We start from the raw sequence: 57,671 nt of genomic DNA, 5'->3' as shown, positions 1-57,671 counted from the left end.
TGTTCAGTTGATCTTGATGCCGAAGCGTTGCTTGGATTTAAAACAATTCATACAAGCGGAGGAGAAACAAACATTGATTTTGTTCCAGGACCTGTTATTCAAGCCATGACAAAGGGTCATCTTCTATACATTGACGAAATTAATATGGCAAAGCCCGAAACATTGCCAATCTTAAACGGGGTACTTGACTATCGTAAAATGATTACAAACCCGTTTACAGGTGAAGTTGTACGCGGTGAGCAAACGTTTGGCGTTATTGCTGCAATCAATGAAGGATATGTTGGGACAGTACCTTTGAATGAAGCACTTAAAAACCGTTTCATCATTATTGATGTTCCATATATTAAAGGAGAAAGCTTAAAAGCGGTTCTTTCTTCACAATCTCGCCTTAATGACGAGAAAATGATTGATAAGTTTGTAAGACTTTCAACAGATTTAATTACACAAGTAGAAAACGGACAAGTTTCAGAAGAAGCAGCTTCAATTAGAGCGCTTATTGATACGTGTGATCTTGCTCTTTATATGCCGCCGCTTCGAGCAATTGAGCGTGGTATTGTTCAAAAACTAGAAGATGAGCGTGAAAAGGCTGCTGTCCAAAATATTGCTGAAACTCTTTTTGAGTAAGGTGTTGTTTCATGAAGTTTATTAAATTCAATGATAGTCAAATTGATTCTTTTCTATTTATGGAGCTCGAAGACTTAGCTCGAACGCTGACAAAAGATGAAGAAATGGAGATTGAGTATCGCGTTTCTTCCTACTATGATCCATATTTAAAAAAAATGTACCTAAGCCATTTCTGGGGGCAGCGTCCACATGAGGAAACAGTAGCAGGCTTAAAAAGCGACGTGTTTTTGCGAAGCACGGAAATTACCCATGGTGATTACGGGGCCATTGCTCGTTATGTAAAGCATATTCGTCGCTCGCCTGTTCAAAGTTTCGCGCGCCAATTGTTTATGGTATTTGAAAATTTGCGTCTTGAAGAAGATTGCAAAAAAGACCGACCAGGTACGAAAAAAGTATTTTTAAAGCGAAGAGAAATGTATAAGACGTACTTTAGCACACAGCTTCGCTTTAATGTGGAGCGTAACATTCACACTGACGCACTTTTTTGTGCTTTATATGTGCTAGCAACAGTAGATAATCCCTTTGAAGAACTTCCGTCTATTCAACCTGATATTGACCGAGTGATTCCATTTTTACGCGAGCAAATTATGCGCACCTTTGAAGCTAAGACAACGCGTGAGGTGACGCGTATTTGCGAAGAGATAAGCGATGTGTTAGAAGAAGTGCTTGAAAAAGATATGTTAAACACGTATTTCCTTCTTCCAGATTTTAATTATGAAGAGCTACAGCAAGGATTAACGTTTGATGATTTAAAAAGAAAATCTAAGCTTAAAAATGATGATGTGATTAAAGGTGAGAAGTCAGGGGAAGAAGACATTCACGAAGATAAACTGCCAACATGGCATCAAGAAACAAGTAAAGCAACGGAAAGTTTCCTTCAGTTTGATCTAGAGCAAGGTTCAAAAACAGATTTAGGTGGAGATGACGCTGTTCGTGAAGGGGAAGACGGAGATCAAGCGCTAGGTGTTGTTCAAGGGCAATCTAAAAAAGCAAAGCGGAACGATTATTCAAAGCTAGAAGCGCTTGAAACAAGAAAAGAAGAACCACAAGAAGGCGGAGATGAGTCGTTTGGAAAAGACAATCGCTATGCAAAAGCATTAGTAAAAGAAAAAACGCGCCCAACGTCAGAGGAGCGTTCACAGTACAGTGCAAATGTAAAAGAAATTGCACCATATCAAAAGCGGTTAAAACAAATGATTTCGAAAACACTTGAGCATAAGCGGATTTTACCTCGCACTGATCTACATTTCGGGCGTTTAAATCAAAAAAACTTGCTTCGTCTTGCAACAGACGACAATCCGCGGCTTTTTCATAAAAAGAACGATCCATCTCATGAAATTGATGCTGTATTCTCGCTTCTTGTCGATTGTTCAGCCTCCATGTTCGACAAAATGGAGCAAACAAAGCTTGGCATTACTCTTTTTCATGAAGCATTAAAATCTGTACACGTACCACATGAAATTGTCGGCTTTTGGGAAGATACAAACGATGCAACAGAAACGTATCAGCCAAACTATTTTCAACATGTTATTGATTTCTCTTCATCGTATAAGAAAGAAAGCGGATCTGAAATTATGCAGCTTGAACCAATGGAAGATAACCGAGACGGCTTTGCAATTCGTCACGCTTCTCAAAGTTTAATGAAGCGCAGTGAAAAACAAAAGTTTCTGCTTGTTTTTTCAGATGGAGAGCCTGCTGCAATGGGATATGAGCAAAACGGAGTTGTTGATACACACGAAGCTGTTTTACTCGCGCGCAAACAGGGAATTGAAGTAATCAACGTCTTTTTATCAAATGAACCAATTGATGAAGGACAGCAAACTACAATTCGCAATATTTACGGGAAATACAGTATTTTAGTTGAAGACGTTTCAGAACTTCCGAACGTTCTGTTTCCACTTCTAAAACGACTTCTTCATAAGAGTATTCAAACAGGATAACTCTTTTAGAGCTTCTTATTCCTATAAGGATAAGAAGCTCTTTTTCTCTTAAAAACAGAGTTTGGAGTTGAGACTATGCAATCCATTTTTGTGAACGTTAAGCAAGGAAGAGGAACATCATATGAACTTGGCCACATGCTTGGTAAATGGCATAAAGGAACAATTTTGTATGAGTCGCATAAAAGACGAAGAAAGAAGTCATTAAGAAGCTACCCCATCCAAATAAAAGAAGCGCGTAAGAGAGTAGAAGAGTTTGCACCACACATATGGGAAGAGCTTGAAGGCATTTCAGATGGAATGGAGTGGCGATTAGAAGACGTTGTGCATGAGTATAGCGGCTACCAAGGAGAATGGAAAAAGTCAGGGTGCTCCGCTCTTATGGCGGAAGGCTTTTATGCTCGAAACTATGATTACCATCCTAAAACATATGATGGTCGCTTTTTACTTTGGCAACCGTGCGAAGCATATGCAAGTATCGGATTTGCTCAAAGGTTGATTGGACGTATGGACGGAATGAATGAAAAGGGACTTTCAATTGGGTATCATTTCGTACATCGGAAGAAAGCAGGAGACGGATTTATTTGCTGCTCCATTGCGCGGTTTATTCTTGATACATGTCAAACAACAGAAGAAGCAGTAGAAGTATTAAGAAATATTCCACACCGCCACTCGTTTAACTATACGATGAACGATAAAAATGACCGTGCTGCAATTGTTGAAGCATCTCCACGCGGAGTTAGCGTTTCATATGGAAGAAGTCTTGCATGCTCCAATCATTTTAGATCTGGTGAACTTCAAGATGAAAACCGCCGTCATCTTGTTGAGTCAAAAGAAAGACTAGCAAAACTTGAAGAAGCATTAGAAAATCCGCTAACACCGTATGGAGCATTTGAGCTTTTTAATCATACAGATTATCCGTTTTTTAAACGCGACTACAGAAACTCGGCAGGAACGATTCATTCTTCTGTTTATGCTCCAAAAACAGGGCGAGTATATATTGGAGTTGGAGAAAATCGTCGTCCTGTAATTTTTTCTTTTTATGATTGGATAAAAGGACAAAAAAATGTAGTTACGAAAATCAAAGGAGAAGTAGATACAAATTTAGATTTTCCTCATTTGAGCATTTTATAACACCTCTTTTTCAAGAGGTGTTTTTTATTGATAGGAGATCCCTATCAATGAGCGATCAATTATCTAATATTCTTTAATATATAAGAGTGGTAATCTATAAAAAAGAACGAAAAGGGAGGAAGGAACATGAAAGAAGCTCTTAGTACAAAAAATCAGTGGAACCCAGAATATTATAATCAAACTGCATCATTTGTCGCTAAATATGGAGAAGACGTACTTTCATTACTTCGTGCAAAAGAGGGTGAATGTATTTTAGATTTGGGTTGTGGAACAGGAAGTCATGCTCATCAAATTGCATTAACAGGAGCAAGTGTTATAGGAATTGATGCTTCACAAAACATGATTAGAAAAGCTAAAGAATCCTATCCTCACCTTGAGTTTAGAACGGGCAACGGAGAAGATTTTCAGCTTGAAAGAAAAGTAGACGCTGTTTTTTCAAACGCTGCTCTACACTGGATGAAGAGGCCTGAACGAGTTATATCTTCCGTAAATCGCTGTTTAAAAAGCGGAGGTCGGTTTGTTGGGGAAATGGGATGTAGAGGGAATGTAGATTCCATTATTCAAGCTCTATATCAAGCTTTAGAAGAGTCTGGAATAGAAAAAAAGGATATATACAATCCATGGTATTTTCCGAGTGTTGGCGAATATACGACTCTTCTTGAACAGGGAGGATTTGAAGTATGTTATGCTTCCTCTTTTGCTCGACCAACAGAACTTGCTAAAGAAAATGAAGGAATCAAGGGATGGATTGCTAACTTAGCGGGGGATTTTCTTACACATATAAACCAAAGTATTCAAGGGGAAATTGTAAAAAGAGTAGAGAGCATTGCAAAGGAACACTTGTATAAAAATGAAAAGTGGGTTGCTGACTACAAACGCTTGCGATTCTTAGCAATAAAAAAATAAAGAGCAAAAAACCTTATGCTAAAATTGTCATAAGGTTTTTTTATGAAAAGGAAGTGCATAATGATGGATATGAAGTGGGTAGAAACGTTTCTTGTTGCAGCAAAGCATGAAAATTTCAGAAAGACCTCTGAGCTTCTTTTTCTTTCTCAGCCAACTGTTACAGCACATATTAAGCATTTAGAACGAGAGCTTGGCATTTCTTTTTTTAAACGCTCTGGACGCCACATTTATTTAACAGAAGCAGGACTGAGATTTGTTCCACATGCTGAAAAATTGGTGGAAAGCTATTATGATGGTGTACAAACTTTAGAAAGCTTTAAGCAAGGATTTCAGCGTAAAATAACAGTTGCCGTTGCTCCTTATATTGCTTCAGCTATTTTGCCAAGATTTCTTAGCTCTTTTTTACATAGATATCCTAAAATCGAAGTTATGATAAATGTTGTAAAGTCCATGGAAATTAGCGGTGAGCTCGAAAGCGGAAGAGCAGACGTTGGTTTATCAAGGATGCCTGTTTCACACGCAATATGCAAAAGTATTTTACAAGATTCCGTTATTCTTGCAGCTCCTCCTTCTAGTGGAAATGAATCCCTTTTTTCTCTTTTTCACCAGCACCGGTTATTGATTAACAATCATCCTTTCTATTGGGAAGAAATTTTGCCGTCTATTCAGCAAACATATAAGGGCGTGAAAACGATGGTCGTTAATCAAGTAGAAATTACAAAACGGTTTATTGAGGAAGGATTAGGCATGTCTTTTCTTCCTTTTTCCATTGTTGAAGGGGAAGTGAAGGAAGGGAAAATAGACGCTGTGCCTTTTTCTATCTTTCCTCTTCCTGTATCAAACATTTACGTTGCGTACAGAAGAGAAACAGAGGATGTGCTTACTTTTATCGATACTCTTCAGCAATTCATTAATGGCGTTGATTAATCACATATCGTTTTATGGGTTGCTACTTTAAACATAAAAGTTCTTGTCAAGTCCGTTTACAATACGCTCGCCATTCTTAATGAAAAAACATATAATATAGAAACTTACTTTACATGTAGGCATATGATAGTATTTTGGGACTTCAAAGGAGAGATGACAGTGAGACGGTTGCTAATCAAAAATGCTCAGCTTATTACGATGAACAAACAAGAAGATATTTTTCACGGAGATGTTTTAATTGAGGGAGAACGAATTAAAGAAATCGGGACGAACTTACAGCCGGATACTGTGGACGCTGAAATAGACGCACGTCATCAAATTCTTCTTCCAGGGTTTATTCATACGCACATTCATCTTTGTCAAACGCTTTTTAGAGGACAGGGAGATGATTGGGAGCTTATGGACTGGTTAAAAAAAAGAATCTGGCCCCTTGAAGCGGCTCATGATGAAGAATCCATTTACTATTCGGCGATGCTTGGTATCGGAGAATTGATAAAAGGTGGTACAACGTCTATTGTAGACATGGAAACGGTACATCACACAGATTTTGCTTTTCAGGCCATTCAAAAAAGCGGCATTCGGGCGCTTGCGGGTAAAGTGATGATGGATCACGGTGAAGAAGTGCCAAAGCTCCTTAGAGAAACAACGAGCGCATCCTTGCAAGAAAGCATGGACTTATATGAGAAATGGCATGACAAAGACGGGCGCATTCAATATGCTTTCTCACCTCGTTTTGTTGTCTCATGCTCAGAGGAACTGTTGAAAGAGGTTGCTTTTTTATCTGAAAAATATCAAGTTTGTGTACATACCCATGCTTCGGAAAATAAAGGTGAAATCCAAATTGTAGAGCAAGAACGAGGCATGCGTAATGTCGTTTATTTAGATCATCTCGGCCTTGCCAATGAACGGCTTATTTTAGCACATTGCGTCTGGTTAGATAAGGAAGAGAAAAAAATTATTAGAGACCGAAAAGTAAAGGTAAGCCACTGTCCAGGCTCGAACTTAAAGCTCGCTTCAGGGATTGCCGAAGTGCCTGATATGCTAAAGAGTGATATGTATGTTAGTTTAGGCGCGGACGGAGCTCCGTGCAACAACAATCTTGATATGTTTCAAGAAATGAAACTTGCCGCTCTTATCCAAAAACCCATCCATGGCCCAACTTCAATGAAAGCAAAACAAGTATTACAAATGGCCACGATTGGAGGAGCTAAAGCACTCGGCTTAGAGCACGAGATTGGAAGTATTGAAGTTGGAAAAAAGGCGGATTTAATTTTGATTGATCTTCACAAGCTTCATGCTTTTCCTTCCTATGATATTGATCCTATTTCCCGCATTGTTTATTCCGCTTATAGCTCAGATGTAGAAACGGTCATCATTAATGGGGAAATTGTCATGGAAAATCGACGTTTAAAAACAATGGATGAGGATATTATTTTAAAAGAGGCCAACAAATCAAGCAAAAGGTTAATTGAAAAGCTGTCTACAATTGCTTATTGAGCTATGAAAAAAAAGAATAGCTTCCATCAAAATAATTGATTCTTCTGTTGTTTTTTTTTACGTGTTTAGGAGAAAACCTTGATAAATCAAGGTTTTCTTCTTCATAAGAAAATCAATTAAGGAAGAGAAAACGGTAAAAAGAGGTAAGGATGAGCAAAATAGTGCTTATTTTCACAAAAAAGCGAAAAAAACGAAGAAATCGCTTTCTTTTTTGAAAAAACCGCTAGAATGCTTGTCTTTTCGCGCCTATTTATGTTTTGAGGAATTGTGACAAAAATGTTACTATGAGTGTAACATCCCAAGTGAAACTTTCCGGGTTGTTACAATGATTTGTATAGGCTTTCAATACAGTATAATAAGCGTTTTATAAAAAAGTAAGAGGCTAAATGAAAGAGGGGTTGGGGAGAAATCATGGAGAGAAAAAACACAGGAAACGAAGCTCCTTGGCATAGTTTTTTTGGACCTAACTTAGGATATGTCATGGAATGGTATGATCAGTATCAAGAAGATCCTGAATCAATTGACCCTGAAGTCAAAGCGTTTTTTGATGAGTGGGGAACACCGCCTTCTCTAAACAAAAGCAGCAGTCAAAATGAAGGGGTAGGAGTCGATTATACGGATCCTGCACAAATTGAAAAGATTGCAACAGCTGTGAAGCTAGCAACTTATGTGCGTACTTATGGTCATCTCTATGCATCTATTTTTCCGCTTGAGAAAAATAAAACTGAGATGGCACTGCTGAAACTTGAAAATTTTGATTTGACAGAAGAAGATGTGAAGCGCATTCCGCCTCATGTTCTCTGTCCAAACGCACCAGATCATATCAAACAAAAGGATGGTTTGGCTGCTTATCACTATTTAATTGAAGTATACACGAAAAAAATTGCTTTTGAGTACCAGCACGTACATAACCGAGAGGAGAATGCTTGGTTAAAAGAGATGATTGAATCGGGTAAAATATATCGTTCTCTTTCTGCTGATAAGAAAAAATCTGTTTTAAAACGATTAACGCAAGTAGAAGGGTTTGAACAGTTTTTACATCGTTCTTTCGTAGGCCAAAAGCGCTTCTCTGTTGAAGGAGTTGACATGCTTGTTCCGCTTCTAGATGAAGTTGTGGAACACGCTGTTCACAATTTAACAAAGTCTATTAATATTGGAATGGCGCACAGAGGACGTCTTAATGTACTTGCTCACGTGCTTGGAAAACCATATGAACTCATTTTCTCAGAATTTCAGCACGCGCCAAATAAAGAGGTTGTTCCATCTGAAGGTTCAATTGGAATCAGCTACGGATGGAGCGGTGACGTAAAATATCACCTTGGTGCTGACAAACACATTAGTGAACAAGATCATTCATTTAAAACACGCTTAACATTAGCAAACAACCCAAGTCATTTAGAATACGTAAACCCTGTTGTTGAAGGTTACACAAGAGCTGTGCAAGATGATCGTACAGGAGCGGGATATCCTTCTGTTGATTCCACAGCGTCACTTGCTGTTTTAATTCACGGTGATGCAGCGTTCCCAGGGGAAGGAATTGTTGCAGAAACGCTAAACTTGAGCGGGTTGAACGGCTATCATACAGGTGGAACGATTCACGTTATTGCGAATAACAAAATTGGTTTTACAACAGAGAGCGTTGATTCTCGCTCAACTAAATACGCAAGTGACTTAGCAAAAGGATTTGAAATGCCGATTATTCACGTCAATGCAGATGATCCAGAAGCATGTTTAGCAGCGGCTTATCTTGCATTTGAATATCGTAAAAAATTCAAAAAAGACTTTATCATTGATCTTATTGGATATCGTCGCTTTGGTCACAATGAGATGGATGAACCATCTGCAACACAGCCTAAAACATATGAGCTTGTACGCGCTCACAAAACGGTGAAGAATTTATATGCAGAGCAGCTTCAAAAAGAAGGCGTTGTAACTGAGGAAGATGTGAAAGCAATTGATGAAAAAATTGAAGAGCGTCTTCAAGAGGCATTCAACAAAACGCCTGATAAAAAATCGTTCCAGCCACAGGAAGTGCCTGAAATGCCTGAGCGTCAGCTTCCACCAATCGAGACTGCTGTTGATGGAGAACAACTCCTTGCTCTTAACGATCAGCTTGTGAAATGGCCAGAAGGATTTAGCGTGTTTAAAAAGCTGCAAAAAATCCTTGAAAAGCGTGCTGCTAATTTAAAAGACAATGGAAAAGTAGATTGGTCACTAGGAGAAGCACTTGCGTTTGCCACAATCTTAAAAGACGGCACACCAATCCGTTTAACAGGGCAAGATTCAGAACGCGGTACGTTTGCACATCGTCATATTGTTTTACATGATGAGAAAACAGGAGATGTTTACTCACCGCTTCATACGTTAGAAGATGTGAACGTTTCATTTGCTGTTCATAATAGCCCGTTAACAGAAGCAGCTGTTGTCGGATTTGAATATGGATACAATGTGTTTGCTCCTGAAACACTTGTTATTTGGGAAGCACAGTTCGGTGATTTCGCGAACGCAGCACAAGTTATCTTCGACCAGTTTATCACAGCAGGTCAAGCAAAATGGGGACAAAAATCAGGTCTTGTTATGCTTCTTCCACACGGATATGAAGGTCAAGGCCCTGAACACTCAAGCGCACGCTTAGAACGTTTCCTACAGCTTGCAGCTGAAAACAACTGGGATATTGCGAACGTAACAACTGCGTCACAGTATTATCATATTCTGCGTCGCCAAGCGGCTCTATTGAAACATGATGACATTCGTCCGCTCGTGATCATGACGCCGAAAAGCTTGCTGCGCAATGCTCACAGCGTATCTTATCTTGATGACTTGAGCAAAGGTGAATTTAAACAAATCTTACAAGAAGAAACAACAGGAAAACAAAAAGAAAAAGTAGAGCGTATTATTATGTGTAGTGGTAAAGTCGCTATTGATTTACGCGATACAGTTCAAAAACAAGAAGAAGAAATTGATTCTGTTCATATTTTAAGAGTTGAAGAGCTTTATCCATTCCCGCTTGCACAGGCACGCGAGATTCTAGCACAATATCCGAATTTAAAAGAGCTTGTATGGGTACAGGAAGAACCAAAAAATATGGGACCATGGTCATATGCGTATCCTCGTCTTCAGGAAATTGTTCCAGAAGGTGTTGAGATTGGCTATGTTGGACGTCGTCGCCGTTCAAGTCCTTCTGAAGGGGATCCAACTGTTCATAAGAAAGAACAAGAACGTATCGTAAACGAAGCACTAAAACTAACTAATCATGTATTAAGACGTTAGAAAGGGGCCAGGACAATGGGAGAGATCAAAGTACCAGAATTAGCAGAATCAATTACAGAGGGCACAATTTCAGAGTGGCTAAAAAAAGTAGGCGACAAAATTGAGCGCGGTGAATATATTGCAGAGCTTGAAACAGATAAAGTAAATGTTGAAATCACAGCTGAGGAGTCTGGCGTAATTACAGAATTTCTGAAAGAGCCTGGTGATACTGTTCACGTTGGTGAAGTGATTGCTCGCTTAGATGAAAGTGGAGAAGGCGGAGGCGAAAGTACATCTTCTTCTGCATCAGAAGCGAAAGAAGAAGCATCACAGGCTGAAGCGCCAAAAGAAAGCACAACAGCTGTAGCAACGAAGGAAGTACCAAAAGAAGAAGCAAAATCAACAAACCGTACGATTGCTTCACCGGCAGCTCGTAAACTTGCTCGTGAGCGCGGCATTAAACTTGATGATGTAAAAACAACAGATCCAATGGGGCGCGTTCGTAAACATGATATCGAGTCACATGAGAATAAACCAGCAGCTAAACAGCAAAGTGCACCTCAGCCACAAAAACAAGTACAGCCACAAGATCCACAGAAACCGGAAGAACGCATAAAAATGACGCGTCGACGTCAAACAATTGCTAATCGTCTTGTAGAGGTTCAGCAAACAGCAGCAATGCTGACAACGTTTAATGAAATTGACATGACAGCTGTTATGGCTCTGCGCAAGCGTCGTAAAGATAATTTCTTTGAACAGCACGATGTTCGTCTTGGATTCATGTCTTTCTTTACAAAAGCAGTTGTGGCTGCTCTAAGAAAGTTCCCGCTCTTAAACGCTGAAATTCAAGGAAATGAGCTTGTTCTGAAAAAGTATTACGATATTGGTGTTGCCGTATCAACTGATGATGGTCTTGTTGTTCCAGTTGTACGTGATGCAGATCGTAAAACATTCTCTGATATTGAAGGAGATATTTTAGATAAAGCGAAAAAAGCGCGTGATAATAAATTAACGTTAAAAGATTTACAAGGTGGAACATTTACGATTACAAACGGAGGAGTCTTTGGTTCTCTTCTCTCAACTCCAATTTTAAATGGCCCACAAGTGGGGATTCTCGGTATGCATAAAATTCAACTTCGTCCTGTTGCAATTGATGAAGAACGTTCCGAAAACCGTCCAATGATGTATATTGCTCTATCATATGATCACCGTATTGTAGATGGAAAAGAAGCGGTAAGCTTCCTTGCTACAATTAAAGACTTATTAGAAGATCCAGAAACACTTCTTCTTGAAGGATAAAGAAAAAACAGCCTCTCCTTATAAGGAGAGGCTGTTTTTTGTTACACTAAACATACTAGAAAGAAGGGAGCGATAAAGTGAAAAAGCTGTTACAAATTCTTAAAGAAATCGATGGGAAAGGATATCCAAACTATAAAAGGATACAAGGGAGATACAAGTGGCCACATTATGAGGTAGCTGTTAACTATGTGCAAAGAGATCCCTTTGCAAGTCCATCTAAAATTTGTTTACATATTCCTTTGAAAAATATAGAGATAAAAAAAGAGTGGCTAAGAGATAAATACCGTGAAATATGCTGTAAAGACCATATTACACGGCTTATACATAAAAGCTTAAAAGAAGAAGCGGAAAGAGCAAAAGGGTTCGGAAAAAGTGGAATGATTCTAATTGATTATCCCGGACAAGAAGTGCTCAATCGAACTTCTGTTACTTTTTCCGCATCACTGATGACTGTCACACTGTCAGTTGGCTTACCTGCAAAAGGACGCCGGATTTTAGGGAAACAAGCTGAGCTCATTTTCAAGACTCTTCTACCTGCTATTGTAGAAAAATCCATTTTTCAAATGAATATAAAAGAATTAGAGATGGCGATTATCCTCACTGATCAGCAGCAAGCTATTCGTGCTTATTTAAAAGAACATGGACTTGTTTCGTTTGTCGCTAATGGATCCATCCTTCCTCGGAAAAGCGGTGTGAGTGAGCTACCTTTACAAAAAGCTATTCCTTTTCAAAGTCCAGAAGAATTAGAGATTGCCATTCCTATTCCACATACAAAAAAGCATTTAAGGGGAATGGGAGTAAAAAAAGGGATTACGGTTATTGTTGGGGGAGGTTATCATGGGAAAAGTACGCTTTTACAAGGAATTGAAAGAGGTATTTATAACTATAGAAAAGGAGACGGCCGTGAGTTTGTGATTACGGAAAATACGGCTGTCAAAATTCGTGCTGAAGACGGGCGAAACGTTGAAAAATTAGACATTTCTCTATTTGTAAATAACTTGCCAAACGGAGGGAGTACAGCAGAATTTTCAAGTGGAAATGCAAGCGGAAGTACGTCCCAAGCGGCAAATATTATTGAAGCGCTTGAAGCAGGGGCAGGGACTTTAATTATTGATGAAGATACAAGCGCTACAAATTTTATGATTCGCGATATGCGAATGAAAGAACTGATTTCCCCGCAAGAAGAACCAATCACCCCTTTTATTGATCGAGTAAGTACCCTTTACGAGCAAGAAGGAATATCATCTATTCTTGTGATGGGGGGATCTGGGGCATATTTTGAAAAAGCGCATACTGTTTTAAAGCTCAATAATTACAACTGTACGGACGTTACAAATCAGGCAAAAGACATTGCGGCTAAATACCCTGAACAACAGAGATATGCAGTTACGAAACATCGAGTACGAAAAGAAAGAATAGTGAGACCTGAAAGTTTACAAAGTGAGCAAGGAAGAAAACGAATGATAAAAGTTCGTTCAAAAGATACGATTCAATATGGAAAAAGCATCATTAACCTCCACTATGTAGAACAGCTTGTAAATGAAAGTCAAACAAGAGCAATTGCAGGAATTCTTAGTCATATAGAACGAAAAAATCTGCTTTGTTCTTCAAAAACGATGAAAGATTTATTGAAGTGTGTTCAACAAGAAATGGAAAGACACGGCTTGAAACATTTTGCAATCTCAAAAAAAGGTGAAGGAGAATTAGCAGAGCCTCGGGCACATGAAATCGCAGCAGCGTTAAACAGGCTTCGTTCCCTCTCTATGATATAAAAAAGAAGAGAATCTTTTCTCTTCTTTTTTATTGTGTCTTTTCCCCTAGTCCTAATCTTTTATATAAGACTTAATTCCCTTTTTATTTATAGATACAAAGCATTACAGTATATTTCAATCTTTAAACAATGAAGAAAAGAAGGAAAGAAAGGCGTGGGTTAAAGAAAATTTACAAAAAATAAATTTTCTTCATATTTCTAATGTTACAGATAATTTTCGATTTTTGTTACATTAAACATGACAAATTGATTATGTCCTGGAGAGTACTTATGATTCTTTTCGCATCTTTACAAGTAGTTATGTGCGGAAAATGCACGGAAGTTCCCTACGTTAAAGAGCAAATAGTCCCCAAATTCCTTTATTTATCATCTCTTTGTGAACAATAATACAAAATTTACAATTCCCTTTACATGGTAAAGACGTTTGATAGAACTCATATGTTTTCTGTGCTAAATTATTTCCCGGGTACCCACTACAACAAAATATTTCGAATGATAAAGAAAGGGGCGAGAGTATGGCACTCATTATTATATGTGCCGTTTTACTTCTTTGCTTAGGAATGTGGGATTATAAGCAGCATTTAAAACGAATCCACGCTGTGCCAATCCGCGTGAATATTAATGGAATCCGTGGAAAATCAACTGTTACACGATTAGTAACTGGAGTTGTAAAAGAAGCGGGTTACAGAACAATTGGTAAAACAACCGGAACGTCCGCTCGAATGATTTACTGGCATACGAGCGAAGAAGAACCAATTAAGAGAAGACTTGAAGGACCAAACATCGGAGAGCAGCGCCGTGTTATGAAAAAGATTGAAGATCTTGAACCAGATGCTCTGATTTGCGAATGTATGGCTGTTCAGCCTGACTATCAAATTACGTTTCAAAATCAGCTTTTACAAGCGAATGTCGGCGTTATTGTAAACGTACTAGAAGACCATATGGATGTTATGGGACCAACGCTTGATGAAGTTGCTCAAGCCTTTTTAGCCGCTATCCCTTATAATGGTCATCTTGTGACAATCGAAAGCCCTTATTTAGATTATTTTAAAGAAGAAGCGAAAAAGCGTAATTCAGAAGTCATCGTAGCAGACAACTCTAAAATTACAGAAGAATATTTACGCAAGTTCGATTACATGGTATTTCCTGATAATGCTTCAATTGCATTAGCTGTAGCCGAAGCGCTTGGTATTGATGAAGAAACAGCTATGCAAGGAATGCTTAATGCTCAGCCAGACCCAGGTGCAATGCGTATCGTCCGTTTCGGAGAAGATGAAGAAAATCCAGCCTTTTTCGTTAATGGATTTGCGGCAAATGATGCCTCATCTACGCTTAAAATATGGGAGCGTGTGAGTGAATTAGGTTATAGTACAAATCATCCTATTGTAATTATGAATTGTCGCGATGACCGTGTTGACCGAACAATTCAGTTTGCTGAAGACGTTCTACCTTACATACCATCAGAGATTGTCATTGCAATTGGTGGAACAACATCTCCAATTAGCGACGCTTATGAACGGGGCGATCTTGATACAAATCAATATTTTGACCTTGAAGGATATTCAACAGAAGAAATTATGGAAGAACTAAAACCATACTTAAAAGGACGCGTTGTCTACGGAGTTGGGAATATTCACGGCTCTGGTGAACCACTTATTGAAGCAATCAACAACATGCAGTCTGTTCGTAAAGCAGGTTAATTTAGGAGGAAAAAGATGTTTGGTGCAGATTTATATATTGCATTAGTACTTGGCGTTACGCTCAGTCTACTTTTCGCAGAAAAAACAGGAATTATTCCAGCAGGTCTTGTTGTACCGGGGTATTTAGCTCTTGTATTTGACCAACCAGTTTTTATATTAGTTGTTTTATTTATTAGTATTTTAACATATGTGATTGTAATGTATGGAATTGGGCGATTTGCGATTCTTTATGGAAAGCGTAAATTTGCTGCAATGCTTATCGTTGGTATTTGTTTAAAGCTTGTTTTTGACTACTTTTATCCTGTTATGCCATTTGAGATTCAAGAATTCCGTGGAATTGGAATTATCGTACCTGGTCTTATCGCGAACACAATCCAAAAACAAGGCATTCCGTTTACAGTTGGAAGTACGCTCCTTTTAAGCGGCCTAACGTTTGGAATTATGAACTTGTACTACTTTATTTAAGGTGTTGATCCCAAATGGATAAAAAAATAAAAAAGCTAAATTTTCAGGAAAAAATTCTAATCTTTATTAAAAAAACAAAACCAAAAAACGGTAAGTATGTAGCCATTTTAACACCACTTATTATCATTGCACTTGTTTTGTCAGCTTGGTTAACACGTACAGAAGATACAAAAGCCGTTGTTGAACAACAACAGTACAAAGCAAAGATGACCTTAGTTGGAGACTTGATGCTTGGGCGTTTCACAGAAAATATTGTGGATAAGCACGGGGCAGATTATTTATTTGAGCACGTGCAGCCTTATTTAAAAGACTCCGATTATATGACAGGAAACTTAGATGTTCCTATTCTAACAAAAGATGAAAGTCAGTATGAACCACTTAATAAAGATCTTCTACTTTCAACTGACAAGCGTTCTTTAAAATCGATAAAGAATGCGGGATTCAGCGTGTTGAACTTAGCAAACAACAACGCGATGAACTATGGGGAAAAAGGGTTAAAAGATACGCTAGCATCGCTTCAGGAAGAAGGCATTGATAGCGTTGGTGCAGGTGAAAATGCAAGCAGTGCTAAAAAAGTTTCGTATCAAGATGTAAATGGGTTAAAAGTTGCAACACTTGGCTTCACAGATGTCCGCTCTGAAGGCACAGAAGCAAAGAAAAATAAAGCAGGTGTTGTTTACACTGATCCAGATGTACTTTTTAACGAAATTGAAAAAGCAAAAGATCCGAAACAAGGGAACGCAGACCTTGTTGTTGTGAATGTTCATTGGGGGCAAGAATATGACATGGAGCCAAGTCCACGTCAAGAAGCTTTAGCAAAAGCAATGGTTGATGCAGGAGCAGATATGATTGCAGGTCATCATCCACATGTTTTATCTTCCTTTGACGTATACAAAGACAGCGTGATCTTTTATAGCTTAGGTAACTTTGTATCTGATCAAGGCTGGTCAAATACAAAAAATACCGCTCTTGCGCAATATAAACTAAAAGAAGATGGAACAGCGTATGTAGATGTTGTCCCACTTCGAATTGAAGAAGGAAGTCCGCGCCCTGTTGACAATTGGTGGTATAAGAAACAAATTTTCAACAGCTTAACAAAAGGCGTATCTAAAGGAGTTCTTTGGGAACAGAAAGACGATAAAATTCGCATATTCTTAAATCACAACAAAGTCATCGATAAAAGCTAGGTTAGGAGGGGAGATATGAGTAAGAAAAACATTCTAAAAATCGTCATTGCTATCGTTCTCGTATCTTCACTATTTTTAGCTGGTCAAACGTTATGGAAAAGAACCATTGGTGCACAGGATTATGGCGTGAGCAGCTCAAATCCGATTGCTACGAAAGTTGGCATGAATGTGCTTGAGAATGGAGGAAACGCAGTTGACGCAGCCATTGCGATTTCATACGCGCTAAACGTTGTAGAACCATACGGATCTGGAATTGGCGGCGGCGGTGGGATGCTCATTTCTCCTTCTGACAAAAAAGCAACGTTTCTTGACTACCGTGAAGAAGCTCCACAAAAGATTGATGGAGAGCGTGAAGGAAACTCAGGAGTACCTGGGTTTGTAGCAGGTATGGCGTACGCTCATGATAAATACGGTTCACTAAATATGAACGAGCTTTTAAATCCTGCTATTCACTATGCAAAAGAAGGGTTTAAGATAAATGAACCGCTCTCCTTTGCAATTCAAGAGCACGAAAAAAAGCTGAATAACAGAGAAGCGTTTTATCCTGATGGAGATCCTTTAAAGCAAGGGGACGTACTCAAGCAGCCCGAACTTGCTGAAACGCTCGAAAAAATTCGAGATGAAGGAGCTTCAGCCTTTTATAAAGGTTCTATTGCAGAGGACATTGAAGAAGAGGGTCACATTTCAACAAACGATTTACAAGATTATGAGGTGAAAGAGCGAGATCCTGTTGTAGGGAAATATGGGGAAAGCACAGTGATTTCAGCACCACCTCCATTTTCAGGAACAACACTTATTCAAATGCTCATGATGATGGATGATGCAAACCTTTCTTCTATTAAAAGTGATAGCTTGTTTACTCACTATATGGGACAGATTACAAAGGCAGCATACAAAGACCGAATTGAAAAGCTTGCAGATCCTGAGTTTGAAAATCAATATGCACAAGATTGGACAAGCTCTCAATATGTGAATCTCTTAAACCGACAGCTTAACTCCACTAATGCGGGAGAACAGTATGAGGTTGATAAAGAGCATGAAAGCACAACGCATTTTGTTGTAATGGACAAAGAGGGTACCGTTGTTTCAACAACAAATACGCTAAGCGACTTTTTCGGTTCTGGGGACTACACAAACGGCTTTTTCCTAAACAACCAGCTTCAAAACTTTGGTGATGGAGTAAATCGTATTGAATCAGGAAAAAGACCAAGAACATTTATGGCCCCAACAGTTGTGAAGACAGAAGAGGGGACAATTGGAATTGGTTCACCTGGTGGAGATCGAATTCCACAAATGGTTGCTCAAGTACTCTATTATCATATGAGAGAAGGAAAGTCATGGAGCGATGCTGTAAAACATAAGCGATTCGCCTTTGATTCTATCACTCTTGAAGAAGAAGATTCTCTAACGAAAAGAGAAAGCGCAGCTCTAAAATCTTATGGATATAAGCTTGGAAAAAGTGATAACCCGATGCACTTTGGCAGTGTGCAAGTTCTTCAGAAAGATGAAGATGGTCATATAATAGGAGAAGCTGATGCACGTCGAGGTGGGAATTGGGCTAAAAAATAAAGGGTAATAAAAGGAGAGAAAATCATGACTATTTTAAAAAGAACATTTGGTATTGTATTGCCGATCGCTATTGTTGCTGGACTTTTATTCACACTTGGAGAGTTTAAACATACAGAAACATTAACACCGCAAGAACAAGAACAGATTGACGTTCAACTTGCTAAATAAATAAATGAAAAAGCTTAGCAGATAGCTAAGCTTTTTTTGTGTAAGAAGATATTTTAATTTGTTTTAATATTCTGTCACATGGTACGATAGAAAGAAAGAGTACAAAGGGTGACAAGGGATGGATGAAAAGTATGCGGTTGTTCAGAACGCTGAAGAGCTTTATCATCAAGGTAATGAAGTAGGGGTATTAGTGCTCCATGGGTTTACAGGCACAACGCAAAGCGTGAAACCTGTATATAACGTGCTAAAGGATAAAGGATACACTATATATGCCCCGCGCCTTAAAGGGCATGGGACGCATCATGAAGATATGGAAAAAAGCACGAAAGAAGACTGGCTTTCTTCTGCTCAAGAAGGATATGAAAAACTAACCGAAGCATGTGAACGTATATTTGTAACAGGCCTTTCGATGGGTGGGACGCTAGCCCTTCATTTAGGTACTCAATACCAAAATATCGCAGGCATTATTCCGATTAATCCGGCTATTGATATGCCTCATTTAAAACAGCAGAGCGAGACAGAGGCTCGCTTTTTAACCGGAATCGGGTCTGATATTAAGAAAGAAGGCGTACACGAACTTGCTTACGAAAAAACACCTGTTGCTTCAATAAGAGAGCTCACTGCATTAATGGAGAAAGTGAAGAACAAACTACATCAAGTGACATCACCGCTTCTTTTGCTTTCTTCTAAAACGGACAATGTTGTTCCACCCCATAATAGCCAATATGTTTTCAGCAATGTTGAAAGCAAGCAAAAAGAAATGGTAACGCTGCCAAATAGCTTTCATGTTGCAACGCTTGATCATGATCAAGGCTTTTTATGTGAAAAAATTGTAAAGTTTATTAGTGAAAGATGTTAGCCTCTTTTTTTTAGAGGAAGAATTCGGTACAATAGAACGGACAAACTTAAAGGAGTGTACGTTCATGATTCATCAAAACTGGAAAGACCGTCCAACAATTAAAGAAATTAAATGTGTGCATACAAATGCAAGTAAATATATGGTTGAAAACGTACTAAGCGTAAATAAAACATATGAAGTAAAAAACGAAACAGAAGAGTTTTATTTCGTTGTTGACAACACAGGAAAAGTTGGCGGCTATTATAAGGAATATTTTGAAGAATAAGCATTTGCTTATTCTTTTCTTTTTACAGAAAAGCCAAGCGTTTTACGCTTGGCAATAGTGACTAAGAGCAAGAAGAGGGAAGATATAGTTATAGCTGTGATAGCGAATATAAAACTGCTCTGGTAAGCCAATTCCTGTTGGATATGTTTTTGCTTTATGAATATGCGGGGTTAAGAGAAACTTTACTCCGTTTTTAATTGTGACGTGTTCCTTTGGCAAACATGTTAAAAGAGCATCAAGTGCCCATGATGTTTGAGAAGGAGTACTAAATGAAAGAGGGACGTATTTTTTAACTTCAGAGCTTCGGCAAGATTCGCCCCAACCTCCGTCTTGACGCTGATGTTTTTTAAGAAAGAGAACGCCTTTTTGGATATGAGGGTCATCAATTGGCACCCCAACCGCTCTCATTCCTGTTAAAGCAGCCCATGTGCCGTAAATATAGCAAACTCCCCAACGTCCATACCATGAACCATCTCTCTCTTGCTGATCACAAAGCCACTTCACAGCTCGCTTTACGGCTGGATGTTTTTCTGTTAAACCAGCGAATTTTCCGAGAAACTGAAGCACTCGCCCTGTTAAATCTGCTGTTGAAGGATCAATAATAGCGTCTTCTGCATTTTTTAACGGAATATGAGTTAGGAGCTGAAAATCGACGTTTTTTTCGAATGCCGCCCAGCCTCCGTCTCTATTTTGCATAGACAAAAGCCAATCAACGCCTCTATTCCATGAGCTAAGATACCGAGTATCGTGAACGCTTGGAGCGGTGATAGCTCTGAGTGCGGCAGACGTGTCATCAAGATCGGGGTTTATCGTATTGTTATGTGAAAACCCCCAGCCTCCAGGTGCTATGTGAGGATTGTGAACAGCCCAGTCGGCTACTTTTTTGTGCTGCTTATTTAATAGGTAGAAACTCGCTTTTTTTATCATTGGATCCTTATAACTCACACCGCTTTCTTGGAGAGAATAAGAAAGCAATGCTGTATCCCATACGGTTGATGTTGAATTTTCAAGATGATCCATGCCGTCAACAGTTGTGACGAGCTTTTTTAGACCATTTATGGCATTGATAATAAGAGGAGAGTTTTTTTCATATCCTAATGCTAGTAATCCATAAATCATAAAAAATGTAGCCGTTGCATAGCTGTACATGGTGCCGTCATCTTCAATTCGGCTAATCATATACGATTCCGCTTTTTTATAGCCTGCTTGGTGCATGTAACTTGGTAAGTTACGCAATCGTTTTAAATAAAAAAACAGGTCTTTAATAATGAATCGTTCATCTTCAACATTCCATTCTTCTTCAGCTCCTTCACGTTCATAAAGAGAGTAGATGCTATGATTGCTCGGGATGGAAAACTTTTTGTTAGCAGCGATCATCATTGGTACAAAATGAATACGCGCATACGTGCTTAACGAAAAGAAATTAAGCGGAAAAGACGTTGGGATATTCAGGATGGTCATCGGTACATAAAAAAAGCGCGGCCATGGATATAAGCCGTTTGCACAAAGCATCCATTTCGTTAAAAAATGAGCTTTTTTCACACCACCATTTTGCTGAATAAAGCGCTCTGCTCGTTTCATATGCGTTTCTTCTTTTGAAGAAGCTCCTGCTACAAGGAGAGCTGTATATGCTTGAATGGTTGCTGACAAATTGCCTTTCTGCTCGTCTTCATAATGTCGCCATGTACCGTCTTTATGCTGAAGGGAAAGAATCCGCTTAGAAAGTTTGGCAATTAAGGGCTCTTCTTCAACTCCAAGTGCTCTTAAGGTTAAAATCATATAGGCATCAGACATAACGCCTGTTTCAAAAGGAAAGAGCCATGAACCATTCTCTTGTTGAAGTTCGCGGAGCTCCTTGATAAGATGAGTTGTATGCTGTTTTGCTTGTTTAGTCCACACGTTATCTCGCCACCTTAAAAATGTCTTTATAATTTTATATTCAAAATTTTTTTTACTTATGTAAACAACGTGGGGAAAAAAGAAACGATTGTGAACGATGAGGAACACTGTTTGAAAGCTTAAACATTGATAGTAAGAAAACAATCATATTTAATAAACAACCTCTAATGGGATAACCTAAAGAGAGAAATGTAGGTGAGGAGTTATGCTAATGCAATGTGAATCAAGTCAAGACTTAAAAAACCTAGTTGATGAAGCTAGAATTTATACAAAAGAAGGACAAGTTGCTCAATACATACCGGCTTTAAGAGAAGCAGATCCAGATAAATTAGCTGTTGCTGTCTACTATCCAAATGGTAACTGTTATGCAGCGGGAGATGTTAAACATAAGATGACGCTACAAAGTATCTCTAAGGTCATTAGTTTAGCGCTAGCGTTAATGGATAGAGGAGAAGATTTCGTGTTTGACTATGTAGGGAAAGAACCTACTGGTGATCCGTTTAATTCAGTTATTAAATTAGAAACGATTTCACCTTCTAAACCTCTGAATCCAATGATTAACGCAGGAGCATTAGCTGTTACACATATGCTCATGGGGAGCAGCGTAGAAGAAAGATTTAATCGCCTTTTAGACTTTGTTAAAGAACTTACAGACAAGCCTACGATTACATATAATAAAGAAATTGCTCAGTCTGAATTTGAAACAGCTGAATTAAACAGGGCTCTCTGCTATTTCTTAAAACAGCATGACGTCATTAACGAAGATGTTGAAGAGTTAATGGAGCTATATACAAAACAGTGTGCAATTGAAGTTGATTCTGTAGACTTAGCGAGAATTGGCAGCGTGTTTGCAATGAACGGCGTTGACCCAAGAACAGGAGAACAAATCATTCCAGCTAATATCGCAAGAATATGTAAAACATTTATGGTGACGTGCGGGATGTATAATGCTTCTGGAGAGTTTGCAATTGATGTTGGCATTCCAGCCAAAAGTGGCGTATCCGGCGGTGTAATGGGAGCTGTGCCTAATCGCTGTGGTATTGGTATTTATGGTGCTGCACTAGATGATAAAGGGAACAGTGTAGCAGGTATTAAGTTGTTAGAAATGATGTCTAGAAAATATGCGTTGAGTATGTTTTAAAAACTGCCGAGGATTCGGCAGTTTTTTTATGTGAAAGGGGAGTGCTTTTTTCTCTTTAGTTAAATTAAGAAGGGATTTTAAGGAAAATAGGCTCATGAGTTGCTATTTGTATTCTGGTAGAATTATGGGATTAAAGTAATTTTCATACATAAAAGAACTTTGAATTTATTTAGTAAATGCTTATCTAAAGTGATGATTGCGAGGTTAAGAAGGAAAAAATGAAGAGAGTTTTACTTGTTTTTTTAGTAATAGGCATTATTGTTGGTTTAGGATGGGGATATTTTACTTTTAAGAAACATCAAATAGCCAAAGAAGTGGAAAACCAACTGGAAAGTCGAATGGACCGTCAATTTACCGTAACAGATATTCAGAGTTCCAAAGATGAATCAGGTAGTTATTATTATGTGACAGTGAAAATGGAAGGGGTTAAGAAACCTTTTACATTTCAACAAGAAAAAGAAGCAATTGGTAACTTATATAAGTATGAGGTAATTGAAGCATTATGGGATAGACAGTATGCAAAACAAATAAAAGAAATTATACAAAGCCACCCATTTAATGTGAGAGACATAGAAGGAACAGTGGATATTGATCGGAAAAATCCTATTAATATTAAAAATGTACCAAGGATTCAAGAGGTACGTACAAAATATGGGAAGGAAGCTATGGTAGATACCATTATTATAAACTTGTCAGATAACCATCCTTTAGATGCTAAGCAACAAGCTAGAGAGAACGAAAAAGTATTTTATCTCTTAGAAGATTTACGAGCTCACAGTATGAATAGCAAACTTTTTCTAGAAGTTATCTATAAAGATGATCAACAAACTTATAGAGTAGCTATTAACAACAAGAATCAGGATATCTACTATAAAGCAGAGGATATGAAAAAAGCTCTTATAAAAACACAGGAGCAGGTGAAGAAAACTTACAAAGAGGATTGATGACAACATAAGAATTAAAATTAGAAAAGGTATGGGATAGCGTGTGCCTTGATGAAAAATTGGAGACATAGTACATATGAAAAATTTAAAATTAGTCATTAATGTTATCATTATAGCTTTGATTGTGATTGGGGGAGCTTGGCTGTATTTTGCATATAAAGAAAATCAAATAGCCAAAATGATTGAGAAACAGTTGGAAAATCGAATGAATCGAGAGTTTCATGTAACAAATGTCGATGAGTTTTCCAACGGAGGAGGAGAATACTACTATATCACAGTAGAAATGGCAGGACTTAAGAAGCCTTTTAAAAAGGAAATGTTTAAAAGTGCTGCTGATAATCTCCCGAGATATGCAATTATTGATGAGTTGTGGACACGACAATATGAAAATGAAATTAAACAAATAGTAAAACAGCATCCGTTTGATATTGAAAGAATAGAAAGCAATGTAGGTGTAGACGAGGATCCTAATGTAGATATTTACAATATACCAACAATTGAACAAGTAAGGGAACAGTATGGCAAGAAGGCTATATATGATGAAATTACCTTATATATTGATTATAAATATCCGCAACAAACTGATTTACAGGAAGAAGAGAACCAAAAGATTTTTGATCTTCTTGAAGATCTAAGGGATAGAAATATGGATAATAATTTGGCTTTGACTATTCAATATAAAAACTATACACAAAGATATGAGATTTTGATTAATGATGTTCAAAAAGATACATATCATCGTTCGGAAGATATAAAGAAGGCACGTGTTTGAGGGGAAAGATGAAAGTTACAGAAAAAGAATGAAAAATTATTTAATCTCTTTAAAGAATTAGAGCAGCACAACATCCATAATTATCTTTCGCTAACTATTAGCTCAGATATAAAAGTGATACTCAAATTTATAGAATTAGTATACAGGATTCAAAGAATGATATTTATCATAAAGCAGAAGATTTGAAAAAACATGGTTCAAACACAGGATAAACTTATGGAATATAACCAAGATTTAAGGAAATAAAAGGTGCAAATATGAAAACATTAATGAGAGTAATTATTGTTATATTTTTAATTATTGGAGGGGGATGGGTTATTTATAGTAGTAAAGATCATAAGATAGAAAAATCAATCCAAAAACAACTTGAAAGTCGGATGGATAGAAAATTTAAAGTTACAGATATACAAGATGTATCCTCTGAAAATGGAGAAGCCTATCGTGTGATGGTAAAGATGGAGGGAGTTAATAAACCTTTTCCGATGAGTATTACACCAAATGAAGTAAATAATCTATATAAATATGAAGTTATCTTTGAATTATGGTCACGCCAATATAGGGAAGAAGTAAAAGGTATTGTAGCAGAACACCCTTTTAATATTAAAAATATTCATAGTAGTATTGGATTAGAGGATGATGTGGACATAAATATTGAAGATGTACCAAGTATTCAGAAAGTACGTGAAAAATATGGGGATGAAGTTGTTATATACAATGTCACTCTAACTACAGATGATGTTTATCCAGTTGATACAAGTCTACAACAAATGGAAGACAAAAAGATTTTTAACCTTCTTCAGGATTTCAAAGAAAAGGGGATGGGACATAATCTTGCATTAACGATTTATTATGCAAATTCTTCTCAAACCTATAATATTTTAATTAATGAGGTGAAAAAAGATGTTTATCATACTCCACAAAATATGAAGAAGGCGAGATTGAAAACACAAGAAGAAGTTGCAGAATCAAATGAAGCAGCTCAATCTTAGATAAGGAAAATGGTAACAGAAATTTTTGAGCATTAGTTTAGAGCTACTTTTTAAAATAAGTAATACGAAAAGAGAAGAACATATGAAGAAATGGATTATCATTGTAAGCACTTTATTACTGTCTATGGGGATAATGTGGGGAAATCATACATATAAACAAAATAAGATAGCTAAAGAAGTGGAATCCCAACTCGAGAGTCGAATGAATCGTCAATTTACCGTAACAGACATCCGTAGTTCTAAAGATGAATCAGGAAGTTATTATCATGTTACAGTGAAAATGGCAGGAGTTAAGAAGTCTTTTACTTTTCAACGTGAGAAAGAAGCAATTGGGAATTTATATGAGTATGAAGTGATCGAGGAATTGTGGGACAGACAGTATACACAACAAATAAAAGAAATTATAAAGGGGCATTCTTTGAATGTGAAAGGCGTCGAAGGAACATTTGGAGTTGATAGTGAAGAGCCTATTAATATAAAAAATGTGCCGAGTAGTCAAGAGGTGCGTACGAAATACGGGAAGGAAATCATCATTAATACAATTACTATACATCTATCAGATAACTATCCCTTAGAAGCTAGGCAACAAGAGAAAGAGAATGAAAAAGTATTTAATCTTTTAGAGGATTTACGAACTCATAATATGGATAATAATCTGTTCTTGGATATTATTTATAAAAATAGTCAACAAAGATATACAATTACTATTAATAAACACCAAGGGGATAAATATCATACTCCTGAAGATATGAAAAAAGCCCTCGCAAAAACGCAAAAACAAGTCGAGCAAACATACAGAAAGTAAATAGTAAAAAGGAAGAGAGGAACATGTTATTCTGTTCCTCTCTTCCTTTTATCAAAGTTTAATATAAATGAGGAACAAGATATGAAAAAAATTCTATCAACTCTACTTATTCTAGGAATAGCAACATGGGGTTATTTTGCATTTAAAGAGCATCAAATAGCTCGAGAAATTGAAAAACAGCTCCACAGTCGAATGGATCGAGACTTTAATGTTACGAAAGTTAATAAGGTTGTAGATGAATCAGGAGAAATTTATGAAGTAACTATTAAAATGGAAGGTATTGAGAAACCTTTTGAAATATGGTTCCCGACTATTGCGGTAGACTCACTATATGAATATGCTGTCATTAGTGAACTATGGGATCGACAGTATGAAAAAGAGGTAAAGAAGATTATAAAACAACATCCTTTTAAAATTCAAAAAGTAGAAGGTAATGTAGGCATTAAAACAGATGACAAAATTAACATTCGCCATGTTCCTAATATTCAACAGGTAAGAAAGAAATACGGGGAAGGTGTCATGATCGATAATATATATAGGGGTAAATACACCTTATCCAACTGATACGGTTTTGCAGGAAAAAGAGGACGAGAAAGTATTTAACCTTCTTCAAGACTTTGAGAGTCATGGTATTCATAATTATTTATCTTTAACGGTCAGATACAAAAACAATACCTAGGTCTATGACATTGGTATACATAGTGCTAAAAGTGATATTTATCACAAACCAGAAGATATGAAAAAAGCAAGAGTGTTAACTCAAGACAAAGTAATTAAATACAACAAAGAATTAGAAAAATAAACAAGCTAAAATATCTTTACAATATAAATACCTTAACATGACATAAAAGCAGTAGAGAAAGAAATAAGTGATTTGAGGGAAAGGACAAATAAGATAGTCAAAGAAGTAGAGGAATTATGGGAAGGGTCACATGCTCCCCAAGCATCTATGCTTCATTCAGTATATGGAGAGGGAGGAGACTATGTTGCGAGACAGGAGAAAAAAATAGATAAGTTAAGAAACCAATTAGAAGATTTAAATGCCATGAAAGAAGTATTAAAGATGGAAGAAGAAAGAGGATACAAAGGTAGGGATATGGAAATATTGGAAAGAATGATGAAGTTTAAAACAGCTCTTGATTAAATATTAAATTGATACGCATAGAGGGATATAAATATGAAGAAACTAATCGGTGCTATTCTAATCTTATTTGTAGTAATTGGTGGTTTATGGATATTTTCTATATTTAAGGACCATCAAATAGCAAAAGATATAGAACATAAATTAGAAGAACGTATGAATCGTGAATTTAAAGTTACGAATATAGTAAACTATAATGATGGATCTGGTGATTATTATGGAGTAACAGTGAAAATGGAAGGGATAAAAGATCCATTTACACTTGAACAAAATGAAGATGCCCCGACCTCTCTTTTTCGTTATGATGTAATTAGTGAATTATGGAGGCGACAATATCGTCAACAAATAAACGAGATTATTAAGCAACATCCTTTCCAATTTGAAGATATAGATGGAACAGTAGGAATCCAAAGAGAGAAACCAGTTAAGATTAAGAATGTACCAAGTATTCAAGAGATAAGGGAGCAATATGGAAAAGAAGCCATAATTGATAATATTGATATTAGGGTGAAAACAGCATTTCCTACAAATAGTAGTCAGCAAGAAAGTGAAAATGAGAAAGTTTATAATCTTCTTCAAGATTTACGAAATCACGAAATGGATGGTAATCTTTCCTTAACAATAGAATATAAAGGGTCAACTCAAATATATAAAATACTAATTAATGATACTCAGAAAGACATTTATCATAGTCCAGAAGACATGAAGCAATCATGGTATAAAGACCAAAAAGCAATTGAAGAACTGAATAACAAATTAAAAGCAAAAAGAGAAGATAAAACGTAATTGTATATTGATTAAGAATATTACTTCTCAAAGGGCTTTATAATTGATATTACTGCCTAAAAGCAAAGAAAGCTCCATTTCTTTGCTTTTTTACAATTTTCTTTAAAAAAATGAAACCTTTTTGTAACCTTATCGTAAATAATACTAAGATAACCACATAAAGTGTAAAAGAGGAATTAAAATATCTTCTCCAAATAAGGAAGGATGGATTAATGTGAACTTTTTCACTTTAATAAGTTAATGAGGTGATGCAATTGTTTTCTTTATACGTCTTATTTATTTTGTTCTTTTTAAGCCTTGGCGGCATATGGCTTTGGTTAGGAAAGAAGGGTGTATTTCAAAAAGTGGGAGAGAAAGCAGAGGAAGTAAAAGATGCATTTAAAGATAAGGAGGAAAAATAATATGTTGAAAACAGGAAAAGCAAAGCTTGGGGCCGTGCTTGTAGGGCTAGCGATTATTTTAGGTGGGGTACTTGTCATTATGTCGATTACCCAAGTTGATCAAGGTCATATTGGGGTTGTCTACAACAGATCTGGCGGGGTTGAAAAGCAAACGCTTGGTCAAGGGTGGCACTTTGTATCCCCGTGGAAGAAAGTCACGCAATATCCGGTTGCAATGGAAACGGTATCATATGAAGATGTACCACTTGCAACGAAAGATGGAAAACCGCTTGATATTGATGCAACATATAACTACGCAAACAATCCTGAGAAAGTTGTTGATATCTTTAACAAGTTTAAAGGAGCAAAACCAGAAGTGATTGAGAACACGTTCCTTCAGTCACGTATGAAAGACGCGGCATTATCTGTAACATCTAAATATACGATTCTTGAAATCTTCCAAAAGCGTGAGCAAATTAAAACAGAGATTGAGCAAGAGTTCATAAAAGATGCCAGTAAATATGGATTCGTTGTTTCAGACTTCGTTCTTGGTACACCGAAACCAGATGAAAAAACGCAAAAAGCAATTCAAAATGTTGTAGATGCACAGCAAAAGCTTGAAGCAATGAACGTTGAGAAGCAGCAAGCAGAAGTGCAAGCTGAAAAAGCAAAAGTAGAAGCACAAGGTAAGGCAGATGCTGAAATTATTAAAGCAAAAGCGGAAGCAGAAGCAAACAAAGTAGTAAGTGAGTCATTAACACCAGAAGTAATTGAAATGAAGCGTATTGAGAAATGGGATGGAGACAAAAACGTTCAAACGAAAGTTGTTGGCTCTGATTCTGACGTTATTGTTGGCGGAAGATAAGAAAGACCGAGGCTTTTGCCTCGGTTCTTTGTTTAATAGGCGTTCTGTCCCCTTTCTGAATAGCGTCCAAACCATTCATAGCGGTTTTCAGAAACCCACGTATAAAGCGGCACACCTAGCTTCTCTATGAGTGGAAGAGAAAGAAGCATACCAATTGGCCATGTAAGCGGGAGTGATTTTAAAATTTTCCGAACGGTATAAAAGCCGCTAAACAGTTCATTATCACGAGAAATCATATGAATTTCATCGTAAATATTACGCTTAGCTAAGAAGCGGAACTTTTGTTCAGATTGAATTGATTGAACAGGCATCCAATCAAGACGTTTTCCCCAATCAAGAGCTTGGACAACTTTTTTTACATTTGAACAAAGGGGACAGTCAGCATCATAAAAAACAAGATGTTTCATACTATCTACCACCTTTCATATGTAGTGCTCTTTTTCCCTTCTTCGGTATATTTTACACATCTTTTTGAAAAGGAATATTTTCTAGCATTTCTTCATAGTAATTAGGAAAAAAGAAAGAGGTGTAGTTCAAAAGTTTGGTTTCTATTTTTGAGCAAAAGGTGAACATTGACCTCTATATGTACGTTCTGTATTGAAATTATGTTATAATACGTTTAAAATATGATGGTCAATCCGAGACTATACAGGAGGTTATTAGGTTGTCCATTGCAGGAAAAAAATTAATGCTACTAGTACTTTTACTTATTTTTTTATGTTTACTAGTTTTCTATTATATGAACAACGTAGCTAACAAAACAGATGCGAAGGAGCAAGCAGAAGTTTTGCAAAGTTTGCCTGCATCTGAGAAAACAAAAGATACAAAAAATGAGCGATTTAATATTTACTACTATCAAATCACTAAAATAGATGGGAATTCATACAAGGCTAAAACAAAAGAAGGAACAAGCATTACCTTTACAACAAAGAGCCTTGAGGAACCTCTTAGTGACAAGCTTGCGGAAGGTGATATTATAAAAGCTTATTTCGACAAAAAAGTACAAACAAACGGACTTTATAAAGTAGAGAAAAGGTGAGCTCAAGTACCAGGCTCATCTTTTTTTCGTTTAGGAACATACTACCTAAAAAAGGAGGTTTACGATGAATAAGAAGCAAACCGAAGAAGAACAAAAAGAAAGAAGAGATTTGGCAAATGAACGAGGAAACGGAAATCAAGACAAGAGTCAAGACGGTTTTCGCTATGACTATGATGATTAAGCATGTTAAAAAGGCTTCCATACTTGGAGCCTTTTTAACTGTACTGCTGTAGAATAGAGAAAAAGTCTTTCACAAATTCATAAAAAAGTTGTTCAGATGGAGCAAGTTTACGATGTTTTGGAATAATCATGCCAACGGTTCTTGTCACATGTGGAAACTCAATCGGCACTTTTACCGTAAACTTTGGCACTGTTTCATACAGCGTACTTTCTGGAAGAAGTGTTACACCAATCCCTGCTGAAACAAGTCCTTTAATTGCATCAAGATCTTCTCCAACTGATGATACATTTGCTTTGAATCCCGACTGTTTACACGCATCAATCGCAAGTCTGTGCAGGACATAACCTTTTGGAAAAAGAACGAACGCATCATTGCGAAGCTGATCAAGCCGAATTCGTTCCTTGCTTGCAAGAGGATGGTTTGAAGGGAGAAGAGCTAAAATCTTCTCAGAAAACAAAATCGTTCCTTCTACATCGTTATCATCTCGTGGAACAGGTCCTAAAAAAGCTAAATCAATTTCTCGGTTTTTAACGGCATCAATTAAAAATTTATAAGAACCTTGACGAAGATGAAAGGCAACGTTCGGATGTTTTCCTTTAAAGGCGGAAATAACGGTTGGTAATGTGTGGCTTGCAAGGCTTGTTGGAAAGCCAATTTTAATTGTCCCACGTTCAGGATCAAGGTGTTCATCAATAAGCTGCTTTGCATTATCAATTGCTTTTAAGGCTGTCTCTGTGTGAGTTAAGAAAAGCTTTCCGATTGTCGTTAATTTAATGTTCCGACCCTCTCGCTCAAAAAGAGCAACCCCAAGTTCTGTCTCCAAGTTACTAATTTGCCTACTTACAGCAGACTGAGCAACATGAAGGGCAAACGCCGCCTCTGAAACGTGCTCACGCTTTGCTACTTCTACAAAATAAACAAGCTGTCTGAGCTCCATTTTATCTCCCTCCTTTAAACCTATCTCATATTGAGATCGTTTTAATCTAAATTATATATTGTTTATATCAATTTGTGAAACTACAATTAGTATTGTAACGTAATCGGCATAGAGAGAAAAAGAAATGGAGTTGGAGGAATGCCCTATGACAATAAATAAACTACCTCAAGCACAAGGTCTTTACCGCCCAGAATTCGAGCATGATGCATGTGGAATCGGTCTTTACGCACATTTAAACGGTCGTGCGTCGCATGATATCGTGGAAAAAGGGCTTCATATGCTTGATCAATTAGAGCATCGTGGTGGGCAGGGGAGTGACCCAGATACAAGTGATGGAGTTGGCATTATGGTCCAAATTCCTCACGACTTTTTTCAAAGCGTTTGTACTTTTACATTCCCTGAAAAAGGCCACTATGGAGTTGGTATGATCTTTTTCCCACAGGATGAAAAAGAGCGCGCTCACTATGAATCGGAAATTAACAGAATAGTCGAAGAAGAAGGACAACAATTATTAGGCTGGAGAACGGTGCCTGTTGACAGTACGCACATTGGACCAACAGGAAGAGAAAGTCAGCCATACGTTCGTCAAGTTTTCATTGCCAAAAATGAAAATGTTGAAGAAGGCTTACCGTTTGAGCGAAAATTGTATGTAATTCGCAAACGTGCTGAAAAAGTTGGTGAAAATACGGCGTTCTATTTTGCGAGCCTTTCAAGCCAAACGATCGTATACAAAGGGCTTATGACACCGTCTAAAGTATCTAGTTTTTATAAAGATTTAAAAGACGAGCGTTTTACATCAGGTTTTTCACTTGTTCACTCACGCTTTAGTACAAATACGTTCCCAAGCTGGGAAAGAGCGCATCCAAACCGTTATTTAATTCACAATGGTGAAATTAATACGCTTCGTGGAAACATTAACTGGATGAGAGCACGTGAGCAGCAGTTTATTTCAAAAGCATTTGGCGATGACCTAGATAAAGTAATGCCTCTTCTCGATATAAATGGAAGTGATTCTTCTATTTTAGACAATGCATTTGAATTTTTCACGCTTGCTGGCAGAAAACCTGCCCATACTGCAATGATGCTTATTCCAGAACCATGGGCACGCGATGAGAATATGGAAGATGATAAAAAAGCTTTTTACCAATATCACAGCTGTCTTATGGAGCCGTGGGATGGTCCAACGGCAGTCGTGTTTACAGATGGAAATGAAATTGGCGCTATTTTAGATCGTAACGGTCTTCGTCCTGCTCGTTATTATGTCACAAAAGATGATTATCTTATTCTTTCTTCTGAAGTTGGCGTAATTGACGTTGATCCAGAGAATGTTTTATATAAAGATCGTTTAAGTCCAGGGAAAATGCTTCTTTTAAACCTTGAAGAAGGACGAATTATCTCAGACCGTGAGCTGAAGGAAGAGATGATTTCAGAGCATCCATACCGCGAATGGTTAAACGAGCAAATGATTGAAATTAATGACTTAGAGCAAGCTGAAGTTTCAGAAAAAGTCGAAAATTTAGTTCAGTTGCAAAAAGCATTTGGTTATACGTATGAGGAAGTTTCAAAAAATATTATTCCTATGGTTACAGAAGGAAAAGATCCAATTGGGTCAATGGGACTTGATACACCGCTTGCTGTGCTTTCTAATCGTTCACATCTATTGTACAACTATTTCAAGCAGCTTTTCGCTCAAGTAACAAACCCGCCAATTGACGCAATTCGAGAAGAAATTGTGACATCAACAATGACGCTGTTAGGTCAAGAAGGCAACATTCTTCATCCTGATAAATCAGCAGCACGTCGCATTATGCTTGATGCACCATTTTTATCAAATGAAGAAGTAGCTCGTTTGAAAGAAACAAATGTGAAAGAATTTAAAACAAAAACGCTATCACTTCTTTTTAAAGAAGATATCGAAAAAGCGCTTGAAACGCTTTGTGGGGAAGTAGACAAAGCAATGGCAGAAGGAAACACAATTATTGTCTTATCAGACAGAGGCGTTGATGAGCACAATATGGCAATGCCAACGCTCCTAGCAGGAAGTGCTGTTCATCAGTATCTTGTAGAAAAGGGAACGAGAACAGCTGTAAGCTTAGTTGCAGAAACAGCAGAAGCTCGTGAAGTTCACCATTTTGCGGTTCTTATTGGTTATGGAATCGATGCAATCAATCCATACCTTGCATATGAAACACTTCGTGAAGGAATTAAAGATGGCGTTATTAAAGTTTCTTATGACAAAGCTGTTGCAACTTTCAATAACACGGCATCTGAAGGTGTTGTAAAGGTTATGTCAAAAGTAGGGGTTTCAACTGTACAAAGTTACAGAGGTGCTCAAATTTTTGAAGCAGTAGGTATCGGAGAAGATGTTATTAACCGCTACTTTACAGGTACAGCATCACAACTTAGTGGAGTTGGGCTAGATGTTATTGAACAAGAAGTGAAAATGCGTCATGAAGCAGCATTTGTTGGCAACTATAAGGATGAAACGCTTGAAGCTGGAAGTGAACTACAGTGGAGACGAAATGGTGAGCATCATGCATTCAATCCACAAACAATTCATACGCTTCAACATGCATGTCGTACAGGAAACTATGAACTTTTCAAAAAATATTCGAAAATGGCAGATGACGAACAGCTTACGTTCTTACGCAATGCCTTTTCATTTAATAAAAAGAGAAAAAGCATTTCAATTGATGAAGTAGAGTCTGTTGATTCGATTGTAAAACGATTCAAAACAGGAGCAATGTCGTTTGGATCTCTTAGTGAAGAGGCTCATTCAACATTAGCGATTGCAATGAACCGTCTTGGCGGAAAGAGTAACAGTGGAGAAGGTGGAGAAGATCCAGCACGTTTCACAAGAGACGAAAATGGAGACTACCGCCGCAGTGCAATTAAACAAGTAGCATCAGGACGATTTGGCGTAAACTCACACTATCTTGTAAATGCAGATGAGCTTCAAATCAAAATGGCACAAGGAGCAAAGCCTGGTGAAGGTGGTCAGCTTCCAGGAACAAAAGTGTATCCATGGGTAGCTGAAGTACGTGGCTCAACGCCTGGTGTTAGCTTGATTTCACCACCGCCACATCATGATATTTACTCTATTGAAGACTTAGCACAGCTTATTCATGATCTTAAAAATGCCAACTCAAAAGCACGCATTAGCGTAAAGCTTGTATCAAAAGCAGGCGTTGGAACGATTGCAGCGGGCGTTGCAAAAGCAGTTGCAGATGTTATTGTAATCAGTGGTTATGATGGAGGAACAGGTGCATCACCAAAAACAAGTATTAAGCATACAGGTCTTCCATGGGAGCTTGGCTTAACAGAAGCGCATCAAACGCTGATGATGAACAAACTTCGCAGCCGCGTTATTTTAGAAACAGATGGAAAACTGATGACAGGCCGTGATGTTGTAATGGCTGCCCTATTTGGAGCAGAAGAATACGGGTTTGCAACAGCTCCACTTGTTGTTCTTGGCTGTATTATGATGAGAGCGTGTCATCTTGACACTTGTCCTGTTGGTGTTGCAACTCAAAACCCTGAGCTTCGTAAAAAGTTTTTAGGCGACCCAGATCATATCGTAAACTTCATGCGTTTTATCGCACAAGAAGTACGCGAAATTATGGCAGAGCTTGGCTTCCGTACAGTGGAAGAAATGGTTGGTCAAACAGAAGTGCTTGAAGTGAGTGAACGTACGAAATCTCACTGGAAAGCAAAGCATCTTGATCTAACAAAGCTTCTTTATAAAGTAGAAGGAGAGCATACGCGTACAGAATATCAAAATCATAAGCTTGATCAATCACTTGACGTAGCTGAGATTTTACCAAAATGTGAGCGTGCTCTTAACGATAGAACACAAGTTGATTTAAGCTTTAATATTCGCAACGTTAACCGTGTTGTTGGAACTATTGTGGGAAGTGAAGTAACGCGTCGTTTTGGTGAGAAAGGTCTTCCAGAAGATACGATCACGCTTCGCTTTAACGGTTCAGCAGGTCAAAGTTTCGGAGCATTTGTTCCAAAAGGGATGACACTGAACTTACAAGGAGATGCAAACGACTACGTTGGAAAAGGACTTTCAGGTGGTAAAATTATCGTTCGCGCTCCTGAAGTAAAAGCTCAGGCGCCAGAAGACAATGTTATTGCTGGAAATGTTTCACTTATTGGAGCAACAGCTGGTGAAGCATATATTGAAGGGCGCGCTGGGGAACGCTTCTGTGTTCGTAACAGCGGAGCACACGCTGTTGTTGAAGGTGTTGGAGATCATGGCTGTGAGTACATGACAGGAGGCCGCGCTGTTATTATTGGAGCTGTTGGTAAAAACTTCGGCGCTGGAATGTCAGGTGGCGTTGCGTATGTTCTTCCAGATGATGTTGAGCACTTTGATCAAACGGCAAATAAAGAAATGGTGTATTTTGAAACTCTTCAAGATGAAGAAGACATTAAAGAACTAAAAGCAATGTTAACAAAACATATGAACTATACAGGAAGTGTGAAAGCAACACAAATTTTAGCTCATTGGGAAGAGTCTGTTGCAAAGTTTGTGAAAGTCATTCCGAAAGATTACAAACGCATGCTACAAACAATTGAAGCAATGAAAGCGTCTGGAATGGAAAAAGATGAAGCAGTTATGGCTGCCTTTAAAGCAAACTCATCAAACAAATCTGAAAAAGTAGATGAGACTCTTCAAACAATCGGATCTTAATAAAGGGGGCGAACGGTTATGGGAAAAGCAACAGGATTTATGGAGTATGATCGGGAAGCACCAAAACAGCGCGACCCTAAAAAACGCACAGGAGATTGGAAAGAGTACGCCAACTCATTTACAGATGAACAGTTGAGTCGTCAAGGCGCTCGATGTATGGATTGCGGCACACCATTTTGCCAAATGGGAACTGAAATAAATGGGATGACAGCAGGCTGTCCTATTCATAACTTAATTCCAGAGTGGAATGATCTTGTGTACCGCGGTAGATGGAAAGAAGCATTAAACAGACTTCTAAAAACAAATAATTTTCCAGAGTTCACAGGGCGCGTTTGTCCAGCGCCTTGTGAAGGCTCTTGTACAGTTTCAATCAATGATCCAGCCGTTGCGATTAAAAATATCGAGCGCTCAATCATTGATAAAGGCTTCCAAGAAGGGTGGATTACACCACGTATTCCAAGCGAGCGTACAGGAAAAAGAGTTGCTGTTGTTGGATCAGGTCCAGCAGGATTAGCAGCGGCTGACCAGCTTAACCAAGTTGGTCATACTGTTACAGTATATGAACGTGCAGATCGTATCGGCGGCCTTTTAATATACGGTATCCCAAGCATGAAGCTTGAAAAGGAAGTTGTAGAACGTCGCGTTAACTTACTTCGCCAAGAAGGCATTGATTTTGTGACAAATACAGAGATCGGGAAAGACATTACAGCAGAGCAGCTGAAAGAAGAATATGATGCTGTTATTCTCTGTACGGGAGCGCAAAAACAGCGTGATCTTGTAATGGAAGGACGCGAATTAAAAGGAGTTCATCTTGCAATGGACTACTTAACACATTCAACAAAGCAAGTGTTAAACGGTTCAGATTTTGATGAAGCCTTTGATGCAAAAGGAAAAGACGTTATTGTAATCGGTGGCGGGGATACTGGTGCTGACTGTATCGCAACAGCTGTGCGTCAAGGCTGTAATAGCTTAGCTCAGTTTGGTAAACATCCAATTTTACCAAATGATCGCTCACTTGATAATCCGTGGCCACAATCACCGCTTACATTTGCGCTTGATTATGCTCATGAAGAAGCACAAGCATCTCTAGGAAAAGATCCTCGTGAATATCTCATCCAAACGAAAAAGTTTGTGGGAGATGAAGAAGGCAACTTAAAAGAAGTGCATACAGTGGCAATGGAGAAAGTAATTGAAAACGGAAAATTTGTTTTCAATGAAATTCCAGGAACTGAAAAAGTATGGCCTGCACAGCTTGTATTCGTTGCAATTGGATTTGAAGGAACAGAAATGCCGCTTCTTTCTCAATTTGGAGTAGAAGTTGAACGTAACCGTGTTAAAGCAGAATACGGCACATATGAGACAAACGTTGATGGCGTTTTTGCTGCAGGTGATGCACGTCGTGGTCAAAGTTTAATTGTTTGGGCAATTAATGAAGGACGTGGCGTAGCGAAGAGCGTTGATCATTATTTGATGGGCGTTACAAACTTACCTGTCTAATGGGAGTGTTTTAAGGGTTAAATAAAAGGGGTTCACATATAGAGAAGAAAGCAGAGCAGTAAGGGGATTGCTCTGCTTTTTCGCGTTGTTGTGATACGATAAATGTAAGGGGGAACTGAAATGAATATTCTATGGGATTTTGATGGAACCATTTTTGATACATATCCGACTATTGTTCCGACTTTTAAACGTTTAATAAACGATAAGCATGTAAGCGATGAAGAAGTGCTCGAAAAATTAAAAGTATCTTCGCTTCATGCAATGGACTATTTTGGGGTTGGAAAAGAGGAGTTTGATAAAATATTTCATCAACAAGAAAGCGAGCTTGACGTTCGAGAAAAGCCTCCGTTTGCTCACGTTGAAGAGGTGCTAAAGGCCGCTTCTTGTAACGTTATTGTGACTCATAAAGCTAAAAAGTCAGCAGTGGATATTTTAACACACTACAAGTTAAAGCATTACTTTACAGAGATTATTACACTTGATGACGGCTATAATCGAAAGCCAGATCCTCAATCATACCGTTATTTACATAACTTATATCATATTGATTTAGTGATTGGCGATCGTGAACTTGATCTTCAGCCAGGGCGAGAAATTGGGATTAAGACATGTGCGTTCCAAAACGCTTATCTTGAAGCAGATTTTCATATTCAAGATTATCAGCAATTTTTCACGAGAGTTATGCCACACTTATAAGGTTATGTTAGAAAACCTCACATATACAGAGAAATCCTTGTTAGGGTTTGTTATAGTAGATATAACAAAGAGCCAGGGGGAATCAAAATGGAACAAATTACGATTCAGTCAATTTTGATTTATCGGTTAATAAGTAAGGGGATTTATCAAGGACAAAGTGGAAAAAATCTTCATCATCTTGAAGAAGAAGAGCTTCAGAAACTATTAGCTAGAAATGAAGAACAAGAAAAGTGCTTTTCTTAAACTCGTTTGTTTAAAACAAACGAGTTTTTTGTGGTTGAAAATAAAATGATGCATATATAAATAAGAAAACAGTTGTGGATATATTAAAGAATATGGACAAAAAGGTCTAAAAGATAAACATTACTTTCTACCTACCGATAAACAAAATGTCATGTTCCTATTTTGTTTTTAGAGGAGAGAAAATCTTATGTTGATCATGCTTATTGTAAATCTTTTTGTTTCGCTTTTTCATCCTATTGAACTGGATTCCGGAACAAAAGCCATCTCTCAAAACTCAGGAGGGTATGAGAGCTATGAGCAGTTAAAAGAGGTAGAGAAAGAAGGAGTTGATTACCGCATTCGCTACGAAAACAGAGATACAAGTATTGCTGTTTTTGCGATTCACGGTGGGCGAATTGAAATTGGTACATCAGAAGTTGTTGAAGGTTTAGTCTCAAGAGGTAACTATTCTTACTATATGTTTGAAGGAATTAAATCACAAGATAATGGAATTCTTCATATTACATCGGTGAAATTTGATGAGCCTATCGCAAGAACACTTGCAAGGCATTCTCAAACAATGATTTCTTTACACGGCTTTTCAAGTGAGGAAAAAATTATATATGTGGGAGGAAGGAATGAGCTATATAAATACGAAGTAAAGAAAGCGCTTACTAAATATGGATTCCGTACTGAAGAACCTAGAGCAGATCTAAGAGGAGAAGAACCTAAAAATATCGTAAATGATACGCTATTAAAACAAGGTGTTCAGCTTGAGATTTCTTCTTCTGTCAGACGTTCTTTTTTTGAAAATAACGATTGGTCGAGAGGAAATATTGAAAATAAAAGTACTGTTTATTATAAATTCATTGATGCATTAGAAGAAGCATCCTCTGAATATAGTAAGAACCTTTAAAAGGATAAAATGTATTTTAATTCCATATAAAACGCTTTCTAAAGAGAAAATTTGTGCAAAACTATTGCAACATGCTTAAAAACCTGATACATTAGAGATAATTATTTTTGTTCGCTATATGTATGGATAGAATAAACATTTCGAAAAAAGTTTTTGTCTTGAAGTATTATATGTGGCAAGGGCAAGAATAGTAATATATTTGTACACATATGTTGTGCAGTAGGAGGAAATAACATGTTACAAGGTAAAGTAAAATGGTTTAATGCAGAAAAAGGTTTCGGTTTCATCGAAGTTGAAGGTCAAGACGATGTATTCGTTCACTTCTCTGCTATTCAAGGCGAAGGCTTCAAAACTTTAGAAGAAGGTCAAGAAGTTTCTTTCGAAATCGTTGAAGGTAACCGTGGACCACAAGCAGCTAACGTTCAAAAGTAAGCTGTTTTAATGATATAAAAGCTGTCGAGAAATTTTCTCGGCAGCTTTTTCGTGTTTTAAAGGGGATAAACTTTCTTGGCTGTTCATATAGTAGATAAAAAGCGGACAGGCAGGAGCTGAAAAGCGGTTGGAAACTTTGTTAACACTCGTTGAGATTGTGTTTATAAACCTTATTTTAAGCGGGGATAATGCTCTTATTATTGGAATGGCAAGCCGCCATTTATCAGACGTGCAGCGGCGCAAAGTGTTTATTTACGGAACGTGCGGAATTAGTATCATTTACGTTGTTTTAGCAAGCTTAGCAAGCGTCCTCCTTCATTTCCCTTTTATGAAGTTAGTAGGGGGGATTCTACTTATTGTTACAGCTGTGAAATTGTTAACATCAGCAGAACAGATGGACGATGGAGAAGATAAAAAAAGTAAGACAGTCAGAAAAGCACTTTTTGTGATTTTGCTTTCTAACGTTGTTATTGGGTTAGATAACGTATTGTCCATTACAATGCTTGCAAAAGGTAATTTTCCTCTTATGATTGGATCTATTATGATTAGCATTGTTTTTCTTGTGTGGGGAAGTACTCACATTGCTCAGCTTATGGGAAGCTATCCATTACTCATTACAGCAGGATCTCTTATTTTAACGTATAGTGCAACAATGATGATGGTAAGTGATCCTTTCTTGGTTACCTTTTTTATTCAGCTGCCGTTCTTAAAAACAATACTTCCGACCATTTTTACCATTAGTGTGCTTTGTTTTAATATCTTATATGTGTTGAAGAAGAAGTTTATTTACTTTCGTACATAAAAAAGCTTGTAGCACTGTGCTACAAGCTTTTTTATTTATTGCTGTTGAGCTAATTTCTTTTGTACATCAGGATCTGCTAAATATTCATCATATGTCATTTCTTTATCAACAAGACCGTTTGGCGTTAATTCAATAATGCGGTTTGCAATTGTTTGAATAAACTGATGGTCATGTGAAGCGAAAATAAGCGATCCTTTGAAGTTAATAAGTCCGTTATTTAATGATGTAATAGATTCAAGGTCTAAGTGGTTTGTTGGTTCATCAAGCAGTAGAACGTTCGCATTGCTTAGCATCATTTTAGAAAGCATACAGCGAACTTTTTCTCCTCCTGAAAGAACGCTAGCTTTCTTCATCGCTTCTTCACCAGAGAAGAGCATACGACCTAAGAATCCACGTAGGAATGTTTCTGTTTGGTCATCTGGTGAGTATTGACGAAGCCAGTCAACAAGCGTTAAATCATTTCCTTCAAAATAAGGCGCATTGTCTTTCGGGAAGTAAGATTGAGAAGTTGTAATTCCCCATTTGAACGTTCCTTCATCAGCTTCCATTTCACCTGTTAGAATTTTGAAAAGCGTTGTTTTAGCAAGTTCATTATGACCAACAAGCGCAATTTTATCGTCTTTGTTCATAATAAAGCTTACGTTGTTTAACACTTTCACACCATCAATTGTTTTAGATAGACCTTCTACACGTAAAAGGTCATTTCCGATTTCACGCTCTGGTGTAAATTGAACGTAAGGATAGCGGCGAGAAGATGGCTGAATGTCATCAAGCGTGATTTTCTCAAGCATTTTCTTACGAGATGTTGCTTGTTTCGATTTCGATGCATTAGCGCTAAAACGAGCAACGAAATTTTGAAGCTCTTTAATTTTTTCTTCTTTTTTCTTATTTGCTTCTTGCGTTAATTTTGCTGCAAGCTGACTTGATTCATACCAGAAGTCGTAGTTTCCAACATAGATTTGAATTTTTGCAAAGTCAAGATCTGCGATATGTGTACAAACTTGGTTTAAGAAGTGACGGTCATGGGAAACAACGATAACGGTATTTTCAAAGTTAATAAGAAAGTCTTCAAGCCATTGAATAGCCTTAATATCAAGATGGTTTGTAGGCTCATCAAGAAGAAGAACGTCAGGTTTGCCAAATAGAGCTTGAGCTAATAAGACTTTTACTTTTTCAGCTCCTGTAAGGTCTTCCATTTTCTTTGTATGAAGATCTTCAGAAATGCCAAGTCCTTTTAAAAGGATTGCTGCTTCTGATTCTGCTTCCCAACCGTTAAGCTCAGCAAATTCCCCTTCAAGTTCAGCTGCTTTAATGCCGTCTTCATCAGAGAAGTCTTCTTTCATATAAATAGCATCTTTTTCTTTCATAATTTGATACAGACGCTCATGTCCCATAATAACAACTTGAAGAACTTCATGTTCTTCATATTCAAAGTGATTCTGCTTAAGAACAGCTAAGCGTTCACCTGGATTCATATGAACATCGCCAGTTTGGGCTTCAAGTTCACCAGATAAAATCTTCAAGAAAGTAGATTTTCCAGCTCCGTTAGCCCCAATTAGCCCGTAGCAGTTTCCTGGCGTAAATTTAATCGTAACATCTTCAAATAACTTGCGATCACCAAAGCGCAAGCCAATATTATTTACTGATAACATAGGATTCCTCCAATTTTAATCTCTACTATGCACAAAGGAAGTATAGCACAAGAAAGGGCATTGAAGCTAGTAGCATTGAACGATAAGAAGGGAATGTATGAAGGAAGAACAGCATGGTACCTCATTTTTTTCTCTTTTAGGTATTATTGCACGGGATATGAAGGAGATGAGAAAGGCTTTATAGGATGGTAAATCAGTTGAAAGAACTATTAATCTCATAAGAAAAAAGGGGAAAAGCAACGATTTCAGTGTCTGGTGTTAGTAAATAAGAAACGAAAAACAATATATTTTTAATTAAACTATGTTCTAAAAGACTAATATAAAATAAAAATATAAAAGCTGGGCAATTTACCCAGCTTTTATTAGTTTGTAACAGAATGTTTTGCTATTTTCTCTTCTAAACGTTCACCCTTACGCGCAATTTGGAAAAATGAAAAGAGCGCAATGATAGTAGAAGTAAAAATAATTGCTCCCATTGGGATTGCAGTACTTTCATCAAGACCAACGAGCGGAGCAACGCAAGCACCAATAAATAAAGGCATCATCCCTAGAAGGGCACTAGCACTTCCTGCGCGATGTCCTTGTTTATTAATAGCAAGTGAAAAGGACGTTGTTGTAATCATTCCCATTGTAATCATATACACAAAGATAGACCCAACAATCATAAATAACGGACCTTTTACAATGGTCATAATCAGTAGTACGGTTGTCGCGACAGATGCAATAAGTAAAGCAGTGCGAAGAATAGTTTGCTCACGAATCTTTCCGGCGCAGCGACCAACGATAAATGTTCCCGTAATAATGGCTATACCATTCACGCCAAAAAGTAAACTAAACGTTTGTGGAGAAACGTTATAAATGCCTTGATATACAAAAGGAGTTCCTGATACATAAGCAAAGCTTCCTCCGTGAGCAAAACCAAGCGTTAGGGCATATCCGATGAACGAGCGCTCTCTTGATAAACTGCCAAATGTTTGGAAAGTTTTCTTTAGTGATGTTTTCGTGCGTTTTTCAACAGGTAAACTTTCTTTTAATCTCCAAGATGTGAAGCTTACAATAATTAATCCAAGTAAACTTAAAAAGAAGAAAATAAAGTTCCAGTGAGCGTTAGGGAGTAATAAAATAGCTCCACCTGCAACAGGAGCAAGCATTGGCGCCATTGCATTCATTACCATTAAAAGGGCAAAGAATTTTGTTAAATCAGGACCGCTAAATACGTCACGAACAACGGCACGAGACGCAACAATTCCACCTGCAGCTGTAAAACCTTGAAGAAAACGTCCAATGATTAACACAACAATGTTTGGAGCGAAGGCGCAAAGAAGAGAAGCTAAAATAAATAAGATAATAGAAACAACCATGGGTCTTTTACGCCCAAGCGCATCGCTAATTGGTCCAACAACGAGCTGTCCGACTGCAAGACCGATCAGACAGGTTGTTAGGCTCAATTGAACAAGAGATGCATTTGTATCCAAATCCTTCACAATGTCAGGAAAGCTTGGAAGATACATATCGATGTTAAGAGGGCCGAGTATTGCTAATAAGCTAAGTAAAGCCGCTAATGCAAAGCGTTCTTTACCTGTAGGGTTTTGTGTCATTGCGTAAACAACCTTTCTAAAAGACTATTAATTTGTTTTTCGCTAAAAAACAGATAATCCAATTCTACATGACAGATGCTTCACTGTCTAATGGATATGACCCATTTTGAAAACTAGAAATGATGTTTTACAGATGATGCGAATAAGTTGATTTTTTGAAATGAATAAGTTAAACTAATGGAGTTAAATCGTAATGATTACGTTTTGTGTAGAGTATTTTATTTTTGAAAGGAGAATATTATGGCTAAAAAATCAAAAGTAGTAAAAGAACTAAAGCGTCAAGAAATGGTTGAAAAATACGCAGAGCTTCGCAAAGAACTAAAAGAAAAAGGGGATTATGAGGCTCTTAAGAAACTTCCTCGTGATTCTTCGCCAACTCGTTTGAACAATCGCTGCCAAGTAACAGGAAGACCTCGCGGATACTTGCGCAAATTTAAAATGTCACGCATTGCATTTAGAGAGCTTGCTTATAAAGGTCAGGTTCCTGGTGTTAAGAAATCAAGCTGGTAAAAGAGAGCTATTAAAGCTCTCTTTTATTTTAATTGAAGAATAGATTACGTTAAGATGATAAAGGGAAAGAAAAAGAAAAGAAATACATAGGAGGAATCAAAAGATGAATTTACAAGGAAAAGTAGCGATTATTACAGGCGCAAGCAGTGGTATTGGAGAAGCAATTGCTCTACAGCTTGCTGAACAAGGAGTTCAAGTTGTTTTATCCGCTCGTCGTGTAGAACGGTTAGAAAATTTAGCTCGTAAAATTGAAGAAAAAAGCAATGCTCTTGTTGTGCAAGCTGATGTAACGAAAAAAGAAGAAGTAGAAAATGTGGTGACCAAAGCTCAAGAAGCGTTTGGGCGAATTGACTTTCTCATTAATAACGCAGGGGTTATGTATCGTTCATTCTTAAAAAACGATCAGGTGGAAGAATGGGAGAAAATGATTGATGTGAATATTAAAGGAGTCCTATATGGGATTCATGCTGTGCTTCCGAAGTTGATTGCACAAGGAAGCGGTCATATTGTTAACGTTTCTTCTGTAGCAGGGCATGAAATATCACGTTCAAACGTTGTGTACGGGGCAACAAAATATGCCGTACGGGCGCTATCAATGGGAATGGAGAAAGAACTAGCAAAAACAGGCGTACGCGTTACAAACGTTTCGCCAGGCATGGTTGAAACGGAACTATCAGGCCATACAACAGATGAAGAAGTATTAGAAATAAGTAGAAATCATCAAAGTACTGTCAATCCATTAGAACCAGGGGACATTGCAAGAGCCGTTTCTTTCGCTTTATCACAGCCGGAAAATGTGAATGTAAATGAAGTAACTGTTCGACCAATGCATCATAAACAATAATTACCTTCTCCTAGTCCAAGCGACTAGGAGTTTTTTTGTGGTAAACTGATTTCAAGAAAATGAGCAAAGGAGTTAGAGAATGATTACAGGCGCAAGCTTAGATGAAACAAGAGTGTACCGTTACTCCCTTTGGCGTATTTGGGACGAAACGAAGCCAAGGGTTGTCTTTATTATGCTTAATCCAAGCACAGAAGGAGAAACAAAAGATAATCCCACTGTTAGAAGATGTATTGCATTTGCAAAGGAATGGGGATATGGTTCTCTTGAAGTTGTCAACTTATTTTCCTACCGAGCAAGCACACCTGAAATGTTGAAAAAAGCAAAGGAACCTGTTGGGGTAAGTAACGAACAATTTTTGCTGCAAGCTGCTAATCGAGCAGAGCGTATTGTTCTTGCATGGGGAATACATGGAGCTTTTTTGAAGCAAAATGAAAAAGTCCTAACCCTTTTAAAATCTTATCCTCTCTACGCGCTTGGGGTTACAAAAGAGCGCCATCCAAGACATCCGCTTTTCATGAAGAAGTCCGCTAAACCTTTCCTGTATAATTCATAGAAAAAAAGCACGAGAAATTCGTGCTTTTTAAGAGAGAAATTCAGCTTCAATTGATTTTGTAAAAGCATCAAATGCTTTTGTAATTAGTCCGTCCTTTCGATAAATAAAAATGGTTTGAAAGGAAGAAGCAGAAAGCTCATGATAGTGAAGATATCCATCATTCCGATGATAGTCTGCAAGAGATTTAGTTAATACAGAGAACCCGAGTCCTGCTTTTACACAGCTAATAATTGCTTCTAATGTATTAAACTCCATCGTTCTTGCAGGTTTAATTCCATTTCCATTTAGCCATTCATGAATACGAGCGTGATGAACATAGTTTGGGCGAGTTAAAAGAGTTTGATGACTTGGATTTGTTTCATTAAAAGGTTCTTCACTGTTTGTAATGATAACGAGCTTTTCATTTAATACAGGAAGAGTTTCAACTTCAATATGATGCACAGGACCTACAACAAAAGAGCCGTCAAGTTCGTGAGAAAGAACGCTTTCAACTAAGTTTTCGGTTGAATCAACTTGCAGAGAAAGATGAACATCAGGATATTGCATGCTAAACGTTGTCAAAAGTGGGGGAAGGTGCACAAGAGCCGTTGTTTCATTAGCTCCAATTGTTAAATGACCTGCTGGACTGTCTTCTTCTTTTAATAACGTTTCCGTTTCTTCTACAAGCCGCAAAATTTCTTCTCCTTTTTTTAGAAGAAGTCTTCCTTTTGAAGTGAGCGTAATTCCTTTTGAGTGACGATAAAATAGTGTAGCTCCTAGAGACTGTTCTAATTTCTTCATCCGAGTGGTAATATTCGACTGAACGTAACAAAGCTTTTCAGCTGTTTTTGTGACGTTGCCTTCTTCAGCAAGTGTTTTAAAAATAAGTAAATCTTTAAATTCCATTTGTTGTTGGACTCCCATCAAAAAAAATGATGACTTTTGTTAATTTTAATCATTTTATTTTATTACATATTTATAATAAGATAAAGATGTCAAACAAAACAAGCAAAAAAGTCAAATTACAACTCTTTTTTACAATGTAACAAAGCGGTAGCAAGACTTTCCCTTATTTTGTTTAACCCTCTTTACTCTTGTAAAGAATTTCCCCTTTTTCTTTATGCTCTTCACGGCGGTGAATGCCTTTTTCTTTATGCTCTTTTATACATTTGACGGAGTTTGTTGATATGTGCTTGATGATAACGATTATGATCTGCCATATGCCAAAGTCCCCATCTAATTGTTGCTTTTTCGCCTTTTTCATATGAAACAACCTTTGTTAAATTTTCATCTTTTAACGTAACACAAACTTCCTTTAATTTTTGGTGAACAGCGTCTAGTTGTTGAAGAAGAAAGGAGAGAGAAGATCCTTCAGCAGAGGGGAGATTCCCTTTTTCGTCTAACTCAGGTCCGTACTCTTTCTCTAGCTCTGGAGGAACAAGAGTACCCTTCAATCTATACACCCACCTTAGATCAACATATGCAATATGTTTTAAAAGCTCTGCAATACTATTTTCATCATGGTCTTTTCCTTTGAAATGAATTTCAGCTTCGCTTGCATCTCCAACACTTTCTTTAAGACGGAGGACATTTTCTGACACTGTACTATAGAGAATGCCTGTAATGATATCCATATTAGGTGTTGATAAATCTTTCACTTTACGTTCTCCTTTCTTTTAGCAGTTCTAGAGAGAATTTTAACCATTCGACAAAAAAAGCAGGAATTTCATTTTTTTATTTAGAAGATTATTATAATTTAAATTTCCAAAAGTGAGAACCTTTATGAAATACAGCAATTAAGATGAACATTGAGTTCCAAAATAGTTTAAGTAAAGTGTTAAAAAAGTCAAACTGTGCCACATAAACCAAAAAGCAGGAAGCATATTCAAAGCTTCCTGCTTTTTGGTTTATGTGAATTTTTCTTGGCTTTCTTTATCATTAAACCACCCATGATGGTGAACAGAAGGGAAACAATCACACCGTTTTTACTCTGCTGTGCTATAAGGAAGTAAAGGGCGGAGATCGCCATAATAATGGTAAAAAGAATTGCCATAATAAATTCATTTTTCGAAGGCTTGTTTTTCATTATAAATCCGTCCTTTTTATGTATAATCATTTGTTCTTACACTATTCTTTTCCCTATTTTATAGGAGGATGAAACATTAGTGAGAAAAGAACAATAAAAAGTAACTGGAAACCATGGTTATTATTGTATGAAAGGGTAGAGGAAGTTTGTTATCGTAGAATAAAGGAGGAGATATGCATGACAGAAAAAAACTTTCAACGATGTTGAAAATCATTTAGATAAAGTGACAGGAAATCTATACAAAGGAAGTCATAAAAACACTCCAAAAGGCATTAAAATGATTGGGTACGTTATAATTGCCTTTTTTGTTGTATTATTTGTAGCAACAATCATTGGTTTTTTTTAAATTAGTTAGAAAGCTAGGGGAAAATCATTACTTCTAGGAAAAATAGGATAAAGAAATGGAAATGGTTTGAAACCTTTTTGGAAGTTGTTCGTAAAAAAGTAGAGGAGGGATAAATGAAAAGTTAAATTGTATGTTATTAGAAAAATAGCAAACTAAAAACATATTAATTAAAAAAAGAGAGGTGCAAACATGACGTTAGTAGTTGAAGGATTAAGCAAACGCTTTGGGTCTAATCAGGCAGTAAACAATCTTTCCTTTACATTACCACGCGGCGAGATTCTTGGTTTGCTTGGGCGTAATGGAGCAGGAAAAACAACGACATTAAAAATGATGCTTGATCTTATTCCTAAAAACGGGGGAAGCGTACTTTGGGAAGGGAAAAACTTTTCTAAACGGAACGTAACCTTTGGATACCTTCCAGAAGAACGAGGACTGTATCCAAAAACAAAAGTGAGCGAGCAGCTTCTGTATTTTGCAGAGCTTGAAGGCATGAAACGCAAGCAGGCAAAAGAAAAGATTAAAGAATGGCTCGAACGCTTTGAAATTTCTCATTATCACAACAGTACAGCAGGAGAGCTTTCAAAAGGAAATCAGCAAAAAGTTCAGATTATCGCAACCGTCCTACATAATCCAGATATTATCATTTTAGACGAACCATTTAGCGGTCTTGATCCTGTGAACGCTGATTTACTATCACGCATCATTCAAGAAGAAGTACATAAAGGTAAAACATTTATTTTATCTTCTCATCGGATGGATAAGGTTGAACAGTTTTGTCAGCATATTATTATGATGAAAGCTGGAAACCCAGTTGTGCAAGGAACAGTAAAAGAAATTAAAGAAAGTTATGGCTATCGTTATCTTCGTGTCTTGCCAGAGGTTGATCAACCTCTTTCTAGTGAGTGGGAGAAAAATGGCCTGTACTACGAACAAAAAGTGAAAAGCGATGACGAAGGATTAGAACTACTTCACACTTTAAAACAAAATGGTATTGCAATTCGAGAATTCACACTTCTTGAGCCAACCCTTCATGAAGTGTTTGTGGAGAAGGTGAGATAATGGGGAATTTCGGAAAAGTACTTGGGTTTCATTTAAAAGAGCAGTTTGGGAAAAAAGGTTTTTGGATCGGGATTATTATTCCTGTTATAGCGATAATTGGTTTTTTTGGGTTTACACATTTTAAAAGTGATGGAGAGAAAGACACGATTGCCATTGTAAATAAAGGTACAACATATCAAGTTTCAGATAATGCAATGTTAGGTAACTTAAAAGAAGATTACAAGTTTAAATTTTTAGAAGGTAATCAAGTTAGTAAAGCACAACAAGGTGTAAAAGATGGGGATTATGAAGCTCTTTATATTATTGAAGAACAATCAGGAAAGCCTGTTCTTGAACAGCGCTACGAATTTACACCACCAGCTTCAGTTACAACAGTGTTACAAGGCACTCTTCAACAGCAGTACAGTGCAAAGGTTTCAACTGAACAAGGCATTTCGGGCGATGTGTTAAAAGAGCTACAAACGCCAATTACTATTAAAGACACAGTATTAGATTCAGATACAGATGATAAACCAACAGGGGTTGTCTGGGTATTTGTTTTCACAATGTATATGTTTATCCTTGTGTATGGGATAGGTATTGCAAATGGAATTGTCGGTGAAAAAAGCAGCCGCGTAATGGAAATTATGATTACAAAAGTAAAACCTATTACAATGATGTATGGAAAAATCATTTCGAATATGCTTGTTGGTCTTGCGAATATACTCGTTATACTAGGTTCGTTCCTGGTTGCTAAGTCACTGGGATGGGCAGATAGCCTGGCCTTAGGTTTTATTGATGTAAGCGGCTTTACCGTTTCGGTTACTCTTCTATTTATCTTGTTCTTCTTACTTGGATTCATGTTAAATGGAATGATTTATGCAGCATTAGGATCACTTGTTTCACGCACGGAAGATATTAATAATTCTACCTTTCCTCTAACATTGGTTTCATTTGCAAACTTCTTTTTAGGATTCATGACAATGGGGGATCCGACGGCTAGTTATATTACGATTTGCTCATACATTCCTGTTCTTACACCAACCCTTATGTTTAGTCGCTATTTAATGGGAAGTGCAGCTGGATGGGAACTTGCTTTAGGAGCTGTCATTATTATCGTCACAACACTTCTTATAAGTATTATTGCAAATCGTTTATACAAACGAGGTGTTATGAAATATAGTGAGAAGATGTCTTGGAAGCAAGTATTCGGTATGATGAAGAAAGAAAGTGTCAAGGGATAAAATGTTCTAAAAAAGCAGGAGGATAGCTAAGCTATCCTCCTGCTTTTTTATTTTTAGCATGTTGTATTTGTGCTCTCTGTTTCGGCCTTTTGTTTAATATCCTTTACAACATCTTCAATAGTTACATTTCCGAGCGATTTTTCAAGTGCTAACTGTGCAGCTGTGAAGATCGGCATCACCGCTTCTTGAATGTTTTTTCCAACAGGGCATTCTGGGTTTGGATTTCCATGTACGCTAAATAGCTCATTTTCTTGCACAACGTTCACTGCTTTGTACACATCAAGAAGGGTAATAGCAGAAAGTTCTTTGGCAAGCTCTGCTCCAGCAACTCCAGGGCGAACGTTCACTAATCCTGCATTTTTTAACATCCCCATAATCTTACGAATGACAACAGAGTTTGTATTTACGCTTTTGGCAATCCATTCAGAGGAATTAACGTTTTCTTTGTTTAGTTCTAAAAGAGATAATATATGAATTCCGACAGAGAATCGGCTGCTTATAGACATATCAGTCACCTTCCTTGCACATATTCTAGCCATTTGATAGAAGTTACAAGCATTATTATACACGAAAAGAAGGAAAGGATAGAAGGGAGTGATTTTTCTATTGACAAAAAACGGACTTGTAATTATTATTGTTACATGTAATAAAAATAGTTACAAGTTAAATTTTTAGGAGGAATAAAGATGAAGATTGGTATTATCGGAGCAAGCGGTAAAGCAGGGAACTTAATTTTGAAAGAAGCTATAAATCGAAATCATGAAGTAACAGCGATTGTAAGAAATGCGGGAAAGATAGAAAATAAAGAAGTAGATGTTCTAGAAAAAAATATTTTCGACTTAAAGAAAGAAGATCTTCAAAAATTTGATGTAGTAGTAAATGCTTTCAACGCACCGCATGGAGAAGAACAGCAGCATATTGAAGCAGGCCGAGTATTAATAGAAGCTCTAAAAGGAACAGATACAAGAGTAATTGTTGTTGGTGGAGCGGGCAGTCTTTATGTTGATAAGGAAGAAAAAACGCGCTTATTTGACACTCCTGATTTTCCTGAAGCATATCTTCCAACAGCTACAAATATGGGGAAAAGCTTAGAGGAATTCAAAAAGACTGAAGATGTAAAATGGACTCACCTTAGTCCAGCTGCTTTTTTTGATCCAACAGGAAAGAGAACTGGTGAGTATAAAATAGGTGGGGAGCAGCTTATCCTAAATAATAAAGGAGAAAGCTATATCAGCTATGGGGACTATGCCATTGCAGTTGTTGATGAAATTGAAAATCCAAAACATATAAAACAACGCTTTTCTGTTGTAGGAGAAGCTCAGTAAAAAAAGAAAAAGCACCCTTTGTTAACAAAGGGTGCTTTTTTCATAAATCTCTAGCTAAAGTGTCTTTCTTGCGCCACTTTGATTAAAAAGCAACAGGAAGGGAAGATAATCCTTGTGAACTTAAAGTGAACTCCCAGTTAACGTTCTCTCTAGGAACGCTGAGTCGTAGATTAGGCATACGTTTTAAAAGAGTAGAAAATGCAACGTCTCCTTCTATACGAGCTAACGGTGCACCTAGGCATGAATGAATGCCATGTCCAAAAGCAAGATGTTGTTTAATTTCGCGTGTCACATCGAGATCTTCTGAATCTGCAAATTTGAGTTCATCTCGGTTTGCTGATTTTAATATTGGAATAACCATGTCTCCTTTAGTAATTTGCTGCCCCGCAAATTCAATATCTTCAGTAGCAAAGCGAGGTCCTGCTATTGTGGCAGGTAAGCAATTCCTCTACAGCTGAGGGAACTAAGTTAGCATCTTTCTTAAGCTTTTCAAGCTGATCTGGGCGATCTAGTAATATTAAAGTCCCGTTTGCGATCAGGTTTGAAGTTGTCTCATGTCCAGCAAAAATTAATAGAGAAATCATTGAAAGAAGCTCTTCTATGCTAAGTTTATCTCCCTCTTCTTCAATCGCAATCAGCTGACTAATTAAGTCATCGCTAGGATGGTGACGCTTGTCTTCGACAAGCTTTGCGATATATTCGCCGAAAGCTTTTATTTGTTCTGCAACTCCTGGTTCTTTTCTTCCTAGCCCTAAACCATGTGCAATGGCTGAAGACCATTTGTGAATTTTTCCTTGATCTGCTTGAGGCACGCCAAGCATGTCAGAAATCACGTTAATTGGTAACGGATAAGCGTAGTCTTTCACAATATCCATTTCACCTTTATCGATAACTTGATCAAGCAATTCATCAGCAATTTTCTGGACGCGAGGACGCAAGCTTTCCATATAACGTGGTGTAAAAGCTTTTGATACAAGTCTACGCAATCGTTTATGATCAGGATTGTCAACGGAAAGCATTGATTTTCCAGTTAAAAAGGTAGGAGGAGCAGAGGCGTCACTGTTACCTTTCCGAATATCCACTTGGCCTTCAATTGTACTTTGGTCCACAGTGAAGTGAGTATGATCTTTTAATAGCTGCATGGCTTCTTCCATACGTGTAACCATCCATGCTTGATGATTTGTACCAGGTAGTGGAGATGGAATAGAGATAACAGGCCCTATTTCTCGAAGTTGGGCGAATAAAGGAAATGGATCTTCACCATTCTTGCCACTAAGTAAGCCTAATACTTCTTTTTCGGGTAAACGTTGATTTGAATTCTCCATCATAATCTTCCTTTCATAGAGCATCATCTAGCAGAGCTCCTTGTTTTTCTACATGCTTCTTTTGTAATCTCTTTATAAGTATAAAAATTAAAAATTTTAATTATACCGATAGTCCAATTTTATACTAGTAGTATAATTATTGTATTACAAGTATATAATTATTTTTATTCATTCATCAAGAGATAAGAAAAATTCTATAATGTAAAAGCTACATGAGATATATTAAATAGAAGAGAACGTATGTATAAAGGAGTCATAAGATGAACAAGAAACAACAAGACATTTTAGAAGAAGCACACAAGCTTTTTATAGAAAAAGGATATCTTGATACTTCCATCCAAGACATTCTAGAACGAAGTGGTATTTCAAAAGGAACATTTTATAAATACTTTTCATCTAAAAGTGAACTTTTATTATCATTGCTGTCTACTTTACAAGAATCGATGATCGTACAACGTGAAAAATTAGCGGATGAATATACCCATAGTGATTGTCACATGTTTGAGAAACAAATGATTTTTATGATGCATTTTATAGCGGAAAATAACATATCTAAGATTATTGAAACAACATTAGTCTTGAACGAAAGAAAGATTTTTCATTATATAGAAGAACTGAAAATCTCAACTTTAAATTGGATATATAAACGATTTCAACAAATCTTCCCAAAAGCAGACTATCCCCAATTATTTGATGGAGCTGTGTTATTTGATGGGATGCTTAACAATGTTCTTAGAACAAATAAAATGTTAAACACCTCTTTAACAATTGAACATGCTGTTTATTATTGCATGGAATATACTAGAGAAATGATGGAAAAAGGCATTGGGAATCAAGGTCCCTTGTTTAATGAAGAGGTAATCGCTTCTTTATTTGAAGAGCGAAGGGACGAGCACTCTTCAACTGAATTTATCCGTGTAACAACAGCGTTGAAACGTTTTGTGAAGAACAATGTTGCGGACGAAATGAAACAGAAAGAGTGTTTAGAATTTATTACATTTATTTATGATGAAGTATTACAGGATAACGCTTCACCTCGTAAATTTATCATTAACAGCTCTCTTTCCTCCTTAGAACAGATTGATCCTGTTACAGGTAGTAGTGAGATAGAAGAATATAAGAGAGGATTAAATCGATTCATTGGAAATTCATCAACTAAAGGGGAGTATTAGAAAATTGAATTTAGCGTTTCTTTTATAAAATTGATATGGCCAAAACTTCTCTAAACAGGAGAAGTTTTTGGCTTCATTTGTATATAGTTTAATTAGAGTCTTTACTAAAGAACGCCCCTAATAATCTAACTCTTTCTTCGCATTAGCACGGTTCGATTGAAACCAAAAGTGAGAAAATCCATATATAACAGATGCTAATAACAAGATACCTGCTACTAAATACACGAAACGGGCACCAAATATTTCAGCAATTAGACCTGTTCCTATAATGGCTAAGAGAAAAATGAACTGTATGAGTGTTGATCGTGCTGCCATTATTTTTGTTAAAGTATGCTCATCAGCAGCATTTTGAAAAATTGTTTCTTGGCATAAATCTCTGAGAATATAGGAGGGGCCCATAAAGAGAATTAGGATAAGGGCGAGAATGGGACTAGATACACTCCCATATAAAAGGGTGAGAAATCCAAATGAAGTAGCTCCTAATAGCATGAGAAGCATCAAATTCTTATTTAGCTTAATAGGCATGCGATATATAACAAACCCACCAATCATACTTCCTAGATAGTACGCTCCGTTAATATATCCCCACCATGTTTCTCCTTTATGCAAAGCTTCTTGTACAAATGCTAAGGATATAGCACCTATCCATATCATCCCTGCCCAAGACTCTATTAAGTCCATAATGATGAGCACTCTTAGCTTTTTATCGTTAAAAAGATAGTGCCATCCATTGAATAAACTAAAAGTGACTGACTCCTGTTTAAGGGTATGAGAACTTTTATAGACGGTTCCTATACATAAGAGCAAGATCATCGAAATAAGGATTAAAAATAATGTAATTATTAATGTAGATCCTTTTCCTAAAAAAGCTAATAGAAATCCACCAAATGACCAGCCAATGAATTGAAATGTTTGATCAACTGTAGATAATAAGCTATTAGCTTTTACTCTACTTTCAGATGGTACAATAACTCTAATCATCGTTGTTTTCAAAGGGGAGAACCAGCCATTAAAAAATGAAACAACCATAATGATTGAAAAGGTTAGGAAAATTAGGGATGGTGAATTCTTTTCAGTAAATAAAAACAATAAAATCAGTAAGAAAGTGAACTGCATGATTTGTGACAGTAGAAGAAGAGAACAAAAATGAAGCTTAGTAGAAAACAGAGGAAGCACAGTGCTTCCTAACATACGAGCAAGTATACTCACCAGCGTAACGAGAGATGTGAGAAATGTGGAATCGGTTAGATGATGAAGAAATAAGATAACTGTCATTGTATATAAAGAAAAGCCTAAGTTAGTCGTTGCTTGACTAATTAAAACGGAATAATATGATTTGTTCATAACAAGAATCTCCTATTCTAGTATACAATCAATGGTCCCATTCTATTTTACAGCATGTGGTATTATTTTCCGTATAATAACTTAATGAAGGGAGAGTGTTCAATGAAAGAGATAGAACTAAAAGAACATCTTTATGTTCTTGAAGAAAAATTGCTACAATCAGACGTGCGCAAATCTGTTATAGAGTTAGAGGAGCTTTTAGCACATGACTTTGTGGAGTTTGGAAGTTCAGGACGTGTTTTTAATAAAGAAATAACGATAGGTAGCCTTCCTAATGAAGAGACTGTAGGCGAGATGACAATAACAGATTTTGAGATTAAGCTATTAGCACCTCATGTTGTTTTAACAACATTTAGATTACTTAAACATGATTCTATGCAATATTCTTTACGCAGTTCTATTTGGAAGTTAACAGGCGAACAGTGGCAAATGATCTTTCATCAAGGCACTCCTACAAAGGCACTCTAAGCTCTGATTGGCCATTATGAATCTTTTATGAATTTATTTTGTATAAATATATAGGATGCTTCATTATATTGAACTTTTCAAGGGGGAAAAATATATGGTTGGCGCAGCTCGAAATATTGAACCACCTTATTTTGCAGTGATTTTCACTTCACAGCGGACTGAAGGGGATAAAGGGTATGAAGTAATGTCAAACAAAATGGTCGAACTGGCTTCTAAGCAGAAAGGCTTCTTAGGGATAGAAAGCGCTAGAGATCAAGAGTTAGGGATTACAATCTCTTATTGGGATTCCCTAGAATCCATAAAAGCTTGGAAAGAAAACTCGGCACATAAGGTAGCGCAAGATAAAGGGAAAAGGGAATGGTACAAAAATTTCTCGCTTAGAGTTTGTAAAGTTGAAAGACATCGTTTTTTTGAGATGTAATGCTTTCTATATAAATCTATTATATATATTTAGGCCTACTATATTAAATACGGTGAAAATAATGCCTAGGGTAGAAGGTGTATTCAGTGGATGTTAATGAATACTCATGGAATAAATATGAAAGCGAGCAGAGAAGGAAAAACAAATTCTCTTACAGTAGATCTAAAAAAAGAATTATAGACGATGTTGATTCTCTGCACATACTTTTGCAACAAAACGTATTAGAGAACATGCGCTTGTTAGTAGTGATTATATAATTAAACTTATCAATACTTTACTTCATAATTCTCTAGAAGCGGCAACAGAAGAAAGAGAACAATTACGTATAATAGCTGATGATGCTCAATCACTGCTGGGCTTGCAAAAAGAGAACCGCGATTTTTTTGAGCAGTTTGCCATGACTCGCAGCTGTGAGTTCTATACGATTGAAGGTCAAGTGAAAAGAATTAAAGAAGCTGCTGAACATGTAAAACAAGATCAAGACTATTATTTTGGTATTTTTGAAAATGATGAGGACAAACTAGTAGGGACGATTAATCTTTTTCATATTATCCGAGGGTCATCTCAAAGTGCTGTTATTGGCTATTTTTTAGACGGAAAATATAATGGCAGAGGACTTACAACTGAGGCTACCAAGTTAATTGTAAACTATGCATTTGATGAATTGAAGTTACATCGAATAGAAGCTGGAGTACAACCTCATAATATTGGTTCTATACGTGTACTAGAAAAAGCAGGCTTCCATAAAGAAGGAATTGCTAGACAAAACCTTAAGGTAAATGGAAAGTGGAGAGATCATCAAGTGTTAGCTATGATTAATCCAAAAGATTGATATCAATACATAAACGTACGTGATTGTTTACTCTTTTTCTTTGTCTTATGGTAACTATTTCTTGGTTTTCTATGAATAGAGGTGTTGTTTCCGAGTCTAGATTGGAGACAACACCTCTATTAGTTTAATAGTAACTATTTATAAGACGTCTATTAAAATTCTTAATTATAATAAATAAATGTTAGGGTTATATTACATAAATGAAATTAACAGGCTCTATATCATTTTTTTAGA

At 37.1% G+C, this 57,671-nt stretch carries 56 protein-coding genes (1 of these 56 only partly in view); 44 read left to right on the top strand and 12 right to left on the bottom strand.

Annotation, left to right across the window (positions count from 1 at the left end; genetic code table 11):
• The 16 genes from MOC86_RS18965 to MOC86_RS18890 all read left to right on the top strand — a co-directional run.
• Positions 1 to 624, top strand: partial view of an ATP-binding protein gene (locus MOC86_RS18965; RefSeq protein ID WP_268585551.1) — the 3' portion only. 243 nt of this gene lie to the left of the window's left edge; 624 of the gene's 867 nt are visible here — the last part of the coding sequence; its start codon lies beyond the left edge, outside the window; it ends in the stop codon at positions 622 to 624.
• 11 nt (positions 625 to 635) lie between these two features.
• The gene (locus MOC86_RS18960) at positions 636 to 2,564 is read left to right on the top strand and encodes a vWA domain-containing protein (RefSeq protein WP_268585550.1); all 1,929 of its coding nucleotides are present in this window, start codon (positions 636 to 638) and stop codon (positions 2,562 to 2,564) included.
• Between the two features lie 75 nt (positions 2,565 to 2,639).
• Entirely contained in the window at positions 2,640 to 3,695 is a 1,056-nt protein-coding gene (locus tag MOC86_RS18955) for a C45 family autoproteolytic acyltransferase/hydolase (protein WP_268585548.1), read from the top strand.
• A gap of 126 nt (positions 3,696 to 3,821) precedes the next feature.
• The gene (locus MOC86_RS18950) at positions 3,822 to 4,601 is read left to right on the top strand and encodes a class I SAM-dependent methyltransferase (RefSeq protein ID WP_268585547.1); all 780 of its coding nucleotides are present in this window, start codon (positions 3,822 to 3,824) and stop codon (positions 4,599 to 4,601) included.
• Between the two features lie 63 nt (positions 4,602 to 4,664).
• On the top strand, positions 4,665 to 5,528 hold the full coding sequence (locus tag MOC86_RS18945) for a LysR family transcriptional regulator (protein WP_268585546.1): 864 nt from the start codon (positions 4,665 to 4,667) through the stop codon (positions 5,526 to 5,528).
• A gap of 159 nt (positions 5,529 to 5,687) precedes the next feature.
• Entirely contained in the window at positions 5,688 to 7,025 is a 1,338-nt protein-coding gene (locus tag MOC86_RS18940; RefSeq protein ID WP_268585545.1) for a 5'-deoxyadenosine deaminase, read from the top strand.
• Positions 7,026 to 7,436: 411 nt separating this feature from the next.
• The gene (sucA, locus tag MOC86_RS18935) at positions 7,437 to 10,295 is read left to right on the top strand and encodes a 2-oxoglutarate dehydrogenase E1 component (RefSeq protein ID WP_268585544.1); all 2,859 of its coding nucleotides are present in this window, start codon (positions 7,437 to 7,439) and stop codon (positions 10,293 to 10,295) included.
• Positions 10,296 to 10,310: 15 nt separating this feature from the next.
• A complete protein-coding gene (odhB, locus tag MOC86_RS18930) occupies positions 10,311 to 11,573 on the top strand; it encodes a 2-oxoglutarate dehydrogenase complex dihydrolipoyllysine-residue succinyltransferase (protein ID WP_268585543.1) in 1,263 nt (420 codons plus the stop codon).
• A gap of 77 nt (positions 11,574 to 11,650) precedes the next feature.
• A complete protein-coding gene (locus MOC86_RS18925; RefSeq protein WP_268585542.1) occupies positions 11,651 to 13,345 on the top strand; it encodes an ABC-ATPase domain-containing protein in 1,695 nt (564 codons plus the stop codon).
• A 514-nt stretch (positions 13,346 to 13,859) separates the two neighbouring features.
• A complete protein-coding gene (gene pgsB / locus MOC86_RS18920; RefSeq protein WP_268585540.1) occupies positions 13,860 to 15,044 on the top strand; it encodes a poly-gamma-glutamate synthase PgsB in 1,185 nt (394 codons plus the stop codon).
• Between the two features lie 15 nt (positions 15,045 to 15,059).
• Positions 15,060 to 15,509 carry a poly-gamma-glutamate biosynthesis protein PgsC gene (gene pgsC / locus MOC86_RS18915; protein WP_019393394.1) on the top strand — a complete coding sequence of 150 codons (450 nt, stop codon included), beginning with the start codon at positions 15,060 to 15,062 and terminating at the stop codon, positions 15,507 to 15,509.
• Positions 15,510 to 15,523: 14 nt separating this feature from the next.
• Positions 15,524 to 16,696: a CapA family protein gene (locus MOC86_RS18910; protein ID WP_268585538.1), complete on the top strand. Its 1,173-nt coding sequence runs from the start codon at positions 15,524 to 15,526 to the stop codon at positions 16,694 to 16,696.
• A gap of 15 nt (positions 16,697 to 16,711) precedes the next feature.
• Positions 16,712 to 18,265: a gamma-glutamyltransferase family protein gene (locus MOC86_RS18905; RefSeq protein ID WP_268585537.1), complete on the top strand. Its 1,554-nt coding sequence runs from the start codon at positions 16,712 to 16,714 to the stop codon at positions 18,263 to 18,265.
• Between the two features lie 24 nt (positions 18,266 to 18,289).
• A complete protein-coding gene (locus tag MOC86_RS18900) occupies positions 18,290 to 18,433 on the top strand; it encodes a CapE family protein (protein WP_019393397.1) in 144 nt (47 codons plus the stop codon).
• Between the two features lie 118 nt (positions 18,434 to 18,551).
• Positions 18,552 to 19,292: an alpha/beta hydrolase gene (locus MOC86_RS18895; protein ID WP_268585536.1), complete on the top strand. Its 741-nt coding sequence runs from the start codon at positions 18,552 to 18,554 to the stop codon at positions 19,290 to 19,292.
• Between the two features lie 64 nt (positions 19,293 to 19,356).
• Positions 19,357 to 19,557: a DUF6501 family protein gene (locus MOC86_RS18890; protein ID WP_019393399.1), complete on the top strand. Its 201-nt coding sequence runs from the start codon at positions 19,357 to 19,359 to the stop codon at positions 19,555 to 19,557.
• A 42-nt stretch (positions 19,558 to 19,599) separates the two neighbouring features.
• Here MOC86_RS18890 and shc read toward each other — a convergent pair whose 3' ends face one another.
• Positions 19,600 to 21,456 carry a squalene--hopene cyclase gene (shc, locus tag MOC86_RS18885; RefSeq protein WP_268585535.1) on the bottom strand — a complete coding sequence of 619 codons (1,857 nt, stop codon included), beginning with the start codon at positions 21,454 to 21,456 and terminating at the stop codon, positions 19,600 to 19,602.
• Positions 21,457 to 21,667: 211 nt separating this feature from the next.
• On the opposite strand from shc, the gene glsA reads away from it, so the two are divergent.
• The 10 genes from glsA to MOC86_RS18835 all read left to right on the top strand — a co-directional run bounded on the left by glsA (position 21,668) and on the right by MOC86_RS18835 (position 29,279).
• Entirely contained in the window at positions 21,668 to 22,597 is a 930-nt protein-coding gene (glsA, locus tag MOC86_RS18880) for a glutaminase A (protein WP_268585533.1), read from the top strand.
• 218 nt (positions 22,598 to 22,815) lie between these two features.
• Positions 22,816 to 23,541 carry a hypothetical protein gene (locus MOC86_RS18875; protein WP_268585532.1) on the top strand — a complete coding sequence of 242 codons (726 nt, stop codon included), beginning with the start codon at positions 22,816 to 22,818 and terminating at the stop codon, positions 23,539 to 23,541.
• Positions 23,542 to 23,617: 76 nt separating this feature from the next.
• Complete coding sequence (locus MOC86_RS18870) at positions 23,618 to 24,313, top strand: hypothetical protein (RefSeq protein WP_268585531.1); 696 nt, start codon at positions 23,618 to 23,620, stop codon at positions 24,311 to 24,313.
• Between the two features lie 257 nt (positions 24,314 to 24,570).
• On the top strand, positions 24,571 to 25,302 hold the full coding sequence (locus MOC86_RS18865) for a hypothetical protein (RefSeq protein ID WP_268585530.1): 732 nt from the start codon (positions 24,571 to 24,573) through the stop codon (positions 25,300 to 25,302).
• A gap of 82 nt (positions 25,303 to 25,384) precedes the next feature.
• Positions 25,385 to 26,107, top strand: a complete 723-nt coding sequence (locus MOC86_RS18860; RefSeq protein WP_268585529.1) for a hypothetical protein — start codon at positions 25,385 to 25,387, stop codon at positions 26,105 to 26,107.
• An 81-nt stretch (positions 26,108 to 26,188) separates the two neighbouring features.
• A complete protein-coding gene (locus tag MOC86_RS18855; RefSeq protein ID WP_268585528.1) occupies positions 26,189 to 26,671 on the top strand; it encodes a hypothetical protein in 483 nt (160 codons plus the stop codon).
• A gap of 310 nt (positions 26,672 to 26,981) precedes the next feature.
• Positions 26,982 to 27,251 carry a hypothetical protein gene (locus MOC86_RS18850; protein WP_268585524.1) on the top strand — a complete coding sequence of 90 codons (270 nt, stop codon included), beginning with the start codon at positions 26,982 to 26,984 and terminating at the stop codon, positions 27,249 to 27,251.
• 33 nt (positions 27,252 to 27,284) lie between these two features.
• Complete coding sequence (locus tag MOC86_RS18845) at positions 27,285 to 28,034, top strand: hypothetical protein (protein WP_268585523.1); 750 nt, start codon at positions 27,285 to 27,287, stop codon at positions 28,032 to 28,034.
• A gap of 254 nt (positions 28,035 to 28,288) precedes the next feature.
• Complete coding sequence (locus MOC86_RS18840; RefSeq protein WP_172461076.1) at positions 28,289 to 28,435, top strand: hypothetical protein; 147 nt, start codon at positions 28,289 to 28,291, stop codon at positions 28,433 to 28,435.
• Between the two features lies 1 nt (position 28,436).
• A complete protein-coding gene (locus MOC86_RS18835) occupies positions 28,437 to 29,279 on the top strand; it encodes a prohibitin family protein (RefSeq protein WP_268585522.1) in 843 nt (280 codons plus the stop codon).
• A gap of 32 nt (positions 29,280 to 29,311) precedes the next feature.
• Here MOC86_RS18835 and MOC86_RS18830 read toward each other — a convergent pair whose 3' ends face one another.
• Complete coding sequence (locus tag MOC86_RS18830; protein WP_268585521.1) at positions 29,312 to 29,686, bottom strand: thiol-disulfide oxidoreductase DCC family protein; 375 nt, start codon at positions 29,684 to 29,686, stop codon at positions 29,312 to 29,314.
• A gap of 257 nt (positions 29,687 to 29,943) precedes the next feature.
• On the opposite strand from MOC86_RS18830, the gene MOC86_RS18825 reads away from it, so the two are divergent.
• The gene (locus MOC86_RS18825; RefSeq protein WP_268585520.1) at positions 29,944 to 30,318 is read left to right on the top strand and encodes a hypothetical protein; all 375 of its coding nucleotides are present in this window, start codon (positions 29,944 to 29,946) and stop codon (positions 30,316 to 30,318) included.
• A 215-nt stretch (positions 30,319 to 30,533) separates the two neighbouring features.
• On the opposite strand, the gene MOC86_RS18820 is transcribed toward MOC86_RS18825, so the two are convergent.
• Positions 30,534 to 31,436 (bottom strand): LysR family transcriptional regulator, encoded by a 903-nt coding sequence (locus MOC86_RS18820; protein WP_268585519.1) that lies wholly within the window; start codon positions 31,434 to 31,436, stop codon positions 30,534 to 30,536.
• A 145-nt stretch (positions 31,437 to 31,581) separates the two neighbouring features.
• Here MOC86_RS18820 and gltB point away from each other — a divergent pair, with 145 nt between their 5' ends.
• From gltB to MOC86_RS18785, 7 genes are all read left to right on the top strand, one after another.
• The gene (gene gltB, locus MOC86_RS18815; protein WP_268585518.1) at positions 31,582 to 36,135 is read left to right on the top strand and encodes a glutamate synthase large subunit; all 4,554 of its coding nucleotides are present in this window, start codon (positions 31,582 to 31,584) and stop codon (positions 36,133 to 36,135) included.
• A gap of 18 nt (positions 36,136 to 36,153) precedes the next feature.
• The gene (locus tag MOC86_RS18810; protein ID WP_268585517.1) at positions 36,154 to 37,632 is read left to right on the top strand and encodes a glutamate synthase subunit beta; all 1,479 of its coding nucleotides are present in this window, start codon (positions 36,154 to 36,156) and stop codon (positions 37,630 to 37,632) included.
• 120 nt (positions 37,633 to 37,752) lie between these two features.
• The gene (locus tag MOC86_RS18805) at positions 37,753 to 38,328 is read left to right on the top strand and encodes an HAD-IA family hydrolase (protein WP_268585515.1); all 576 of its coding nucleotides are present in this window, start codon (positions 37,753 to 37,755) and stop codon (positions 38,326 to 38,328) included.
• A gap of 87 nt (positions 38,329 to 38,415) precedes the next feature.
• Positions 38,416 to 38,571: a hypothetical protein gene (locus tag MOC86_RS18800; protein WP_019393412.1), complete on the top strand. Its 156-nt coding sequence runs from the start codon at positions 38,416 to 38,418 to the stop codon at positions 38,569 to 38,571.
• Between the two features lie 187 nt (positions 38,572 to 38,758).
• Positions 38,759 to 39,466 (top strand): poly-gamma-glutamate hydrolase family protein, encoded by a 708-nt coding sequence (locus tag MOC86_RS18795; RefSeq protein ID WP_268585514.1) that lies wholly within the window; start codon positions 38,759 to 38,761, stop codon positions 39,464 to 39,466.
• A gap of 234 nt (positions 39,467 to 39,700) precedes the next feature.
• Positions 39,701 to 39,898: a cold-shock protein CspD gene (cspD, locus tag MOC86_RS18790; protein ID WP_019393414.1), complete on the top strand. Its 198-nt coding sequence runs from the start codon at positions 39,701 to 39,703 to the stop codon at positions 39,896 to 39,898.
• Positions 39,899 to 40,025: 127 nt separating this feature from the next.
• On the top strand, positions 40,026 to 40,700 hold the full coding sequence (locus tag MOC86_RS18785) for a YjbE family putative metal transport protein (RefSeq protein ID WP_268585513.1): 675 nt from the start codon (positions 40,026 to 40,028) through the stop codon (positions 40,698 to 40,700).
• A 35-nt stretch (positions 40,701 to 40,735) separates the two neighbouring features.
• Here MOC86_RS18785 and MOC86_RS18780 read toward each other — a convergent pair whose 3' ends face one another.
• Entirely contained in the window at positions 40,736 to 42,352 is a 1,617-nt protein-coding gene (locus tag MOC86_RS18780) for an ABC-F family ATP-binding cassette domain-containing protein (RefSeq protein WP_019393416.1), read from the bottom strand.
• Positions 42,353 to 42,714: 362 nt separating this feature from the next.
• Complete coding sequence (locus MOC86_RS18775) at positions 42,715 to 43,950, bottom strand: Bcr/CflA family efflux MFS transporter (RefSeq protein WP_268585512.1); 1,236 nt, start codon at positions 43,948 to 43,950, stop codon at positions 42,715 to 42,717.
• Between the two features lie 240 nt (positions 43,951 to 44,190).
• Between MOC86_RS18775 and rpsN the strand changes: the two genes are divergently transcribed.
• The 3 genes from rpsN (at position 44,191) to MOC86_RS18760 (ending at position 45,857) form a co-directional block, all read left to right on the top strand.
• Positions 44,191 to 44,460, top strand: a complete 270-nt coding sequence (rpsN, locus tag MOC86_RS18770) for a 30S ribosomal protein S14 (protein WP_040058093.1) — start codon at positions 44,191 to 44,193, stop codon at positions 44,458 to 44,460.
• A gap of 103 nt (positions 44,461 to 44,563) precedes the next feature.
• Entirely contained in the window at positions 44,564 to 45,304 is a 741-nt protein-coding gene (locus tag MOC86_RS18765) for an SDR family oxidoreductase (RefSeq protein WP_268585509.1), read from the top strand.
• Positions 45,305 to 45,383: 79 nt separating this feature from the next.
• Positions 45,384 to 45,857, top strand: coding sequence for a DUF1643 domain-containing protein (locus tag MOC86_RS18760; RefSeq protein WP_268585507.1), 474 nt, complete (start codon positions 45,384 to 45,386; stop codon positions 45,855 to 45,857).
• A gap of 27 nt (positions 45,858 to 45,884) precedes the next feature.
• On the opposite strand, the gene MOC86_RS18755 is transcribed toward MOC86_RS18760, so the two are convergent.
• From MOC86_RS18755 to MOC86_RS18745, 3 genes are all read right to left on the bottom strand, one after another.
• The gene (locus MOC86_RS18755; RefSeq protein ID WP_268585506.1) at positions 45,885 to 46,742 is read right to left on the bottom strand and encodes a LysR family transcriptional regulator; all 858 of its coding nucleotides are present in this window, start codon (positions 46,740 to 46,742) and stop codon (positions 45,885 to 45,887) included.
• Between the two features lie 245 nt (positions 46,743 to 46,987).
• A complete protein-coding gene (locus tag MOC86_RS18750) occupies positions 46,988 to 47,494 on the bottom strand; it encodes a DinB family protein (RefSeq protein WP_419146658.1) in 507 nt (168 codons plus the stop codon).
• A gap of 227 nt (positions 47,495 to 47,721) precedes the next feature.
• Positions 47,722 to 47,922 carry a hypothetical protein gene (locus MOC86_RS18745; RefSeq protein ID WP_268585505.1) on the bottom strand — a complete coding sequence of 67 codons (201 nt, stop codon included), beginning with the start codon at positions 47,920 to 47,922 and terminating at the stop codon, positions 47,722 to 47,724.
• A 535-nt stretch (positions 47,923 to 48,457) separates the two neighbouring features.
• On the opposite strand from MOC86_RS18745, the gene MOC86_RS18740 reads away from it, so the two are divergent.
• Positions 48,458 to 49,327, top strand: coding sequence for an ABC transporter ATP-binding protein (locus MOC86_RS18740; protein WP_268585504.1), 870 nt, complete (start codon positions 48,458 to 48,460; stop codon positions 49,325 to 49,327).
• The gene (locus tag MOC86_RS18735) at positions 49,327 to 50,550 is read left to right on the top strand and encodes an ABC transporter permease (RefSeq protein WP_268585503.1); all 1,224 of its coding nucleotides are present in this window, start codon (positions 49,327 to 49,329) and stop codon (positions 50,548 to 50,550) included. The genes MOC86_RS18740 and MOC86_RS18735 overlap by 1 nt, the downstream gene beginning before the upstream one ends.
• Positions 50,551 to 50,603: 53 nt before the next feature.
• On the opposite strand, the gene MOC86_RS18730 is transcribed toward MOC86_RS18735, so the two are convergent.
• A complete protein-coding gene (locus MOC86_RS18730) occupies positions 50,604 to 51,056 on the bottom strand; it encodes an Rrf2 family transcriptional regulator (RefSeq protein WP_268585501.1) in 453 nt (150 codons plus the stop codon).
• Positions 51,057 to 51,236: 180 nt separating this feature from the next.
• On the opposite strand from MOC86_RS18730, the gene MOC86_RS18725 reads away from it, so the two are divergent.
• Positions 51,237 to 51,875: an NAD(P)-dependent oxidoreductase gene (locus tag MOC86_RS18725; RefSeq protein WP_268585499.1), complete on the top strand. Its 639-nt coding sequence runs from the start codon at positions 51,237 to 51,239 to the stop codon at positions 51,873 to 51,875.
• 82 nt (positions 51,876 to 51,957) lie between these two features.
• Here the strand turns inward: MOC86_RS18725 and MOC86_RS18720 are convergent, their stop codons facing one another.
• On the bottom strand, positions 51,958 to 52,251 hold the full coding sequence (locus tag MOC86_RS18720) for a cytochrome P450 (RefSeq protein ID WP_268585574.1): 294 nt from the start codon (positions 52,249 to 52,251) through the stop codon (positions 51,958 to 51,960).
• Positions 52,252 to 52,276: 25 nt separating this feature from the next.
• On the bottom strand, positions 52,277 to 53,227 hold the full coding sequence (locus MOC86_RS18715) for a cytochrome P450 (RefSeq protein ID WP_268585498.1): 951 nt from the start codon (positions 53,225 to 53,227) through the stop codon (positions 52,277 to 52,279).
• 233 nt (positions 53,228 to 53,460) lie between these two features.
• Here MOC86_RS18715 and MOC86_RS18710 point away from each other — a divergent pair, with 233 nt between their 5' ends.
• Positions 53,461 to 54,372 carry a TetR/AcrR family transcriptional regulator gene (locus tag MOC86_RS18710; RefSeq protein WP_268585497.1) on the top strand — a complete coding sequence of 304 codons (912 nt, stop codon included), beginning with the start codon at positions 53,461 to 53,463 and terminating at the stop codon, positions 54,370 to 54,372.
• A gap of 117 nt (positions 54,373 to 54,489) precedes the next feature.
• Here MOC86_RS18710 and MOC86_RS18705 read toward each other — a convergent pair whose 3' ends face one another.
• The gene (locus tag MOC86_RS18705) at positions 54,490 to 55,716 is read right to left on the bottom strand and encodes an MFS transporter (protein WP_268585496.1); all 1,227 of its coding nucleotides are present in this window, start codon (positions 55,714 to 55,716) and stop codon (positions 54,490 to 54,492) included.
• Between the two features lie 102 nt (positions 55,717 to 55,818).
• On the opposite strand from MOC86_RS18705, the gene MOC86_RS18700 reads away from it, so the two are divergent.
• From MOC86_RS18700 to MOC86_RS18690, 3 genes are all read left to right on the top strand, one after another.
• Complete coding sequence (locus MOC86_RS18700; RefSeq protein WP_268585495.1) at positions 55,819 to 56,184, top strand: DUF4440 domain-containing protein; 366 nt, start codon at positions 55,819 to 55,821, stop codon at positions 56,182 to 56,184.
• 94 nt (positions 56,185 to 56,278) lie between these two features.
• Complete coding sequence (locus MOC86_RS18695; protein ID WP_268585493.1) at positions 56,279 to 56,605, top strand: antibiotic biosynthesis monooxygenase family protein; 327 nt, start codon at positions 56,279 to 56,281, stop codon at positions 56,603 to 56,605.
• 325 nt (positions 56,606 to 56,930) lie between these two features.
• The gene (locus tag MOC86_RS18690) at positions 56,931 to 57,437 is read left to right on the top strand and encodes a GNAT family N-acetyltransferase (RefSeq protein ID WP_268585573.1); all 507 of its coding nucleotides are present in this window, start codon (positions 56,931 to 56,933) and stop codon (positions 57,435 to 57,437) included.
• The last annotated feature ends 234 nt before the right edge of the window (positions 57,438 to 57,671 follow it).

It is taken from the genome of Priestia endophytica, assembly GCF_026790145.1.
Taxonomy (GTDB): Bacteria; Bacillota; Bacilli; order Bacillales; family Bacillaceae_H; genus Bacillus_I; species Bacillus_I endophytica_A.
This window is presented reverse-complemented; position numbering and strand designations above follow the sequence as displayed.

Excerpts from the sequence above, each read along its gene's own strand:
- MOC86_RS18960 (WP_268585550.1), top strand. The coding sequence starts at position 636 with ATGAAGTTTATTAAATTCAATGATAGTCAAATTGATTCTTTTCTATTT.
- MOC86_RS18955 (WP_268585548.1), top strand. The coding sequence starts at position 2,640 with ATGCAATCCATTTTTGTGAACGTTAAGCAAGGAAGAGGAACATCATAT.
- MOC86_RS18950 (WP_268585547.1), top strand. The coding sequence starts at position 3,822 with ATGAAAGAAGCTCTTAGTACAAAAAATCAGTGGAACCCAGAATATTAT.
- MOC86_RS18945 (WP_268585546.1), top strand. The coding sequence starts at position 4,665 with ATGGATATGAAGTGGGTAGAAACGTTTCTTGTTGCAGCAAAGCATGAA.
- sucA (WP_268585544.1), top strand. The coding sequence starts at position 7,437 with ATGGAGAGAAAAAACACAGGAAACGAAGCTCCTTGGCATAGTTTTTTT.
- odhB (WP_268585543.1), top strand. The coding sequence starts at position 10,311 with ATGGGAGAGATCAAAGTACCAGAATTAGCAGAATCAATTACAGAGGGC.
- pgsB (WP_268585540.1), top strand. The coding sequence starts at position 13,860 with ATGGCACTCATTATTATATGTGCCGTTTTACTTCTTTGCTTAGGAATG.
- pgsC (WP_019393394.1), top strand. The coding sequence starts at position 15,060 with ATGTTTGGTGCAGATTTATATATTGCATTAGTACTTGGCGTTACGCTC.
- MOC86_RS18910 (WP_268585538.1), top strand. The coding sequence starts at position 15,524 with ATGGATAAAAAAATAAAAAAGCTAAATTTTCAGGAAAAAATTCTAATC.
- MOC86_RS18905 (WP_268585537.1), top strand. The coding sequence starts at position 16,712 with ATGAGTAAGAAAAACATTCTAAAAATCGTCATTGCTATCGTTCTCGTA.
- MOC86_RS18900 (WP_019393397.1), top strand. The coding sequence starts at position 18,290 with ATGACTATTTTAAAAAGAACATTTGGTATTGTATTGCCGATCGCTATT.
- MOC86_RS18895 (WP_268585536.1), top strand. The coding sequence starts at position 18,552 with ATGGATGAAAAGTATGCGGTTGTTCAGAACGCTGAAGAGCTTTATCAT.
- MOC86_RS18890 (WP_019393399.1), top strand. The coding sequence starts at position 19,357 with ATGATTCATCAAAACTGGAAAGACCGTCCAACAATTAAAGAAATTAAA.
- glsA (WP_268585533.1), top strand. The coding sequence starts at position 21,668 with ATGCAATGTGAATCAAGTCAAGACTTAAAAAACCTAGTTGATGAAGCT.
- MOC86_RS18875 (WP_268585532.1), top strand. The coding sequence starts at position 22,816 with ATGAAGAGAGTTTTACTTGTTTTTTTAGTAATAGGCATTATTGTTGGT.
- MOC86_RS18870 (WP_268585531.1), top strand. The coding sequence starts at position 23,618 with ATGAAAAATTTAAAATTAGTCATTAATGTTATCATTATAGCTTTGATT.
- MOC86_RS18865 (WP_268585530.1), top strand. The coding sequence starts at position 24,571 with ATGAAAACATTAATGAGAGTAATTATTGTTATATTTTTAATTATTGGA.
- MOC86_RS18860 (WP_268585529.1), top strand. The coding sequence starts at position 25,385 with ATGAAGAAATGGATTATCATTGTAAGCACTTTATTACTGTCTATGGGG.
- MOC86_RS18855 (WP_268585528.1), top strand. The coding sequence starts at position 26,189 with ATGAAAAAAATTCTATCAACTCTACTTATTCTAGGAATAGCAACATGG.
- MOC86_RS18845 (WP_268585523.1), top strand. The coding sequence starts at position 27,285 with ATGAAGAAACTAATCGGTGCTATTCTAATCTTATTTGTAGTAATTGGT.
- MOC86_RS18835 (WP_268585522.1), top strand. The coding sequence starts at position 28,437 with ATGTTGAAAACAGGAAAAGCAAAGCTTGGGGCCGTGCTTGTAGGGCTA.
- MOC86_RS18830 (WP_268585521.1), bottom strand. The coding sequence starts at position 29,686 with ATGAAACATCTTGTTTTTTATGATGCTGACTGTCCCCTTTGTTCAAAT.
- MOC86_RS18820 (WP_268585519.1), bottom strand. The coding sequence starts at position 31,436 with ATGGAGCTCAGACAGCTTGTTTATTTTGTAGAAGTAGCAAAGCGTGAG.
- gltB (WP_268585518.1), top strand. The coding sequence starts at position 31,582 with ATGACAATAAATAAACTACCTCAAGCACAAGGTCTTTACCGCCCAGAA.
- MOC86_RS18810 (WP_268585517.1), top strand. The coding sequence starts at position 36,154 with ATGGGAAAAGCAACAGGATTTATGGAGTATGATCGGGAAGCACCAAAA.
- MOC86_RS18805 (WP_268585515.1), top strand. The coding sequence starts at position 37,753 with ATGAATATTCTATGGGATTTTGATGGAACCATTTTTGATACATATCCG.
- MOC86_RS18800 (WP_019393412.1), top strand. The coding sequence starts at position 38,416 with ATGGAACAAATTACGATTCAGTCAATTTTGATTTATCGGTTAATAAGT.
- MOC86_RS18795 (WP_268585514.1), top strand. The coding sequence starts at position 38,759 with ATGTTGATCATGCTTATTGTAAATCTTTTTGTTTCGCTTTTTCATCCT.
- cspD (WP_019393414.1), top strand. The coding sequence starts at position 39,701 with ATGTTACAAGGTAAAGTAAAATGGTTTAATGCAGAAAAAGGTTTCGGT.
- MOC86_RS18780 (WP_019393416.1), bottom strand. The coding sequence starts at position 42,352 with ATGTTATCAGTAAATAATATTGGCTTGCGCTTTGGTGATCGCAAGTTA.
- MOC86_RS18775 (WP_268585512.1), bottom strand. The coding sequence starts at position 43,950 with ATGACACAAAACCCTACAGGTAAAGAACGCTTTGCATTAGCGGCTTTA.
- rpsN (WP_040058093.1), top strand. The coding sequence starts at position 44,191 with ATGGCTAAAAAATCAAAAGTAGTAAAAGAACTAAAGCGTCAAGAAATG.
- MOC86_RS18765 (WP_268585509.1), top strand. The coding sequence starts at position 44,564 with ATGAATTTACAAGGAAAAGTAGCGATTATTACAGGCGCAAGCAGTGGT.
- MOC86_RS18760 (WP_268585507.1), top strand. The coding sequence starts at position 45,384 with ATGATTACAGGCGCAAGCTTAGATGAAACAAGAGTGTACCGTTACTCC.
- MOC86_RS18755 (WP_268585506.1), bottom strand. The coding sequence starts at position 46,742 with ATGGAATTTAAAGATTTACTTATTTTTAAAACACTTGCTGAAGAAGGC.
- MOC86_RS18745 (WP_268585505.1), bottom strand. The coding sequence starts at position 47,922 with ATGAAAAACAAGCCTTCGAAAAATGAATTTATTATGGCAATTCTTTTT.
- MOC86_RS18740 (WP_268585504.1), top strand. The coding sequence starts at position 48,458 with ATGACGTTAGTAGTTGAAGGATTAAGCAAACGCTTTGGGTCTAATCAG.
- MOC86_RS18735 (WP_268585503.1), top strand. The coding sequence starts at position 49,327 with ATGGGGAATTTCGGAAAAGTACTTGGGTTTCATTTAAAAGAGCAGTTT.
- MOC86_RS18730 (WP_268585501.1), bottom strand. The coding sequence starts at position 51,056 with ATGTCTATAAGCAGCCGATTCTCTGTCGGAATTCATATATTATCTCTT.
- MOC86_RS18725 (WP_268585499.1), top strand. The coding sequence starts at position 51,237 with ATGAAGATTGGTATTATCGGAGCAAGCGGTAAAGCAGGGAACTTAATT.
- MOC86_RS18715 (WP_268585498.1), bottom strand. The coding sequence starts at position 53,227 with ATGATGCTCTATGAAAGGAAGATTATGATGGAGAATTCAAATCAACGT.
- MOC86_RS18710 (WP_268585497.1), top strand. The coding sequence starts at position 53,461 with ATGAACAAGAAACAACAAGACATTTTAGAAGAAGCACACAAGCTTTTT.
- MOC86_RS18705 (WP_268585496.1), bottom strand. The coding sequence starts at position 55,716 with ATGAACAAATCATATTATTCCGTTTTAATTAGTCAAGCAACGACTAAC.
- MOC86_RS18700 (WP_268585495.1), top strand. The coding sequence starts at position 55,819 with ATGAAAGAGATAGAACTAAAAGAACATCTTTATGTTCTTGAAGAAAAA.
- MOC86_RS18695 (WP_268585493.1), top strand. The coding sequence starts at position 56,279 with ATGGTTGGCGCAGCTCGAAATATTGAACCACCTTATTTTGCAGTGATT.